Below are 53,914 nucleotides of genomic sequence, written 5' to 3'. Positions count from 1 at the left end.
CCGACACCCGCTCCTCCAAGACGCGCGAGTCGATCGGCCAGGGCGTCGCGAACATCGTCACCGGCTTCTTCGGCGGCATGGGCGGCTGCGCCATGATCGGCCAGACGATGATCAACGTCAGGAACGGCGCCCGCACCCGGCTGTCCACGTTCACGGCCGGAGTCATGCTGATGGTGCTGTGCGTGGTGTTCGGGCCGCTGGTCTCGCAGATCCCGATGGCCGCGCTGGTGGCGGTGATGATCCTGGTGTCGTTCGGCACGTTCGACTGGCACTCGATCGCGCCCGCCACGCTCAGGCGGCTGCCGGTCGGCGAGACCACCGTCATGCTGGTCACGGTCGCCGTGGTGGTCGCCACGAGCAACCTGGCGATCGGCGTCGTCATCGGCTCGCTGACCGCGCTGATCATCTTCGCCCGCCGGGTCGCGCACCTCGCCGACGTCACCGCCTGCCTCGACCCCGACGGCGGGCAGGTCGTCTACGCGGTCACCGGGGAGCTGTTCTTCGCCTCCAGCAACGACCTGGTCTCGCGGTTCTCCTACGCCACCGACCCCGACGACGTGGTCATCGACCTGACCGACGCGCACATCTGGGACGCCTCATCGGTCGCCGCGCTGGACGCCGTCGAGGCCAAGTACGCCGCGCGCGGCAAGAGCGTGCGCATCGTGGGCCTCAACCGGCCGAGCGCCCGCATGCACGAGACCCTGTCAGGCGAGTTGTCCGGCAGCCACTGACCCGGCGGCGAACAGCGGGTTCGTGCCGCCGTCGGCCGTCATGGTCGCCATGATGACGACGCGGACGGCCGGGGTCGATCGCTTTTCGCGGGCGGCGGCGCGTGGGATGCTCCGCTGGGACCGCCGAGCGGAGAGGGCCGGATCATGGCGCGCAGAGCACGGATCGTGGTCGTGGGAGCGGGGTTCGCCGGCCTGGCGGCCACGAAGGAGCTGGCGAGGACCGGGGCGCTGGTGACGGTCGTCGACCGCAACCCGTACGCGACCTTCCAGCCGCTGCTCTACCAGGTGGCCACGGCCGGGATGAGCACCGCCGACGTGTCGTACCCGATCCGCACGTTCGCCGCCCGATGGCCGAACGTGCGGGCGCGGCGGAGGCGCTGCACCGGCGCGGGGTGCGGCTGCGGCTCGGCTGCACGGTCGCGGCGGTGGAGCAGGACGCGGTGGTGCTGAGCGATGGCCGGCGGGTCCCGAGCGACCTGACCGTGTGGGCGCTGGGGGTGACCGCGCCTTCGCAGGTCGCCGACTGGGTGCTGCCGCAGGGCGCGGGCGGCCGGATCACGCTCACCGAGGCGCTGAACGTCCCGGGTCATCCGGAGATCTTCGTGGCCGGCGACCTGGCGGGCCAGCCGTCGCCGCAGCCGCAGCTCGCGCAGCCGGCGATCCAGATGGGCGCGCACGCGGGCCGCCAGATCGCCGCCGCCCTGCGGGGCGGCTCGGCGCGGCCGTTCGCCTACCGCGACCCCGGCATCATGGCGACGGTGGGCAAGGCCGAGGCCGTGCTGCAGTTGCCGAACGGGGTGAGCGTGCGCGGCCTGCCGGCCTGGCTGGTGTGGATCTTCATCCACGTCATGTACCTGCTCGGCGGCCGCAACCGGGCGAGCGTGCCGCTCAACTTCTTCTGGCGGTACGCCGGCCCGCGCCGCAGCGCGACCAGCGTCTCCCAGTGACTCGTCGACCTGGACGCCACGCCGTCCGGGGCGCAGGGTGTGCGGCCTGATCAGTCCTTGCGCTTGTTGCGCTCGCTGCGGTAGGCGATGCCGATCGCGATCAGGATGGCGATGGCGGAGATGATCCAGACCGGTTCCACCGGGTTCCTCCCAACGCTGCGGATGGTGCGGCGCTCGCCCTACCCGGAGAGAGGCACCCAAACGGATATGTGGGCATTGACGTGCATTGTCCTGATCTGACGGTTTCAACGCTCCCTTTCAGGAAAGAACCTTGCCCACTGACCGCTACCCCACCTGACCCCCGGGAGACCTCCATGCTCACACCCACTGCTCCCGTTCCCGCCGGCCCCCATGACGCGGCCGCGGGTGGAGGGGCGCGGGTGCTCTGCTCCGGCGACCCGTACGACTTGACGGGCACCGCGCACTCGTGGAGCGAGTTCGGCGAGGACGATCTGGGCACCCTCTACCGCTGCGACGTGTGCGGCGTGACCGACGTCGCTCCCTGACCACGCGCCGCAAAAGGATTTGCGGACCGCGACCGGCATCGGGCAGCCTTGCCCCTCGTGAAAATGCACGCCGACCAACTGACGATCGAGGCCGGAACCGTACAGACGCTGGTGGACGAGCAGTTCCCGCAGTGGCGCGGCCTGCCCGTCACCATGCTCGCCACCCAGGGCACGGTCAACGCCATCGCCCGCATCGGCGACCGCCTCGCCGCCCGCTTCCCGCTGCAGCCCGGCGACCCAGAGGCCGTGCGAAGCCGGCTGGAGGCGGAGGCGGGCGCGGCCCGCGAACTGGCCGCGGCCACCCGCTTCCCGGTGCCCGAGCCGGTCGCGCTGGGCGAGCCGGGCGCGGGCTACCCGCTCCCCTGGTCGGTGCAGACCTGGCTGCCGGGCACGGTGGCCACCGACGCCGACCCCGGCGAGTCGTCGGCGTTCGCCCGCGACCTGGCCGACCTCATCGGCGACATCCGCGCCATCGACACCCGCGGCCGCACGTTCTCCGGCCGGGGCAGGGGCGGCGACCTGCCCGCCCACGACGAGTGGATGGAGACCTGCTTCCGCAGCAGCGAGCACCTGATGGACGTTTCCCGCCTGCGCCGCGTCTGGGCACACCTGCGCGAGCTGCCCCGCGAGTCCCCCGACGTGATGAACCACGGCGACCTCATCCCCGGCAACGTGCTCGTCGCGGACGGGCGGCTGGCCGGCGTGCTCGACACCGGCGGCCTCGGCGCCGCCGACCCCGCGCTCGACCTCGTCAGCGCCTGGCACCTGCTGGAGGCGGGGCCGCGCGAGGAGTTGCGGGCCGCGCTCGGCTGCGGCGACCTGGAGTGGGAGCGCGGCAAGGCGTGGGCGTTCCAGCAGGCGATGGGCACGGTCTGGTATTACGTCGACAGCAACCCGCCGATGAGCCTCATGGGGCGGCGCACCCTGGACCGCATCCTTGCAGAAACCGGATGATTTGCCGCCCGCCCGCCCTGGAGAATGCGGGCATGTCCCAGGCGAAGTTGCGCACCGACCGGATCGATCTCGTCCCGCTCGCCGACGAGCACCTCGAGCACGAGATCGAGCTCGACTCCGATCCCGAGGTGATGCGCTACCTCACCGGGCGCGCCCGCACCCGCGAGGAGGTCGAGGCGGCGCACCGGCTGCGGCTGGAGGCCGCCGGCCGGGTCCCCGGGCTCGGATTCTGGGCGGGGTTCGTGGCCGGGGAGTTCGTCGGGTGGTGGATCTTGGAGCCGCCCGAGCGCGCCGACCAGGGCCCGGTCGAGGGGCAGGCCGAGCTGGGCTACCGGCTGCTGCGCCGCTTCTGGCGGCGGGGCCTCGCCGGCGAGGGGGCGCGCGAGCTGCTGCGGCACGGCTTCGAGGACCTCGGGCTCGACCGCGTCTTCGCCGAGACGATGGCGGTCAACGCCGCCTCCCGCGCCACGATGGCCTCCCTCGGCATGACGTACGTGCGCACGTTCCATCAGGACTGGGACGACCCTCTGCCCGGCAGCGAGCAGGGCGAGGTCGAGTACGCCATCACCCGCGACCGGTGGCTCTCCCACCGAGCCACCCACACCTGACCCACCCGGCCGGCGCCGCGACCCACGCCTGAGCACCCCATCCACCGCGACCCACACCTGACCCACCGCATCCCAGGCCTGAGCACCCCACCCGCCGCCGACGACGCCTGACCGGCTCGCCCGCAGGTGCTCGGCGTCCCCTACCCCGCCCTCATCCTGGCCAGCAGCGCCGGGCTCCAGTGCGTGCCGTAGACCTGCCGCAGCCGCTCCGACCGCCAGTCGGCGCCGGTGACCACCCCGCGGCACGACGGCGCCCCGCATCGGCACGCCATCGACCACCCCTCGACGCCGGTGTGCGTCGCGTAGTCGATGGTCAGCTCCTCCCCCGGCTCGATGTCGCGGCGGGCGGTGAGCGTGGTCGCGTCCTGGTGCCACAGGGCCGGGTCGCAGGAGTGGTTGCCGTACCGGACGGGGTGCGCGGGGTCGAGGAGCAGGTGGACGCCGTCCTCCACGGTGATGCTGCTGTAGGGCGGCGTGAGGGCGGCCAGCGTGTCGTCGTCGATGACCCGGCCGCCGAGCCGCATCACCACCTCGCCCCGGCGGATCCGCCCGACCGCGAACAGCCCGGTGCCCTCGATCGGCGAACGGCGCGGTTCGGCGGCGGGCGTCAGCCAGCTCTCGGCGTCGTACGTCACAGGGTGATCGTAAGGTGCTGGTGAGTACGTCCCGAGCGTACGTACCCGGCGGGGTCCTGCACCTGGCCGTCGCCTTTACATTGTAGATCACCAGGGAAGTATGCCGTCCTCCTCCTGGAAGGTGCCGGTGGGGCCGTCCTTGCCCATCATGGCCACGCGGGCGACGACCTGCGCGCTCACCTCGGCGGACCGGCCACCGGGGTGGTCCTTGGTCAGGTCCGTGTCGGTGTAGCCGGGCTCCACCGCGTTGAACGTGATGTCCGGCACCGTCTTCGCGTACTGCAGGGTGAGCATGGAGACGGCGGCCTTGCTGGAGCCGTACACGAGGGACGGCACGTGGAACGCGGGCCGCTGCGGGTCGGTGACGGCGTGGAACGAGCCGAGCGCGCTGGACAGGTTCACCACCACCGGGTGGTCCGACTTGCGCAGCAGCGGCAGCGCCGCCTGGGTCACGCGGATCACCCCGACGACGTTGGTGTCGAACACCAGCAGCGCCTCCGGCCCGGTGGGGCTCTCGAGCCCGAGGCCCGCGTTGTTGATGAGCACGTCCAGGCGGCCCTGCTCGGCCTCGACGGTCTTCATGGCCGCAACCACGGAGGCGTCGTCGGTGACGTCCAGCCGGACGAACCGCGCGCCCAGCTCGGCGGCGGCGCGGCGGCCGCGTTCTTCGTCGCGGGCGGCGGCGTAGACGGTGTGGCCGGCCGCGACGAGGAGGCGGACGGTCTCGTAGCCGATGCCCTTGTTCGCACCGGTCACCAGGGTCACAGTCATGATCGTTCCTCTCTTCGGTACGGGACGATCGTCCAGCGCCGGAGAGGGGTGGTGGCAGTGTCCCGGCGTTCCTGGGGGTGACAGGACCAGTCAGCGTCGGGCCCGACTGCATAGGCTCGATGCCATGACGGATGACGCGAACGTCCTGGGCTCCTACCTGCGCGCCCGCCGCGAGCAGGTCGCGCCGGAGACGGTCGGGCTGCCGAAGGCCGGCCTGCGGCGGGTGCCGGGGCTGCGGCGGGAGGAGGTGGCGATGCTGGCCGGCATCAGCGCCGACTACTACCTGCGGCTGGAGCAGGGCCGCGACCGCCACCCGTCGGAGCAGGTGCTGCGCTCGCTGGCCCGGGTGCTGCAGCTCGACGCCGCCGCCACCGACTACCTGCTCGGCCTCGGCGCCGCCCCGCCGCCGCGCCGCCGTCGCCGTCCGCGCCGCGAGGTCGTGCCCGAGGGCACCCGTACGCTGCTGGGGACGCTGCCGCTGCCCGCGTTCGTGGAAGGGCGCTGTTTCGACGTACTCGCCGCCAACCGGCTGGCCGTCGCGCTCTCCCCCAGGCTGGCGCCGGGCGGCAACCGGCTGCGGGACCTCTTCCTGGACCCGGCCGAGCAGGCGCTGTACGGCGACTGGGAGCGGGCCGCCGCCGCGCTGGTGGCCGGGTTCCGGGCTTCGGTGGGCACCGACGTGGACGACCCGCGCGGCATCGAGCTGGTCGGCGAGCTGTCCCTGGCCAGCGAGCTGTTCCGGACGTTGTGGGCGCGCCACGACGTGGTCCGGTGGCGGAGCAGCCCGGTGGTCCTGCACCATCCGCAGGTCGGGGAGCTGCGGCTGCTCAGGGAGAAGCTGGCGATCACGGGCGTCACGGGGCAGCTGCTGGTCATGTACCACGCCCAGCCCGGGACCGAGCACGCCGACAAGCTCGCCCTGCTGTCCTCGTACGCGCTCCCGGACGGCGAGCCGACCCGGAGCGCGTCCCGCGCCGACGTCACCTCCTGAGCGGTCAGTTCTCCTGGCCGACGGGGACGAACTCGGGCTGGTCGAGGACGCGGAGCCAGCTGCCGTCGGGCTGACGGCGGACGACCTGGGCGCGGGCGCCCGCCCCGTCCCTGGGCGGGGTGGCGGTGAGCGCGATGTCGCCGCTGATCAGCGTCGGCAGCGGCGGCTCCTGCTCGAAGTGCGGCCGACCGGCCAGCACCTTCTCCCACAGCTCGCGGATCGCCTCCCGGCCCCTCGTCCGGCTGCCGGGCGGGTAGGCGAGAACGGCGTCCTCCTCATAGAGGGCGGCGACCCCGGCCGCGTCACCGGCGTTGGACCGCTCGACGAACAGGCGGGTGATGTCTTCCGGACGCATGGCCTTCTCGTACATATATGTCCTCGTTCAGTAGGATTTTCCGCTTTTCTTCAGCATGGCAGCGGGCACTTTCAGAAGTCCAACAGCTAGTTGTGATGGCAACTAGAATCAGCAGTCATGGAACTGCGCCAGCTCGAATACTTCGTGGCCGTCGCCGAAGAGCGGAACTTCACGCGTGCGGCCGAGCGGGTGCACATCAGCCAGTCCGGGGTCAGCGCCCAGATCAGGCAGCTCGAACGCGAGCTCGGCGCCGACCTCTTCGACCGCTCAGGGCGCACGGCCACGCTCACCGTCGCCGGCAAGGCCGCGCTCGAACACGCCCGCGCCACCCTCGCCGCGGCCGCCGCCGTCGGTCAGGCGGTGGGCGAGGTCACCCATCTCATCAAGGGCCGTCTCGTCGTCGGCATGGTGAACGGGTGCACGATCACGCCGCTGTTCGACACGCTCGCGGCCTTTCACCGAGCGCATCCCGGGGTGGAGATCTCACTGCTGGAGGGCAACTCGGATGCGCTCGCCGAAGCCATCCGCGCGGGGAGCATCGACCTCGCCCTCGTCGGCACCGCCGCCGCCACCGCTCCCGAGGGCCTGTCCGAGATGACGATCGTCAGCGAACGTCTCGTCGCCGCCGTGCCGCCCGCCCACCCCCTCGCCGAGCCGGGGCAGGTCACACTGGCGGACGTGGCGGCGTACCCGATCGTGTGCATGCCGCCGGGGACCGGGCTGCGGCAGGCGTTCGACCGGGCATGCGCGGCGGGCGGGTGCCGGCCGGCGATCGCGTTCCAGGCCGGCGCCTCCGACGCCATCGCCGCCCTGGCCGAACGCGGGCTCGGCGTCGGCATCCTCAGCGGGTCCATGGCCGCGGCCTACCGCGACCGGCTCACCGCGCGGGTGATCGACGACGCACAGGAGATCGCCCGGCTCGCCCTGACCTGGAAGACGCCGTACGGACCCGCCGTACGCGCCTTCCTCACCCACGCCCGCCGTGCCTTCGCCCTCCCCGCCACCGCCTGACCCACCCTGCGGCATGGAAGGCTTTGCCCCCTGCTGGGGGATTTCGCAGGGCGCGGTCGCTAGCGTGGGAAGCGTCTCGCGCCGAGATGGCGCCTTCCGGGAAGCCGCATCGTCCATGTGCTCGTACGTCATGGAGGAGATCCCGATGTTCCCACGCCTGCTCGTAGCCGCCGCCGTCACCCTGTCCGCCCTGATCGGTCCGGCCTGGACCAGCACGGCCGGAGCCGCCACGGTGGCGCAGGACCCGGTCCCGCTGCCGCCCGTGCCCGGCGGCTCGGACGACCCGTACCTCGAACAGCCGCCCGACGCCGAGCACAACGACCGCCGGGGACAGCGCTAGGCGGTGGTGACGACGATCTTGCCGAACTGGGTGTTCGACTCCATGTGCTGATGTGCCTGCACGATCTGCTCCAGGGGGAACACCCGGTCCACCACCGGCCGGAACGCTCCGGCCCGCAGCCCTGAAGTGATGAACGCGGCCGCGCGGCGCAGCCGTTCCTGATCCTTGGCGACCTCGAGCATCGTGTACGTGCGCAGGTTGAGCGCCGGCATGCCCAGCTCGAACCCCGGGTACGGAGTCGGCTGCCCGCTCAGCGCACCCCACAGGAACAGGGTGCCGTCCGCCGCCACGGCCCGTGCCAGGTCCACGACGCCGGGACCGGCTACCGCGTCGAAGACGTACTCGGCGCCCTTGCCGCCGGTCAGCTCCAGCACGCGCGCGGTCACGTCCTCCTCGTCGGAGACGATGACCTCGGCGGCGCCCTCCTCGGCCAGTTGCCGGGCCTTGGCGCGGGTGCGGGTGACGGCGAACGGCCGCGCGCCCAGCCGGTCCGCGGTGTGGATGGCGGCCAGGCCGACGCTGCTCGACGCCGCGTTGATCACGGCCACGTCCCCCGCCCGCATGCGGGCGACCTCGGCCATCGCGCCGTACGCGGTCAGGTAGGGCATCCAGACGGCGGCGCCCGAAACCGCGTCCACCTGTTCGGGCCGTGGCACCAGGGAGGTCACGGGCACGACGGCCCGCTCGGCATAAACCCCATAGTCGTTCTGCGAGAAGTTGGGGATCACGCTGACCCGCTCTCCCGGCGCGAACCCGGCCACCCCCGGACCGACCGCCTCGATCACACCCGCGGCCTCGTTACCGAGCCTGCCCGGCAGCCGCTTGACCGGCTCGATGTACTGCCCGCTGCGAAACAACGCCTCAGCCCGATTGACGCCGATCGCTTCGACCCGCACCCGCACCTCACCGACGCCCGGCTCCCCCGGCTCCTCATCCTCCAGCCGCATCACCTCGGGCCCGCCGAGCTCGTGAAAGCGCACTGTCCGTGCCATGCCATCCCCCATGTGTACGATCACCATCGAACATTCAAGGCCGATCGTATCCCCTGAACCCCGCAGTCCTCACCCGCCACCCCGCGCCATCGCGATCGTTGCCTCGCTGCGCCGCCGTGGCTCATCCGCACCCGCACCCACGAACGGTCAGGCGCGGCGGGGGTTGCGGGGCTGGCTCATTTCGCGTCGAAGGACGCCCTGGCCTCCACGATGCCCGCCGCGTTCTCCTCGGCCCAGCCGGCCAGGTCGCGGACGATCTGCAGGAGGCTGGCCCCGCGCGGGGTCAGCGCGTAGTCGACTCGCGGCGGCTTGGTGGCGTGGACGGTCCGGGAGACCAGGCCGTCGCGTTCGAGCCCCTGCAGGGTGGCGCTGAGCATGCGCTTGGTGATGGGCTCGCTCAGCCGGCTCAGCTCGTTGAAGCGCCGCGTGCCGTCGCCCAGCTGGCAGATGACCACCACGGACCACTTGTCTCCGATGCGTTCGAGCACGTCCCGGATCAGGGCGCGGCGGGCCTGCTCGTCCAGCTCGATCTCGGCGATGGGTGGTGACATGGAAGCAGTATACGACGGATACCTGGTTCTGATGGCCTGGTGGTTCTCTCAGTGATACCAGGGCAGGTCAAAGTGCCTACTTGTGGCCGTACAAGGAGGAATGCGAGGGTGTCGGTGACGGACTAGGTATACGACAAGAACCACTAAGGAGCTGGGACTTTGCAAGCCATCGGCCTATACGAGTACGGCGGACCTGAAGTCCTGCGCGTCCTCGACCTGCCCGAGCCGCACGCCGGCCCCGGCGAGGTACGGGTACGCGTACACGCCGCCGCCGTGAACCCCTCCGACACGCTGCTGCGCGCCGGCGTCACCGCCCCGTTCCTCGAGGGGTCGCCGCCCCCGTGGGTGCCCGGCATGGACGTCGCCGGCGTGATCGACGAGATCGGCCCCGGCACGGACACCGACCTGACCGTGGGCGACGCGGTGATGGCGATGGTCATCCCGCTCGGTACGGCCGCCGGCGGCTACGCCGAGCAGGTCGTCCTGCCGGCCGCCCGGGTCGTCCGCGCTCCGGCCGGCCTCGATCACGTGGCGGCCGCGACGTTGCCCATGAACAGCCTCACCGCGCTCCTGGCGCGCGACCTGCTGGCGCTCGCCCCCGGCTCGGTGCTGGCGGTGACGGGAGCCGCCGGAATGCTCGGCGGCTACCTCGTGCAGCTCGCCAGGCACGCGGGGCTGACCGTGGTGGCCGACGCCGCGCCCAGCGACGAGGATCTCGTACGCTCGCTCGGCGCGCACGTGGTCGTGCCCAGAGGCGCCGAAGTCACCGGCCACGTCCTGGCCGCATTCCCTGACGGGGTGTCGGCGGTCGCGGACACGGCACTCATGGGTCCCGTGCTGCTTGACGCCGTACGCGACGGCGGCACCTACGCGCGTTTCCGCAGCCCGGGCGAGCCCGGATTCAAGAACGTCGAGAGCGTCCGCGACATCAGGATCGCCGCCGTGTTCGTCCCCGAGTACACGAACCGCCCGGACAAACTGCACGAAATCCTCCACCTGGCCGAGGCAGGCGTCCTGACCCCGCGCGTCGCCGCAACCCTGCCCGCCGCCGAGGCCCCCGAGGCCCACCGCCTGCTCGCGAAGGGCGGAACACGCGGCCGCCTGGTCCTGACCTTCTGACCACGCCGCAACCGGCCACGACAGCGACCGGCGGGGACCCCGGTCCCCCGGCCGGTCGCCCCGATCTCGCCACCGGCTCCCCCCAGCGTCCCGAACCCAATGGATTCTTCACTTGTTCACAAGGAGTCATCGTGTCCACACGTTTCACCGGCAAAGTCATCCTGATCACCGGCGCCACCTCCGGCATGGGCCGTGCCACTGCTGAGCGGCTGGCCGCCGAGGGCGCCAAGGTGGTGCTGGCCGCGCGGGGCAAGGAGGCCGGCGACGAGGTGGTCGCCGGCATCCGTGACGCGGGCGGCGAGGCGACGTTCGTCCGTGCCGACGTCACCGTCGAGAGCGAGGCGGCCGAGGTGGTCAGGCAGGCGGTCAGCCGGTACGGCCGGCTCGACGGCGCGTTCAACAACGTCGGCGCCGCCACCGCGATGGGCGAGCTCACCGGAATCGACGCCGGCGCCTGGCAGGCCGAGCTGGCCCTGAATCTCACCAGCGTCTTCTACGGCCTCAAGCACCAGATCCCGGCGCTGCGCGCGTCCGGGAGCGGCGGAGCCATCGTGAACAACGCCTCCGTCGCGGGCGCGAGCGGCCAGCCCGGCATGGCCGCTTACAGCGCCGCCAAGCACGGCGTGATCGGCCTCACCAGGTCGGCCGCGCTCGAGACGGCGACGGCGGGCATCCGCGTCAACGCCCTGGTCACCGGCGGCGTCGACACGCCTCTGACCCGCTCGAACCTGGGCCCGAGCCCTGAGGAGTCGCTGCGAGCGGCCGCCGCCATGCACCCGGTCGGCCGGATCGCCCAGCCGGAGGAGGTGGCAGCGCTGGCGGCGTTCCTCCTGAGCGACGAAGCCTCGTTCATCACCGGCGCCGCACTCGCGATCGACGGCGGCATGACCGCCCGCTGAACGGCCCCGGCTCGCCGAACCGACACGCCAGGAACAACAGCCGGCCGGCCACCGGCGCACCACACAACACCCCCGGCTGACTCACCGGGCCAAGACACGGAACGCCCCCGCCGAACTCACCAGGGCAGGACGCAGAATTCGTTGCCGTCCGGGTCGGCGAGGACGGCCCACTCCGCGTCGCCCTGGCCGATGTCGATGCGGGTCGCGCCCAAGGCGAGCAGGCGCTCGATCTCCGCCTCCTGGTCTCCGCCGGCGGGTGGGGCGAGGTCGAAGTGGAGGCGGTTCTTGCCCTTCTTGGGGGCGAGGGGCGGGCCGCCCCAGGTGATCTTGGGGCCGCCGTGCGGGGAGCGGATCGCGGTCTCCTCGTCCTGGTCCCACACCAGCGGCCACTCCAGAGCCGCGCTCCAGAAGTAGCCGACCTTCTGGGAGCCGTCGCACGACAGCGCCCCGATGAAGCCGCACTCGGCCAGGAACTTGTTGCCGTACTCGATGACGCAGAACTCGTTGCCCTCGGGGTCGGCGAGCACCACGTGGCCCTCGTCGGGGCCCTGGCCGATGTCGATGTGCCGGCCGCCGAGCGCCAGCGCCCTGTCGACGGTGGCCTGCTGGGCGTCGGGGGAGGCGCTGGTGAGGTCGAAGTGGATCTGGTTCTGGCCGATCTTCTCCGCCTCGGTCGGCTGGAACCGGATGCGGAAGCCGGTGTCGTCGGGCGGCAGCAGCGCCACTCCGCCGCGCGGATCGTCGGCGCTCTCCCAGCGCAGCACCCCGGCCCAGAAGCGGGCGAGGGCGGCGGGGTCGTGTGCGTCCCAGCTGAGTGCGACGAGCTGTGCCGTCATCCGGCGGCTCCCCTCTTGCAGGTTCGGGAACGGGCGGGCCGACGGCCTCCCGGCGCGGAACGCAGCCACCCTAGCCCGCGCGGCGACCGCCGCACCAACGATTAAAATCACCCGCTCAGCAGGGGCAGCCACACCACGTCGACGATCTCGACGATCTTCTCGTACGGCACCGGCCGCATGGTCATGAACAGGTCGTGGCGCAGCAGATCGAGCGGCAGGTTGACGACGCGGGACGGGCGCGGCACGTCGGGCAGGTCGCCCCGGGCGACGGCGCGGCCCACGATCGTCTCGAACGGGGCGGGCCGGCCGGGTTCCAGGAGCGAGTCGCGCAGGCGCGACAGGCTGCTGCCGGTCTCGTGGAAGTAGCCGCCGAGCTGCACGCTCATCAGCGTGATCATGCCGCTCCTGTCGGCGTCGGCGTTGCGCAGGAACCCGATGGCGTCGTCGCGCAGGCTGCCGGTGTCGGGGATCTCGATCGGCCGCCAGTAGGTGGTGAGGGTGGCGAGCAGCAGGTCCTCGCGCTGGGGCCAGCGCCGGTAGAGGACGGGGCGGCTGGTGCCGGCGCGGGCGGCGACGGCCTCGTAGGTGAAGCCGTGGTAGCCGTGCTCGACCAGCACGTGCCAGGCGGCGTCGAGGATCGCCTCCTCCAGCCGGGCCCCCCGCCGCCGCGAACCGCTCTCAAGACTCACTTGTGTATCTTATCGCGCTGCCCTACGGTCTCCCTCGTTAGATACACACGCGTATCCTAAGGAGACGTCCTTGACGTTCGACGTCATCATCGTCGGCGGCGGTCCCGCCGGCCTCTTTCTCGCCGCCGAGCTGCGCCTGGCCGGGGCCAGGCCCCTCGTCCTGGAGCGGCGGCCGGAGCCCGACCAGGCCGACAAGGCGCACGGCCTGGCCGGGCAGGTCGTGCGGCTGCTGGACCATCGCGGCCTGCTCGACCGCTGCGGCAGCCCGGGGGCGCCGCGCCCGGCGCCGGGGTTCTTCTTCGGCGGCCTGCCGCTGCCGCTGCACCTGCTCGGCGCGGACAACCCGATGCACCTGCTGCCGATCAACCAGCGCGACCTGGAGCGGGTACTCGCCGAGCGGGCGGCCGAGCTGGGCGCGGAGGTGTGGCGGGGCTGGGAGGTGCGCTCGTTCGCGCAGTACGGCGACCGGGTGGAGGTCGTGGCCCGCGGCCTGGACGGCACCGAGACCACGCTGGCGGCCCGCTACCTCGTGGGCTGCGACGGCAGCCGCAGCGCGATCCGCAAGCAGGCGGGCATCGCGTTCGCCGGCGGCGAGGACGAGCACACCGTCGACCGGTCCGCGCTGATCGGGCCGAGCGACCGCATCCGGTTCCTGCCGGGCGGGCGGGTGGCGATCGAGGGGCTGGGCGAGATCCCGGCGGCGTTCCACCGTACCGGCAGGGGCGTCTTCACGCTGCTCGGGCACGACCCGCAGCGGCCGCTGATCAACACGGCGGAGTGGGAGGAGCACCCGGACGGCGACCATCCCGGGCCCGGCACGCCGATGACGCTGGCCGAGATGGAGGCCAGCGTCGAGCGGGTGCTCGGCGTGCGGCTGCCGCTGAGCCCGCCGCCGCCGGGCGCGCCCACGATGCTGCGCCGCATGTCCGGCCGCAGCTACCGGATCGCCGAGCGCTACCGCGACGGACGGGTCTTCCTCGCCGGCGACGCGGCGCACGTCAGCCACGGCCCGACCCTGAACCTCGCGCTCCAGGACGCGGCCAACCTGGCGTGGAAGCTCGCCGCCGTCGTACGCGGCAGCGCCGGGGACGGCCTGCTCGCGACGTACGAGAGCGAGCGGCGGGCCAGCGCCGAGCGCGTCATCATGCACACCAGGGCGGCGAGCGCGCTGCTGGCGCCCGGCGACGACGTCACCGCGCTGCGCGCCCTGTTCGCCGAGCTGCTGACCGGCACCGGCAACCTGCGGCTGGTGGCCGGCCTGGTGGCGGGCTCGGACGTCCGCTACGGCATGGGCGGCGACCAGCAGGCCGAGCCCACCGGCCGGTTCACGCCGCCGCTCGACGTGACCACCGCCGACGGCCGGACCGGGCGGCTGGCCGAGCTGCTGCGCGACGCCCGCCCGCTGCTGCTCGACCTGACCGGCGGCACCGCCCTGGCCGCCGTCGCCGAGCCCTGGACCGAGGTTCGCAGGGTCGCCGCGACGACCACGGGTTCCCCCGCGCCCGCCCTGTTGATCCGCCCCGACGGCTATGTGGCGTGGGCCGGTGACGACCCCGACGGGCTGAAGGCGGCGCTCATCCGCTGGTTCAGCCCGAGCTGACCGGCGCGGCCTGCTGCTCGGTGAAGTCCAGCTCGGGCGGCGGGACACGGAACAGCCGGGTCAGGTAGGCGAGATAGACGGCGCCGGCGGCCAGCCAGACCAGCCCGAGCGTGATGGCGTGGCCGTCGAGCTGCGTGAGCAGGTAGAGGTCGATGACCGCGCCGATCGCCGGCGCCACCGCGTACGCGAGCACGCCGAGCCGCCGCCCGGCCCGGCGCTCGCGGACGTAGTGGGCGATCACCGCCACGTTGACGAACACGAACGCGGTGAAGGCGCCGAAGTTGATGAACGACGTCGAGGTGGCCACGTCCATCCTGACCGCGATCAGGCCGACCAGGCCGGTGAGCAGGATGGAGAAGACGGGGGTGCGCAGGCGCGGGTGCAGGTAGCCGAAGATCCGGCGGGGCAGCACGGCGTCGCGGCCCATCGCGTACAGCAGGCGGGTGGTGCTGGCCTGGGCGGCCAGGCCCGAGGTGAACTGGGCCACCACCAGCCCGGCCAGGAAGACCGCGCCGAACAGGCTGCCGCCGATGGTCCGGGCGATCTCCGAGGCCGCCGCGGAGGAGTCGGCGAACGCGCCGCCCGGGTGGACGAGCTGGGTGACGTACGAGACGACGACGAAGATGCCGCCGCCGATGAGCGCGACCAGCAGGATCGCCCGCGGGATCGTGCGCCGCGGCTCCACGGTCTCCTCGGTGAGCGTGGTGACGGCGTCGAAGCCGAGAAAGGAGTACGCGGCGATGGCCGCGCCCGCGGCGACCGTGGACAGGCTCGCGCCCTGCCCGGTGAACGGCGTCAGCTCGAACAGCGCCCCGGGCCCGCTGCCGCTGATGAGGTGCCCGGCGGCGAGCAGCACGAAGAAGCCGAGCACGAGGATCTGGAAGATCATGAGCAGCGAGTTGGCCCGGTCGGCGACCTTGATGCCGGCCAGGTTGAGCCCGGTGGTGAGCACGACGAACGCGACGATCCACACCGGCACCGGCACACCGGGGAACTGCGCCGCCAGGTAGGAGCCGCCGATCAGCCAGATGACCATGGGCAGGAAGAAGTAGTCGAGCAGCACGGCCCACCCGACCAGGAACCCGGCGCGGGCGTCCACGGTGCGGCGGACGTAGGTGTAGGCCGAGCCGGCGACCGGGTAGGCGGCGGCCATCCGGCCGTAGCTGAGCGCGGTGAACAGCATCGCGACCAGCGCCAGCGCGTACGCCGACGGCGCCGCGCCCGCCGTGGTCTCGGCGACGACGCCGAAGATGCCGAGCACGATGAGCGGCGTCAGGTACGCCAGCCCGAACAGGACGACGGACCGCAGGCCGAGCGTACGCCGGAGCGTGGGGTGCGGGGTGGGTGGCATGGTCACTCCGGGGATGCGCCGGCCGGCCTCCACCGGCCGGGGTCGATACGCCCCTGGTAGAGGGGCAGGTCGATGGGCCGGTCGGCGTCGGTGAACTGCGACCAGACGCGGTTGAGCCCGGCGGTTCCGTGGCGGCGGACGCGAGTGACGTCGTCGAGGTCGAGCACGTCGGTCAGCACGGTGGCCGCCTCCCCCGCCTCGGCCCTGACCCGGCCTTCCGGGTCCACCACGAGGCTGCGTCCCGTGCCGGTGGGGGCGGCGGTGTTGACGGAGACGACGTACACCTGATTGACGATCGCGTTGGCGCGGGCCAGCACGAGCTCCTGCGCGCGGTCGGCGGTGGTGGTCATCACCGGGTTGACGATCACCTCGGCGCCCATCCAGGCCAGGTGCCTGGCCACCTCGGGGAACCAGGCGTCGTAGCAGATGGACAGGCCGATGCGGCCGGCGCCCGGCAGGTCGCAGACGACGAAGCGGTCGCCCGGCAGGTACGGCTCGTACGGCCGCCAGGGGAAGACCTTGCGGTAGGAGGCCGTCAGCTCGCCCTCAGGGGAGAGCATCAGCGCGGTGTTGTGCAGCGCGCCGCCGTCGCCGCGTTCGCAGATCGTGCCGGGCAGCAGCCAGACGCCGAGGTCACCGGCCAGCTCGGCCAGCTGCCTGACCAGGGGGCCGTCGAGCGGCTGCGCCGTGGCGGCCAGCTCGGCGTCGCGCTCGGCCGGGCGTACCCGGCTGCCGAACAGGTGCAGCTCCGGAAATATCACCATCCGGGTGCCGGGAAAGCTCGCCAGGACGTCCTCCACGTGCTCGGCGAACCGCGACACGGGCGCGCCCGCGGGCAGCGGCTCGCTCTGTGCGAGCGCGACGGGGAGGGGCCTGGGCATCGTCCACCTGCCTTCTGACCAGCACGTCTGTGCGGCGATGCCCCAAAATAGCTCATATTGAGCTTTTAAAGCAACGTACGGTGGTGAACCATGGACGCCCTGACCGCGCTCAACTCGGAGGCCCTGGAGGGGCTGCGGCGGCTCACCGCGCTCGACACCGTGCGCGCCCGCATCGCCCTGGCCGTCGACCTCGGGCTGCTCAAGCCCGGCGAGCGCCTGCCCCCCACCACCGACGTCGCCCGCGCGCTGGACGTCGGGGAGATCACCGTGCGGCGCGCGCTCACCGCACTGTGCGAGGAAGGCGTCCTGGTACGCCGCCGCGGCCGTTCAGGCGGCACCATGGTCGCCGACGAGCCGGCCATCGGAACGGTGGCCGAGACCGCGGCCTACCGCACGGCCGCGGCCGAGGTGCACCGGCTCATCGACCAGCGCCTGCTGCTGGAGTGCGGCCTGACCCACCTGGCCGCGACCGCCGTCACCGCCGAGCGGCTGGCCGAACTGAAGTCCCTGGTCGCCGAGATGGACCACGCTGCGGGCTGGGCCGACTTCCACACCTGCGACGAACGCTTCCACCTCGCGCTCGCGGCGGCGTCCGGCGTGGAGTCGGCGACGGCGCACTACGGGCCTGTGCTGCGCCGCCTCTACCGCTACTACCTCCCTTATCCCCTGGACTACCTGCGCGAGTCGAACAAGGAGCACGCCGCGCTGGTGACGGCGCTGGAACGGGGCGACGCGGTGGAGGCGGTCCGCGTGGCCAGGGCCCACGTGGAGGTCCTGCACCACACGATGTTCGTCGGCCTGCTCCGCTGAGTCAGCGGCCTTCCTGAACCTCGACCCTGAGTACGCGGTCGTCGCCTGGGCGGGGGTCGGTGCCGCCCCAGGTCGCGCGGTCGGTGTTGGAGGTGACGAGCCACAGGGCGCCGTCGGGGGCGACCTCGACCGTGCGGATGCGGCCGTAGTCGCCGTGGAAGTGGGCGATGGGGTCGGAGGCGGCGGTGCCGGCGGTGACCGGGACCTGCCACAGGCGCCGGCCGCCGAGCGCGCCGATCCAGAGCGAGCCTTTCGCGTAGGCGACTCCCGAGGGGCTGGCGTCGTCGGGGTGGAGGGTGGCGATCGGGGGGACGCCGGTCGAGCCTTCCGTGCCCTCGGTCTCCGGCCAGCCGTAGTCGGCCCCCGCGCGCAGCACGTTCACCTCGTCCCAGGTGCGATGGCCCAGCTCGGAGGCGTACGCGGTGCCGTCGGGGCCGAACGCGATGCCCTGCACGTTGCGGTGGCCGCTGGAGTAGATGGGTGATCGGGCCGGGTTGTCCTCCGGGACGGAGCCGTCGAGTGCGATGCGGAGGATCTTGCCGTTGAGCGAGCCGGGGGTGGCGGCGTTCTCGGGCTCGAACGCGTCACCCGTCCCGATCCACAGGTGGCCGTCGGGGCCGATCACGAGGCGGCCGCCGTGGTGCCTGTCGGCGGTCTGGATGCCGTCGAGCAGCACCCGGTCCACGCTGAGCGCGTCGTAGCCGGCGGCGATGGTGAGGGCGACGACGCGGTTGGCGTCCTGACCCGAGACGGAGGCGTAGACGGTGCGGTCGGTGGCGAAGCTCGGTGAGGCGACGATGCCGAGCAGGCCGCCCTCCGAGCTGGCGTGCACGTCCGGCACGACGCCCACCTCGCGGGCCGCGCCGCCGGCGGCGGGGATGCGCAGGATGCGGCCGCTGATGCGCTCCGACACCAGCGCCGAGCCGTCGGGCAGGAACGTCAGGCCCCACGGCGCCTCCAGGCCGGTGACCAGCTCGGCCGGCTCGCCTAAGGTCGCCACCGGGCCCGCCGGTAAGGTCACCACCAGCCGGGACGGGTCCGCCACCGGCGCGGGTGCGGGCGCCGCCGAACAGGCCCCCGCCACCAGCACCGCGACCACGGCCGCTGTAACGGTGCGCGCGGTCATCGCTTCAGCTCCAGGGTTTCGGCGAAGCCGAGGCGGCGGACGAAGGCTTCGCGGGTGAGGTCGCTGAGGGCCATGACGTGGTCCACCCCGGCCCGTGCGGCGTCCACGACCGAGCGGAACGGGCGGCGGCCGGCGGGCAGGGCGAGGATGCGGCGGATCTCGTCGGCCACGTCCTGCGGGTCGGCGGTCGTGCCCGCCTCGAACAGCAGCTCGTGCGCCTCGTGGGTGCGCTCGACGAGCGGGTCCAGCTCGGCGTACTGGGCGGTCACCTGCCGGTCGCTGGCCTTGGAGGCGTTGGCGAAGTGGCCGGTGCCCCGGGTGATCGCGCCGGGCATGACGATCGAGGTCTCGATGCCGAACTGCGACACCTCGTACGACGTCACGACGGCCAGCGCGTCGAAGGCCGCCTTCGAGGCCACGTACGGGCCGAGGAACGGCGGGGTGGTGACGAGGCTGGTGCTGCTGACGTAGACGAGCGTCCCCGAGCGGCGCTCGCGCAGGTGCGGCAGCGCCGCGCGGTTGACCCGCTGCGCCCCGATCGTGTTGACGTCGAACAGGTGGGCGACGTCGTCGTCGGTGAACGCCTCGGCGTACCCGATGAACAGGTGACCGGCGTTGTGCACGACGACGTCCAGCTCGCCCGCCTCGTCCAGCACGGTGCGCACGGCGGCGTCGGCGGAGGTCTGCGAGGTGACGTCGAGGGCGACGACCCGCAGGTCGTGACCCCGGTCCCGGGCGCGCTTCGTCAGCTCCGCCACGGCGGTGGCGTCGCGGCCCTCGGGGTCGCGCATGGTGGCGTAGACGGTGTGGCCGGCCGCGGCCAGGGTCTCGGCGGTCAGGCGGCCGATGCCCGTGGACGATCCGGTGATGAGCACGACGGACATGGTGGGGGCTCCTTTCCGGCGGGCGGGGCTCAGGCGGCGCCGCCGTTGACGTAGAGGACCTGGCCGTTCATCCAGCGGCCCGGCCCGGCGAGGAAGGCGATCACCTCGGCGGCGTCGGCGGGCTCGCCGAGGCGGCCCATCGGGGTGAGCGAGGCGAGGCGGTCGATGGTCTCCTGGCTCTTGCCGGCGAAGAACAGCGGCGTGGCGGTCGGGCCGGGCGCGACGGCGTTGACGGTGATGTCGCGGCCGCGCAGCTCGCGGGCGAGGATGAGCGTCATCGCCTCGACGGCGCCCTTCGACGCGGCATACGCGCCGTAGGTCGGGGTCTGCAGGCGGGTGAGCGAGGAGGACAGGTTGATGATCGCGCCGCCGGCGCGCAGGCGGCGGGCGGCGAGCTGGTCCACCACGAACGTGCCGCGCACGTTGACGCGCTGGATGTGGTCGAAGGTGTCGAGCGGAGTCTCCGCGATGGGCGCGGTCGGCATGACGCCGGCGGCGTGGACGAGCACGTCGATGCCGCCGAACTCGCGCTCGGCGAGGTCGAACACCTCCGCCATCGCGTCCTCGTCGGCGACGTCGCCGGCTGCGACGACGGCCCGGCCGCCGGCGTCCCGCACGGCCTGGGCGGCCTGCTCGGCGCGGTCCTTGCCGCCCGCGTAGTGCACGACGACGGAGAAGCCGTCGGCGGCCAGGCGTTCTGCGCTCGCCCTGCCGATGCCGCCGGACGCGCCGGTGATGAGGGCGACTCGCTGGATCTTGTCGGACATGCTGGATGCCTTCCGCTACTATATGGACCGTTCGTTCATTTCAACCATAACAGCGAAATGAACATTCCGTCCATAAGTGAGGTGCCGATGTCCGAGAGCGCAGCCGTACGACGGGGACGGGGCCGCCGGCCCGCCGCCGAGGTGCGCGCCGCCGTACTGGAGGCGGCGGGGCGCATCCTGCTGCGCGACGGCATGCAGGCGGTCACGTTCGAGCGGGTCGCGGCCGAGGCCGGGTCCAGCAAGACGACCCTCTACAAGTGGTGGCCGTCGCCGGGGGCGCTGGCCGCCGAGGCGTACTTCACGCACAGCAGGGCGCTGCTCGACTTCCCCGACACCGGCGACATCCGCGCCGACCTGGTCACGCAGCTCGGCGCGTTCGTGCGGTGGCTGAAGGAGTCGGGCGCCGAGGGCCCGGTGTCGCAGCTCGTCGGGGCCGCCCAGCTCGACGCCGACCTCGCCCGCGCCTGGTCGCAGAGCTACGCCGTCCCCCGGCGCGATCTCGCCGCCGAGCGCCTGCGCATCGCCCAGCGCCAGGGCCAGCTGCGCGCGGACGCCGACCTGCACGTCATCGTCGACCAGCTCTGGGGCGCCTGTTACCACCGGCTGCTGGTGCTCAAGGTCGACTTCGACACCTCGATCGTCGAGCGCCTGGTGGACCACGCCCTCTACGGCGCGGCCCCGCGCGCGACGTGAAGGACCGCCCGCGGGGTGCGGGCGGTCCTTCCGAGGAACGGTGTCAGCGGCTGTAGCGCGCGACGGTGATCTTGTCGATGATCGGCGCGAACTGCGAGCGCAGCAGCACGCCGGGGAAGGTGTCCGAGGCGTACGTCTCGCCGTCGAAGTTCGGCAGCTCCTCGCTCGCGAAACCGATCGTGTTGACCCCCTTCTTCAGCTTCACCGGGACGGTCAGCTCCCAGAAGTTGTTCTCGTGGAAGGTGTGCGGGAACGACACCCGCTGCGGCGTGCCGCCGTTGACGCTGATGTCGGCGTGGCGGGCCAGGGGGTCGGGGTTGTAGTGGGTGGCGGGCGACTGCTCGGGGTTGGAGTAGCGGACCCGCATCGCGTACGTGCCCGCCGCGTCGGCCCGCACGGCGAAGGTGAGCGTGTTGCCGTTGCCGGGCGGCCCTCCGACGCCGGTGACGGCGGACCCGCCGTCGGCCAGGGTGAGCGGGGCGGCCTTGGCGGCGCCGGCCAGCCGGGCCGACTCGGCCTGGTACGCGGTCTCCGGCAGCGTCCCCGGCCGCACGTCGAGCCGGTCGATGACCGTCTTGCCCGAGCGGCCGGTCACCGTGACCTTGTTGACGCCGCCCGCCAGCGACACCGTGGCGGTGGCATGACCGCGCGTGGCGTTGCCCAGCACCTCGACGCCGTTCACGGCCACCTTCGCCGCGCCGGACAGCACCTTGAGGTCCAGGACGGAGGCGGCGTCGCGCGCCGAATATACCCAGAACGTCGCCGGCTTGCCCTTGCCGAGCGACGCGCCGCCCGAGCCGGACACCTTGGCGCCCTTGATGTCATAGACCGTCCGCGCATCGGTCAGCTCGGCCTCGTAGACGGCCGTCGCCGCCGCCGGGTTCGGCAGCCGCAGCACGATCCGGTCCACGATCGCGTCGCCCTTGGTGGCCCGCTTCCCGTCGAGGCTGCGCGCGGCCAGGGAGATGACGTGCCGGCCCGCCGTGAGCCGTACGGTGGTGTCAGCGTGGTCCCAGACCACCCACTTGTACCCGAGCGGCAGGAACACCTCCTGCTCCGCTCCCCCGTCCACGCGCACGAAGACGTTCGTGGGGCCCTGCTCGCGCACGAGGTCGTAGGTGTTGAGCGAGTTGGCGAACACGCTCAGGTCGTAGTCGCCGGTCTCGGGCACCTCGACGGTGAAGTCGAGCACGCCGTCGGAGCCGGTGCGCAGCCCGCCGACGTCGTAGCCGCCCGAGGTGTAGAACTTCGACACGTCCGACGGCGAGCCCTCGGGCCCGTTGCGGGTGTAGCCGGAGCCGGTGTAGCGGGCGTCCTCGGCCTCGTACGAGCCCTCCCACCGTTGCGGCGCGGGCGCGGTCAGCGTGCCGGTCCCCGCCGGGGTCAGCACGATCTCGTACGCCGACGACTCCGCCAGCCTGGGCAGGTCACCGGAGCCGAAGTCGAGCGCCACGGCCCCGCCGGAGACGGTCAGGTCGCGCTCGGCGACGACGCGCGGCTGCGGCGAGTCGCCGACCTGCCCGGTCCAGGGGATCTCCTTGATCCACGCGTGCACCTCGCGCCCGAACACCTTCTCCGGCACGTGCTCGAAGCGGATGTGCCCGGCGCTGCTCGCGCCGCCGATGATCGCGCGGGCCTGGCGCTTACCGGTGTCCAGCGTCGCGACGCCCTGCAGCGTGTAGTTCTGACCGGGGTACGGCGGCGTGACCGCGACGGTGTGCCCGCTCATCTGCCCGTAGGCGTGCAGCAGCCACCACTGGCCGTTGCCGCGGTTCGCCTGCACCGCCGAGTCACTGAGGTTGCCGTCGATGTTCCAGTACGCGATGTCGGCGTCCACCTTCGACTCCTCGATGGCGGAGATCCACTGGATCATCTGGCCGGGCACCGAGGTGTGGTAGTTGAAGGCGTACTCGTTGATGTTGATCGGCAGCTTCCTGCCCTCGTGCGCGGTGCCCGCGAAGACCTCGGCCTCCATCTCGCGGTAGCGCTTGACGCTGGAGCGCACCTGCTCGGGGTGACTGAGCTCGTGCCAGGTCATCACGTCGGGCACGGTCCCGGCCTCGACGGTGTGCTCCAGGAAGCCCTTGACCTGGGAGTAGAGCACGCTGGTGTTCGGGCCCGCGATGCGGGCCGAGGGCAGCTTGCCCTTGATGAGCCGGTAGAAGTCATCCCATGTACGGAAATAGTCGGTTGGGTCGCTCAGCCAGCTGACGCCGTTGTAGCTCCACTCACCGGTGCCGAACATGTTGCCCTCGGGCTCGTTGAACGGCACGAACACCACGTGCTCGCGGTACTCCGGGTCGAGCGTGAGCACCTGGTCGACCTGCCCCGCGATCTTCTCCCGGTACGTCGCGAGCTTCTCCTGCGGCGTGTCGCCCGGCCACTGGTAGGGGAAGCCGCGGTGGATGTCGGTCATGTAGATGTACACGTCGCCGCCGGTGCTGTCGGCCAGCGGCTTGACCACCTCCAGGGCGTCGGCGCCGGGATGCTGCGGGCCGTCCTGCGCCTTGGTGGAGACCGTGCGCAGCTTCATGCCCTCGATGAGGTTGTTCGTCGGCACGCCCGGGCCGTACAGGCCGTAGAGCGTGCCGGACGCGCCACCGTGGAAGGCGCCGGTGTCCTTGGCCAGGTCGATGACCAGCTGGCCCTCGCGGATCACGGTGACCGTCGCGGTGACGGGCCGGCCCGCGGCGGCGCCGGTGACGGTGAACGTGCCGGCCTCGGCGTAGTCGTCGGGGTCCACGGGCTGCCAGGTGATGGGGACGTCGCGATCGTAGCCGTCGGAGTAGGCGGCGCGGACGGCGGGCGGCAGGGCGGGCGCCTTGCCGATGACCGTGCGCACGTCGAAGGTGTCCGTGCTCGGCTCGCCCGGCTCGGGCGGCGGTCCGGCCAGCCCGGCGACCTGCTCGGCGGTGAGCGCGGCGCCGTAGATCCGGAAGTCGTCGATGGCGCCGTCGAACAGCGGGTCGGGGTAGAACGAGCGGCCGATGAAGCCGGCCGAGGTGGTGGCGGCGTCCACCAACTGGCTCGCCGTGATCGTGGTGGGGGCGGAGGCGACGGCGGCGCCGTCGAGGTAGGTGGTGAGGCGCCCGGCCGCCGTGTCGAGGGTGACGGTCAGCGTCTTCCAGGCGTTCGCCGGGAGCGGCGCGTAGCCGGTGACCTGCGCCTCCGCGCCGCCGCCCCCGGTGGTGACCGCGGTGCGCAGCCGGCCGTCCCCGTTGTACGGGGTGCTGAACAGGTAGCGGGAGTTGTCCTTGCCGAGGGCGTAGATCCACTGCCAGGGGGCGGTGGTGCCGTCCCACTTGACGCGGGCGGACACGGTCAGGTCGGTCCTGCCCTTGATCGCGTCCAGGGGCAGCTTGACGTAGGCGCCGTCCGAGGTGGGGGCGCCGCCGGGCAGGCTGAGCGCGTGCCCGCCTGAGGCGCCGTCCACCAGCGCGGCGGTGCCGGCGTTGACCAGCTCGCCGTCCAGGCCGTTGCCCGAGGAGTCGGTGACGGTGCCGAGGGTGACGTCGTCGGCGTCGAACTCGTAGGCGAGCACGGGCTCCGGGACGGCGGCCGCGGTCGAGGGGGTGGCGGTTAACGGGAGGGCGAGGGCGGCCGGGAGCAGCGCGGCGAGCACCGCCCTCCGGCGAGTGGCGGTCAGGCGCGGGAATGGCATGCGTACGTCCCTGGGGATGTGAGCGCTAACAGAGCCGAGGGAGCTTCAACGCAACGCGACCGCAGGGTTGCCGGTACGTTACGCAGCCCCGCCCGCCGCCGTCAATGGGCCCGGCCCCGCGTTTCCGACATGTCACAATTCGGTATCGTCGCCCTCGCCCCTCCTTGACGTCCGCCGTGCGGCGGAGCAACAGTCGAGCCACATCGTTCGAACCGGTTCGCCGCCTCCGGTGCTCACCGGCGGCCACCGTCACGGTGCCTTTCGCCCTGGAGCTCCAAGGAAGGCGACATCGGCGCGACGATACGAGGGAGCTCTGTAACGCGACCGTCGAACCGGTTCGATGAATTCGGGAGGTGAGAGTGGCGACGATCGGAGACGTGGCCCGGGAGGCCGGGGTGAGCCGCAGCACGGCGTCGTACGCGCTGTCGGGCAAGCGGCCCATCTCGGAGGAGGTGCGCCGGCGCGTGCTGGCCGCCGCCGAGGCGCTGGCGTACACGCCGAACGCGGGCGCCCGCGCCCTCGCCACCGCCCAGACCAAGGTCCTCGGTCTGCTCGCCCAGTTCCACGAGGACGAGTTCGCGCCCGCGATGATGCAGTACATCCTGGGCGTCACCAACACCGCCCGCGACCTGGGCTACGACACGCTGCTGGTCACCGAGGCCGACGGCGTGCGGGCACTGCGGCGGGTCACCGACTCGCGCATGGTCGACGGCGTCGTGCTGATGAACATCGCCGAGGACGACGCCCGCCTGCCCATCCTGCGCGCCGCCCCGCAGCCGGGCGCGCTGGTCGGGCTGCCGGGCGACTGCTCGGGGCTCGACGTGTTCGACCTCGACTTCGAGGAGGCCGGCCGGGTCATGGTGGACCACCTGCACCGGCTCGGCCACCGCGAGCTGATCCTCATCTCGCAGCCCGAGCACGTGGTGGAGCGGGGCGGCGCGTACGTCTGGCGCCTGCGCGACGCGGCACTGGAACGCGCCCGCACACTCGGCCTCACCCTGCACGCCGTCTACGGCGAGTCCCGGCAACCGGCCGTGGGCCGCCTGCTGCACGGCCTGCTCGACGCCTACCCGGCGGCGACAGGACTGCTGATCAACAACGAGGCGGCCGCGGCGGCGCTGCCCTCGGTCACCTACGAGCGGGGGCTGCGGGTGCCCGGCGACCTGTCGGTCATCGGGCGCTACTCCGCCGACTTCGCCGCGACGTTCTCCCTGCCCTACTCCTTCATCGAGAGCGCGCCCGACCGGCTCGGCTCCATGGCGGTGCGCCAGCTCGTGCGCCGCGTGGAGTCGGCTTCGGCCAGGAAGGAGCCGTTCGTGGTGCGCTTCATCTCGCCCGAGCTGGCCGACCGGGGCAGCACCGCTCCCCCGCGCCCGCACGCTTCCTAGCCATCCGTCCCTTCACCCCCCATCAGTCCGGCACGCTCCCCATGTGAGACATGTGAGCGTTAACATTGGAGGAATCGATGAACCGTCCGTCGGTGTCCGCGAGGGCGGCGGTCTTCGGAACCGCGGTCCTGGCGCTGTCCGCACTCGCCGCCTGCGCGTCCGCCCCTCAGGGCGGGTCCGGCACGGATTCGGCGAGCAGTTCCGGCGGTGGCACGTACACGTGGTGGGATCCGTACCCGCAGCACGACAAGTCCTCCGCCTGGGCCGGACGAGTGAACGCCTGCGGCAAGGAGGCCGGCGTCACCATCGAGCGCACCGCCTACGACACGACCGCGCTGACCAACCAGGCCCTGCTGGCCGGGCAGGAGGGCAACGCGCCGGACGTGATCCTGCTCGACAACCCGGCCGTCTCGACGCTCGCGGACGCCGGGATGCTGGCCACGATGGCCGACTTCGGCCTCGACACCTCCCGCTTCGACAAGAACCTCATCGCGGCGGGCGAGCTGGACGGGCAGACGTACGGCATCCCCATCGGCGCCAACACCCTCGCGCTCTACTACAACAAGAAGATCCTCGACGCGGCGGGCGTGGATCCGGACTCCATCAAGGACTGGGCCTCGCTCGACGCCGCGCTGAAGAAGGTCAAGGAGGCGGGCAAGAAGCCGATCACGTTCGCCGGCATCGGCACCGAGGAGGGCTCCTTCCAGTTCCTGCCCTGGTTCTGGGGCGCCGGCGCGCAGCTCACCGCGCTCGACTCGCCGCAGGCCGTGGAGGCCCTGGAGCTGTGGACGTCGTGGGTCAAGAGCGGCATCGCCCCCAACTCGGTCATCAGCAACTCCCAGAACACCACCTGGGAGGAGTTCCTGACCGGCGAGTTCGCCTTCGCCGAGAACGGCACCTGGCAGATCGACAGCGCCAAGAAGGCGGAGTTCCCGACCGGGATCGTGCAGATCCCCGGCAAGGACGGCGGGGTCGCGCCCACGCCGACGGGCGGCGAGTTCATCACCGTCCCGGTGCAGAAGGACACCAAGCGCTACGACGTCACCAAGAAGATCCTCGAGTGCATGACCACGCCCGAGGGCCTGGTGGAGACCGGCACGACGTTCGCGTACTACATCCCCTCCACCGCCGACGGGCAGCAGCGCATCCTGGAGTCGGAGCCGAGCCTGAAGCCGTGGGTGGACGCGGTGCGCTCGGCGAAGGGACGTACCAGCGACAACCTCGGCACCGACTACCCGAAGATCTCCGAGGCGTTGTGGACCGGCGTGCAGAAGGCGCTGAGCGGCTCGGCCGATCCGGCCGACGCGCTCAAGCAGGCGCAGGCGCAGGCCAAGCAGGCGACCGGCGGCTGAGTGGCTCATGACCTCGCTGCACACCCGAGCGGGCGCGGTGCGGGAAGCGGCGCACGCCGCTCCCCGCCGGCGGCGAACCGGGCGGTGGACCGCCGCCGCCTTCCTCGCCCCGCTCATCATCTACATGATCGTCTTCTACGCCTATCCGCTCTACCGCAACATCGACCTGAGCCTGCACGACTACACGCCGCGGGCGTTCATCCAGGGGAACCCGGAGTTCACCGGCCTGGCGAACTACCGCGCCATCCTCTCCGACGACACCTTCCTGCGGGCGCTGCGCAACACCGCCGTGTTCACGCTGGCGTCCATCGCCGCGCAGTACCTCATCGGGCTGGCGCTCGCGGTCTTCTTCCACCGCAACTTCCGCCTGTCCGGCGTGCTGCGCGCGCTGTTCCTGGTGCCGTGGCTGCTGCCGCTGATCGTCTCGGCGTCCACCTGGTCGTGGCTGCTCAACAGCGACAACGGCATCGTGAACGCGGCGCTGCAGGCGTTCGGCATCGGCCAGATCAACTGGCTGACCTCGCCGGACACCGCGCTGCTCGCGGTCACCGTCGCCAACATCTGGCTGGGCGTGCCGTTCAACCTGGTCATCCTGTACGCCGGGCTGCAGAACATCCCCGGCGACCTGTACGAGGCCGCCGGCCTTGACGGTGCGGGGCCCTGGCAGCGCTTCACCCGCATCACGTTCCCGCTGCTGCGGCCGGTGACGCTGATCACGCTGCTGCTCGGGCTGATCTACACGCTCAAGGTCGTCGACATCATCTGGATCATGACCCGCGGCGGCCCGGCCGACGCCTCGACGACGCTGGCCATCTGGTCGTACCGGGAGGCGTTCGGCACCGGACAGCCCGACTTCTCGCCCGCGGCGGCGGTCGGCAACCTGCTCATCCTCATCGCCTTCGTCGCGGGCCTCGTGCACGTGCGCCTGCAGAGGGAGGAAACGGCATGAAGACCCGCAGAAGCGGCTGGAAGACGGCGCTCGGCGTGGTGCTGGCGGGCGTGATGCTCTTCCCCGTCTACTGGATGGTCAACGTCTCGCTCACCAGGACGCGGGACCTGCGGGCCGACCCGCCGCACTGGTTCCCGTGGAACCCCACCTTCGAGGGGTACGCCGCCGCGCTCGGCCAGCAGCTGCCCGCGCTGGCGACCAGCCTGTTCATCGGCCTCGGCACGGTCGTGCTGACGCTGGTGGTGTCGCTGCCGGCCGGGTTCGCCCTGGCCAGGCTGCGCCCGCGCGGCACCCGGCTGCTCGACTTCCTGCTGCTGGCCGCGCAGATGATCCCCGCGGTCGTGATGGCCATGGGCTTCTACGCGATCTACCTGCGGCTCGGGCTGCTCAACACCGTCTGGGGGCTGATCGTGGCGGACTCGACGCTGGCCGTGCCGTTCGGGGTGCTGCTGTTCCGCGCGTTCATGGCGGGCATCCCGCAGGAGGTGCTGTCGGCGGCGCAGATCGACGGGGCGAGCACGTGGCGGTCGTTCCGCTCGATCGTGCTGCCGCTCAGCCGCAACTCGGTGATCACCGTGTCGCTGTTCGCGTTCCTGTGGGCGTGGTCGGACTTCATCTTCGCCTCCACGCTCAACCGCAGCAGCGACGTCATCCCGATCACGCTCGGCATCTTCCGCTACATCGGCAACAACACCACGCAATGGAACTCGATCATGGCCACCGCCGTGATCGCGTCGCTGCCCGCGGCGTTCCTCCTCGTCCTCGCGCAGCGTTACATCGCCGCCGGGGTCACCGCGGGCGCCGTCAAGGACTGAAAGAAAGGTAACGCCGTATGACCAGCCCCGTGCTGCCCTCGCACGGCCGGGTACGCCCGCTCGGGCTCACGCAGGTCTCGCTCACCGGCGGGTTCTGGGGCGGCCGCCAGACCGTGAACGCCACGGCGACGCTCGCCCACTGCGAGTCGTGGATGGAGCGCCTCGGCTGGCTCGCCAACTTCGACCGGGTCGCCGACGGCACCACCGGCCCCGACCGGCCCGGCTGGTCGTTCTCCGACTCGGAGGTCTACAAGCTGCTGGAGGCGCTGTCCTGGGAGAGCGCCAGGTCCGGCGACCCCGAGGCGGAGTCGGCGATCAAGCGGCTGACCGCCCGCGTCGCCCGCGCCCAGGACCCGGACGGCTACCTCAACACCTGCTTCGGCCATCCCGGCAGGCCGCCCCGCTACAGCGACCTGGAGATGGGCCACGAGCTCTACAACACCGGCCACCTGCTGCAGGCCGCGGTGGCCAGGCTGCGCACCGCGGGCGACGACGACCTGGTCAGCGTCGCCCGGCGAGCCGCCGACCACGTGTGCCGCACGTTCGGCCCCGGCGGGATCGACGGCGTCTGCGGGCACCCGGAGATCGAGGCCGGGCTGGCCGAGTTCGGCCGCGCGCTCGGCGAGCCGCGCTACGTCGAGCAGGCCCGCCTGTTCATCGAGCGGCGCGGCCACGGCAGGCTGAAGGACATCCCGCTCGGGCGCGTCTACTTCCAGGACGACATTCCCGTACGCGAGGCGGACGTGTGGCGCGGCCACGCGGTGCGGGCCCTCTATCTGGCCGCCGCGTCGGTGGACGTCGCCGTCGAGACCGGCGACTCCGAGCTGCTCGACGCCGTGCGGCGGCAGTGGGAGCGCTCGGTGGCGCGGCGCACGTACGTCACCGGCGGCATGGGCTCGCGCCACCAGGACGAGGGCTTCGGCGAGGACTGGGAGCTGCCGCCGGACCGCGCCTACTGCGAGACCTGCGCCGGCGTCGCCTCGATCATGGTGTCGTGGCGGCTCTACCTCGCCACCGGCGACGTCCGCTACACCGACCTCATCGAGCGCACGCTCTACAACGTCGTCGCCACCTCGCCCAGCGCCGACGGGCGGGCCTTCTTCTACGCCAACCCGCTGCACCAGCGCGCCGCCGGACGGCCCGCCGACCCTGACGAGGTCAGCCCCAGGGCCGAGGCGGGCGTGCGGGCCGCCTGGTTCGACGTGTCCTGCTGCCCGACGAACGTCGCCCGCACCCTGGCCGGCCTGCACGCCTACCTCGCCACCGTCGACGACGACGGGCTGCAGCTGCTCCAGTACGCCTCCAGCGAGATCCGCGCCGAGCTGCCCGGCGGCCGTCCGGTGGCCCTCGACGTCGAGACCGCCTACCCCGACGACGGCACCGTCCGCGTCCGCGTCGTCGCCGGCCCCGACGAGCCGTGGACGCTGTCCCTGCGCGTGCCCGGCTGGGCGGACGGGGCCACCCTCACCGAGGGCGGGCGGACCACGACGGTCGCGCCAGGGCTGACCCGGGTGCGGCGGGCCTTCGCGGCCGGGGACGAGATCGTCCTCCAGCTGCCGGTGACGCCCCGCTTCACCTGGCCCGACCCGCGCATCGACGCCGTACGCGGCTGCGTCGCCGTGGAGCGTGGGCCCGAGGTGCTCTGCGTGGAGTCGGCCGACCTGCCCTCGCCCGGCGTCCTCGACGCCCTGACCATCGACGCCGGCTCCGCGCCGCGCGCCGTCCCCGGCGGCGCCGTGGTCCGCGGCCGGGCCCGTGGCGTGCCCGACCAAGCCTGGTCCTACCGGGACCGGCCGGTCAGCGGCGACGGCGGCGACTGGTTCGACGTGCCGCTGCGGCCGTACCACGCCTGGGCGCGGCGCGGACCGTCCAGCATGCGGATCTTCCTCCCCATCGCCTGACCAAGCACCCCCCGATTCAGGAAGGAGCCTGACCCCCCATGGCCCGTACGCTCACCGCACTCGCGTTAGCCCTGGTCACCACGGCCGCCACCGTGGTGACCGGCGCCGCCCCGGCCGCGGCGGCCGGCGCGACGCTCACCGTCGACGTCGCGCGCCCGTTCCGCCCGGTCACCCACGCCGCCTCAGGCGGCCTCTACGGCCTGGCGGAGAACAACCGCCCCGCCGACTCGACCCTGCTCCCCATCAAGGTCAACTCACTCACCCAGCCCGCGCCCGGCGTCGGCCAGCGGCCCAACGGCCAGCCGCCCGGCGGCGACTCCCTGCTCATCGCGCCGCAGGCCGACCGCGTCGGCGCCGGCCAGTACATCCGCATGCCCGACATCTACCCCGACTTCCCCTACCGGTGGGTGAGCTGGGACGACTGGCTGGCCAAGGTGAACACCATGGTCAGGGCGCGGCTCGCGGCCACCACCGTCACGAACGTGCTCGGCTGGGAGCTGTGGAACGAGCCCGACTACACCTGGAACACCAGCGCCGCCGGGTCGTTCAACGACGGGTGGGTGCGGACGCACCGGGCGGTTCGGGCGCTCGACACGCTCACCCCGATCGTCGGCCCCAGCACCGCCACCTACAACCGCTCGTGGATGCAGGCGTTCCTGACCCGCGCTCGCGACACCGGCACGCTACCCGACATCATCTGCTGGCACGAGCTGCAGAACCCGGACCGCATCGCCGCCGACATCGCCGACTACCGCAACCTGGAGGCGTCGCTGGGCATCAGCCCGCGCCGCCTGTCGATCAACGAGTACGCCGCCCCCGCCGAGGTGGACGTGCCCGGCCGCATCGCCAGTTACGTCGCCAAGCTGGAGCGCGGCGGCGCCGAGTCGGCGCACCGGGCCTTCTGGTACGAGTACGGCACCATGAACGGCCTGGTCACCGGCAACTCCCAGCCGACCGGCACGTGGTGGCTGTACAAGTGGTACGGCGACATGGCCGGAAACATGGTGACGACCACCACCTCCTCGTCCGGGCTCGACGGGTTCGCCGCCTACGACCCCACGCGCAGGATCGTCAACGTGGTGTTCGGCAACGAGTCCGGCACCAACACCGTCAACCTGACCGGGCTCGGCGCGCTGGGCTCCAGCGTGCGGGTCACGCTGCTGTCCACGCCGTCCAGCGGCCGGTTCACCGCCGTCGGCACGCCGACCACGGTCTCCACCACGACCAGGACGGTCAGCAACGGGCAGCTCAGCGTGTCCGTGCCGAACATGGTCGCGACCAGCGCGTACCAGCTGCTCGTCGAGCCCGCCTCCGGCGTGCCCGCATTCCAGCAGCGGTACGAGGCCGAGAACGCCTCCGTCTTCCGCGCCCAGCGGCTGACCTCCTCCAGCGCGTCGGCCGGCGGGTACGTGGGACGCATCGACAACTCCGGTACGCCGCGTACCGACAGCTACGTGGACTTCGTGGTGAACGTGCCGAGCGCTCGGGCGTACACGCTGACCATCGGCTACGCCAACGGCACCGGGGCCACCGCCACGCAGGGGCTCGCATACAACGGCGGGGCGTGGAGCACGGTCAGCTACCCGCCGACGGCGGCGTGGGGCCAGTTCGGCGCGACCGTCAGCACGACGGTGGCGTTGCGGGCCGGCTACAACGTCATCCGCCTCGCCAAGGGCTCCCCGCACTTCGCCGGCGGCACGGGTTACGCCGAGCTCGACTACATCCAGCTGACCTGACCCCGGCCGGACGCGCCGCCGCACGGGGTCACGTGATCCCGTGCGGCGGCGCATCCGCGCAGGTCATCCCGCATAGCCGGGCTTGTGGTGGAAATGGGTCCCTCATGGGCACACCCGTGAACCGGCCCGGCGGGGAGCCGGCGGAAAGGCCGCCCGCGCAATCGCACACCGATGGGGGCGACGCGCTCTCCGCTGTGCGGCCCTTTCTCGAGCCGATGTTGCTGCGGACTCCCATGGCGATCGCCGTCTGGGACCGGGACCTGCGGTGCGTCTGGCGTAACGACGCGGCCAGGGCGTTGCAGCACGTGTTCCCCTACTACCAGGTCGGCCGCGCCCTGTCGGACCTGGAGCCGGGCCTGGACACGCGCGGCGCCAGGCAGGCGATGCTGCAGGTGCTCGCCGACGGCGTCCCGCGGATCGACCGTGAGGCGCACTGGACGTCGCCGGGCCGGAGCGAGGAGCACAAGCTGTCCACCTCGTTCTTCCGCCTGGAGGACGCGGACGGCCGCCCGGTCGGCCTGTGCTCGATGGTGCTGGACATCGGCCACAGCCACACCCGCGACCGCCTGACCCTCCTGCACGAGGCCAGCATCCGCATCGGCAGCACGCTGGACGTCCGCCGCACCGCCCAGGAGCTGGCCGACCTGGCGGTGCCCGCCCTGGCCGACTACGTCACCGTGGACCTGGCGGAGGCGGTGCTGCCGGGAGCGGAGCCACTGCAGCGGCTGGAGGCGACGGAGGACAGCGTGCCCGCCTTCTACCGGGCGGGTGTGGCCTCCATCCACGACGGCGTGCCGGAGTCGCTGTGGGAGCGGGGCGAGGCGGTGTTCGTGCCGCCGTCGTCGCCGTTCACCATGGTGCTGGACTCGGGGCGCTCGCACTTCGAGCCGTTCCTGGACACCGCACCGGGCACCTGGCTCGACCGGGACCCCGACCGTGCCGAGATCATCCACGCCGTCGGCATGCACTCGCTGATCATCGTGCCGCTCAAGGCGCGCGGTGACATCCTGGGCGTCGCGGTGTTCGTCCGTACCGACAACAAGGTGCCGTTCGCCAAGAGCGACCTCGCGCTCGCCGAGGGCCTGGGCGCGCGGACGGCGCTCAGCCTGGACAACGCCCGCCAGTACACCTTGGAGCGCACGGCCGCCCTGGCCCTGCAGCGCAACATGCTGCCGCCGCGCCTGACCGGCACCGGCGAGGTGGAGCTGGCCTCCCGCTACATGCCGTCCGACCTGCACGACGTGGGAGGCGACTGGTACGACGCGATCCCGCTGCCCGACGGCCGGATAGCGCTGGTCGTGGGCGACGTGACCGGCCACGGCATCCACGCCGCGGCCACCATGGGACGGCTGCGGATGGCGGTGCGCACCCTCGCGTACGTCGACCAGCCGCCCTGCGCGCTCCTCAACCACCTCGACGACATGCTGGTCAGGCTGGCCGACGAGAGCGCCGACGCGTGCGGCGCCCGCCTGGGCACGGCCGGCGCGACCTGCCTGTACGCCGTCTACGACCCCGCCACAGGGCGTTGCAGGCTCGCCTCGGCAGGTCATCCGCCGCCCGCCGTCGTGCACCCGGACGGCACCGTCTCCTTCCCCCGTCCGCCCACCGGCACCCCGATCGGCCTCGGGTTCGGCATGTTCGACTCGCTGGAGGTGGACCTGCCGCCGGGCAGCAGGATCGTCCTCTACACCGACGGCCTGATCGAGACCAGGGAGGCCGACATCGAGGCGGGCATCGACCGGCTCGGCGTCGCGCTCGCCGCCGCCGCGCGGCTGCCGCTGGAGGACTTCTGCGACGCGGTGGTGCGGACGATGGTGGGCGGCGGCGCCGAGGACGACGTCGCCCTGCTCGCCGCCCAGATCCGCCGCTGACGGTCCGTCATGGAACGCGGCGGGCCAGGTGGAGGATGAGGTCGCCGGTCATCTCCACGGTCGCGGGCAGCACCTCCAGGATGCGGGTCAGCACCTGCTCGCGCTGCTCGTCCGGCAGCATCAGATAGGCCGAGACGGTCGACAGGTGGCCGGCGTAGTCGCGGGCGCTGAGCTCGACGCGCCGCTCGATCACGTGCTGCTCCACGTCGCCGAACCACTCCGACCGCTCCAGCTCGCTGCCCGGCCATTGCATGGCGGCCTCGGGAGGCGTCCCGTCGGGCGCCGGGATGGTGTCGTCGGCCAGGTACGGCTCCCGCGCCGCCGCCACGGCCGCCGCCACCGCGGGGTCGGCGAGCAGCAGCGGCCCGCCGCACGAGGCGAACACGCCGCCCGGCTCCAGCAGCGCGGCCATGCGCGCCCACCGCTCGCCCGGGTCGGTCCAGTGCAGCGCCGCCGCCGCGAACACCAGCGGGTACGTCACGCCGGGGCGCAGCTCCTCGAACGCGGCCCGCACCGGCGTGACGTTCGCCGGGACGTGTTTGCGCAGCTCGGCGAGCATGGCGGGGTCGGGCTCCGTCGCGGTGACGGCGACGCCGTGCCGGGCGAGGACGCGGGTGGCCTTGCCGGTGCCCGCGCCGATCTCCAGCGCGGTCGTGACCGGCCGGCGGGCGTACTCCAGGACCAGGCGGGCCAGCTCGTCGGGATAGCCGGGACGGTACCGTTCGTAGGCTTCCGCGATCGTGCCGAAGCTCAGGGCGCGTTGCGACATGCCGAGCATCCTGGCATGCCTGCGGGGCAGGCCGCGGACCCGAGTCCGGCGCGCCATAGCATGGCGGCGTGCGATCAGCGCAGCCGATTCGCGGACCGCGGTGGGACATCGCGGTCCCCGCGCGGCCGGGCCGCCTGCCCGGGGTCACGATGGCGGGGTTCAGCGACCAGGCCAACGAGTACCACGAGCTCGCGCTGGTGCCCCACCCCGCGGTGACGGTGCTCATCGAGCTGGGCGAGCCGTCGTTCGTCATCGAGGACGACCACGGCGCCCGGCAGAGCGAGCGCGTCGTGGCCGGGCTCGCGCCCAAGGGCATCAGGGGGCGGGGGCTGACCAGGAAGACGGCCTGCCTCCAGGTGCGGCTGTCGCCGCTGCTCGCCCACGAGCTGCTGGGCGCGTCGTCGGAGCTGGGCGGCACGGTGCTCTCGCTCGACGACCTGTGGGGGCGCGCGGCCGTGCATCTCCAGGAGCGCCTCACCGCCGCCGCCACCTGGGAGGAGCGCTTCACGATCGCTGAGGACGCGCTGATCAGGCGGCGGGACGACGTCCGCAGGACGGTGGATGCCGAGGTGGCCCACTGCTGGCGGCAGATGGTGGCGCGGCGGGGCCGGGTCCGCGTGGAAGGGCTCGTCACCGAGGTCGGCTGGAGCCGTAAGCGCCTGTGGTCGCGCTTCCGCGCGCAGGCGGGCCTCACGCCCAAGCGGGTCGCCCAGCTGATCCGCTTCGACCACGCCGCCCACCGGCTGGCCGCCGGCCACGCCCCCGCCGCGGTGGCCGCCGACAGCGGCTACGCCGACCAGTCGCACCTGCACCGGGACGTGGTGGCCTTCGCCGGCATGACCCCGGCGGCGGTGGCGGCGGCGCCGTTCCTGGCGGTGGACGACGTCGCCTGGCCTGACCTGCACGGTTGAGACTTTTTCTGCTCCTGTCTAGGAGATTCTCCGCCAAGTTCACACCGAAAGTTCAACGATACCGTTGAAGGCATGAACTTCAAGGACATAGCGCGTCCCCTCGACGGCGCCGCCCTGTCGGCCTTCCTCGGCTCGCTGCCCGCCCGCCCCCGGCTGCTGGGTCTCGGCGAGGCCACCCACCGCGTCAAGGAGCTGCGCGACCTGCGCAACGAGCTCTTCCCCCACCTGGTCGAGCACGACGGCTACCGCGCGGTCGTGCTCGAGATCGACTGCCTCAAGGCCCGGATCGTGGACGACTACGTCACCACCGGCAAGGGCAGCCTCGACGAGGTCATGGAGCACGGCTTCAGCCACGACTTCGGCAGCCTGCCGGGCAACAGGGAGCTGGTGCGGTGGATGCGGGCGTACAACGAGGAGCATGACGAGAAGCTGCGCTTCTTCGGCTTCGACGGGCCGCTCGAATACTGGGCGCACAGCCCGCGCGAGGCGCTCACCGGCCTCTACGACCTCCTGCGCGAGCCGTACCCCTGCACCCGCGAGACCCTCGACGCGTTGCTCGGCGCCGACGAGCGCTGGTCGGACGAGGAGTCGGCGATGAACCCCGCCCGCTCGATCGGCCGCTCCCCCGAGGCCGTCCGGCTGCGGGTGATCGCCGACGACCTGGTCGCCCTGCTGGCGACGCAGCAGCCGCAGCTGAGCGACGAGGACAGGGAGCAGGCCGAGCTGTACGCGCGCACCGCCACCGGCCTGTTGCGCTACCACTATTGGCTGGCCGACGACTCCCCCGTCCGCTGGACCCGGCTGTCGGCCCTGCGCGCGGTGATGATGGCGGACAACCTGTGCGCCATCGCCGAGCGCCACGGTCCCGCCCTGGTCTTCTCCCACAACCTGCACCTGCAGCGCAACGAGTCCACCATGCCGTTCGGCGACGACGTGCTGCGCTGGTCGAGCGCGGGCGCGATCACCCGGACCAGGCTCGGCCCCGGCTACGCCTTCCTCGCTTCGGCCCTCGGCACCGTCGCCGGCGAACCGCCTTCCCCTGACACCGTGGAGGGCCGCATGGCGGGCCTTCCCTGGGACCGCTCCCTCCTCGACGCCGGCCGCCTGGCCACCGTCCCCGGCATGAGCACCCGCGTCTCGCCCGACTTCGCGTACTTCCCCCTCGACCCCGCCCACCTCGCCGCAGCCGACGCCGTCGTCTTCATCAAGGAGACCACCGAAGAGATGTGACCTTCGACCACGGCGCCTGGGCGGGTGGGCCAGGTGCGGTCGAGGGCTTCCACCCAGGACGGCTGGACGGGGTCGTGACGTTCCAGCACGGCGGCGACCTGCCGGAGCTCCTGCTCCCATCCCTCCGGCACGGCAGCACGCTGCTCGATCCCGCGACGCTCGGCCGGCCGCTGCCGGCGGGGCTCCGGGTGGAGACGTTCCTGGGCAGTCCGCCGTACACCGTGTTCGACGCCTGGTTTCACTGGACGGACTGAGCCTTACGGAGCGCGGCCAGTGTGAGCAGGGGGATGACCAGGAGCAGCACTCCCGCCAGGTACTGGTCGGTGATGAGGTCGGGGGCGTCGTGGGGCCTGGCCAGGGCGAACCAGCGGGCCGCTACGGGGGACGCCAGCAGCAGGTACGCCCCCACCCCCGCGTACGTCAGGCCGGCCACCGCCGCCAGGCGGCCCCGCCACCCGGGCGGGAGGGCCGGCCGGTCCGGGCCCACCAGCGCCCAGGCCGTCACCAGGCCCACGGTGAGGAACAGCAGCTCGGTGCCCAGGTGCTCGGCGTAACCGGTCATCGACCAGGCCAGCCAGCCCGTTCCGTACAGCAGCAGTGCCATGGCGGGCCAGGCGACGGCCAGGCCCACGGCGGCGCGCGGGCTGAGCCGCTTCCTGAGGGCGTCGTTGCGCGCCGCCAGCGTGACCGGCGCCCCGGCGGCCAGCAGCAGCGGCACGACCAGCGCGAGCACCACGTGCTGCAGCACCTGTGCCGACAGCATCGCCCGCGCGTACCCGCTCACCCCGCCGAGCAGCACCAGCCCGGCCAGCGCGAGCCCGGCGTACCACGCGATCGTGCGGGTCCGCGGCCAGCCCCGGACCCGGCGCAGGCCGGCCAGGTACGCGACGGCGGGCACCGCGAGCAGCAGCACGACCAGCGGGTCCAGCCGTACCTCGGTGATCAGCGCGGCCGGGGAGAAGGGGGCGAGTGCGTACTCCAGCGCCGGATGGGCGTGCGCGCCGGCCTCGCCGCCCGCCGGAGGCGGGGTGCGGGCCAGGCCGACCGCCAGCCCCATCGCCACCGCCATCACGACCAGCTCGCCCGCCGCCAGCCGGACGAACGTCCTGCGCACGCTCCGGTCGGCGACGCCCGCGACCGTGCGCCGCCGATGCGTCCACCCGAACCACCCCAGCACGGCCAGCGTGGCGATCTTCGCCAGGAGCAGCATCCCGTACGGGCTCTGCCACAGGTCGGACGGCGTGCCCAGCCGTACCCAGCCGCTGACCGCGCCGGAGAAGGCGACGGCGGCGAAGCAGCACAGCGCGATCGCGCTGAAGCGCCGCAGCACCACCGGCAGGTCGCCGGAGCGGCGGAAGTGCAGCAGCACCGCGCCCAGCCCGCCGACCCACACCGCCATCGCCGCCAGGTGCACCATCAGCCCGGACACCGCGAGGTCGTGGTCGCCGGCGGAGGCGGCGTGGCCGACGTACGCGGGAGGCAGCAGCCCCGCCGACGCGATCACCAGCGGCACCCGGCGCGGCAGGCGCGGCGCCATCGTCGCGGTCGCCACCACGAACGTGACGGCCACGACCAGCAGCAACGCCCGCGTCTGCGGCAGCCCCGCGCCGAACCCGAGCATGTCCGGCTGGGCCAGCAGCTCGCCGACCGGCATCGGAATGAAGCTGGACAAGGTGAGCAGATAGCTCACCAAAGAGGAGAACGCCCACGCGAGCGCCCACCACCCGGCCGCCCGCAGACACGACTCCCGCTCGGGCGCCGCGGCCGGCGCCAGCACGGACGCCGCCAGCAACGTCCCCACACAAGCCGCCGCACACACTTCGTACACCAGCCGGACCAGCGGCAGCCCCCACTCGGTGACCGGCCCGGCGGAGGGCAGCCCGGCGATCTGCGGCACCCCGGCACCGCCCCCGAACCGCAACGCCCCCACCAGGACCAGCGCCCCCACACCGGCCAGGGCAACGACGTAAGCCTTCGCGTACCACCGGGTGCTCAGCCGCGCCCCCGCCCGAGCATCGAACCGCGCATCAACCGTCATCAGGCACCACTCCCAGCCGCGTACACACGGGTACGCACGAGCGGCGCCCTCGGTTCAAGGACTCTCGAAGCGGAGGCGGCAGTGGCCCGAGTGGCAGTCCTGGAGGGCTCGGGCGGCCGCCTGCCTGGCGCGCTCCAGCTCGGCGAGGCGGGCGTCGAAGCGGGCCACCACCGCCTCCAGCCGCCAGCGCTCGCTTTCGCAGGTGGCACCGCCCCCGTCGTGGGCGGTCAGGGCGGCGGTGACCTCGTCGAGGGTGAAGCCCAGCTCCTGCAGGGCCTTGGCGGTGCGGATGCGTTCGACGGCGGCGGGGTCGAACTCGCGGTAGCCGGAGGGGCGGCGCGCGGCGGCGGGAAGGATGCCGCGGCGTTCGTAGAAGCGGACCGTGTCCACGCTGACCCCGGCCTCACGGGCGACCTGACCGATCTTCACGGCATCTCATCCCTTGACTCTGGACCCGGGTCCAGACTCTACGGTTGCCTCCACCGGCGTCACAAGAGGAAGGAAGATCATGGACATCCCCGCCCCCGGCACCCCGGTCGTCTGCGACATGAGCACCGCATCCGACACGCCCCGGCAGCGCCTGGACGAATACCACGAACTGTTCGGCCGGCACCTGATCGCCCGGGAGCGCACCGCCCAGGGCATCCGGTTCCGGCTGCGCGCCGAGCCGGGAGTGGCCGCGTGGGTGCGGGATCTGGCCGCGCGGGAGAAGGCGTGCTGCGCGTTCTTCGCCTTCGACGTCACCGGGACGGGCGAGGAGGTCGTGTGGGACTGCGCGGTCATCGACGACGAGACCGCCCGCGCCGTCCTGGACGAGTTCTACCACCTCACCGACGACCTCGAAGGAGCCATGGAACGTCTCACCGCGAAGGGCCTGTGGATCACCCCGCGGACGAGCACCCCCTGACACCATGCGATGTACTACCTGCCATGACCATCCTGCGCTCGCTGCTGCTGTTCGCCCTGGCCGCCCTCGCCGAGATCGGCGGCGCCTGGCTGGTCTGGCAGGGCGTCCGGGAGCAGCGCGGGCTGCTGTGGATCGGCGCCGGCGTCATCGCCCTCGGCCTGTACGGCTTCGTCGCCACGTTGCAGCCCGACGCGAACTTCGGCCGCATCCTGGCCGCCTACGGCGGGGTGTTCGTGGCGGGCTCGCTGGCGTGGGGCATGGTGGTGGACGGCTTCCGCCCCGACCGCTGGGACGTCATCGGCGCCCTGGTCTGCCTGGCCGGCGTCCTCGTCATCATGTACGCCCCACGCACCTGACCCGGTGAGCGATGATTTCGGGCCGCCGCGCGAGTCCGTACCTGCTGACCGTTGGAAAATATACGAAGAAGGACGATATGACGGACGCACGACGGCAGGCCGCTCCCCCGGACGGCGGCTGGGCGCTGGTGCACGCCGAGCGGGCGGCGCTGGCCGACGACCTGGCGGGGCTGACCGGGGAGCAGTGGGCGACGCCGTCCCTGTGCGCGGGGCTGAGCGTGCGCGAGGTGCTCGCCCACCTCACCTCCGGCGCGAGCCTGAACGGCGTGCGGTGGCTGGCGGGCGTGATCCGGTGCCGGTTCGACTTCGACCGGCAGGTCGCGATGCGGCTGGCCGAGCAGCTGGGCGCGGACGCGAGCGAGACGCTCGGCCGGTTCCGCCGGGTCGTGACCAGCACCACGAAGCCGCCGCTGCCGGTGATCGCGATGCTGGGCGAGACGATCGTGCACGGTGAGGACATCCGCCGGCCGCTGGGCATCCGGCGCGCCTACCCGATCGGCACCCTCACCCGCGTGGCCGAGTACTACCAGGGCACCGACATGGTGCTGCCCGGCAAGAAGCGGATCGCCGGGCTGCGGCTCGCGGCCGGGGACGGCCCGTTCGCGACGGGGTCGGGACCGCTGGTGTCGGGGTCCACGCTGGCGCTGGTGATGGCGATGACCGGGCGGGCGGCGTACTGCGACGAGCTGACCGGCGACGGGGTGGAGGTCCTGCGCGAACGGCAGGGCATGCGGTGATCAGAACGGGACCGCGCCGGATGCGGCGCGGTCCCGTTGCGAGCGGTCCTGTTCAGGTGGTCATTGGGTGGCGCTGGGGATCTTCAGGGGGTCCCGGGGCGCGTCGCTCTTGGCCTGGGCCATCTGCTCGCCCAGCTCCTGCAGCCGCTTGCGGCCCAGGGCCTCGCGGACCTGGGGGAACCACTCCTGTTCCTCCTCCTCGACGTGGTGACGGACGTTCTCCATGAGAACGGTCATCTTCGCGTCGTAGTGCTCGTCGGCGGGGTCGAGCTTCTTGAGCTCCGACAGCATCCAGACGACGACGTGGTGTTCCTCGACGCTCTCCAGGACGTGGTCGTCGGTGTCGGGCACGTCGGCGCGGACGGCCGGGTAGAAGATCGTCTCTTCGATGTACGTGTGCGCGGTCAGCTCTTCGATGACCTGGGCGACGATCTTCTCTTTTTCCTTGTGGGCCTTCGGCCCGGCCTTCTCGAACTGCTTGAACAGCTTCTCCACGGTTTTGTGGTCGTCTTTGAGCAGCACGATGGCGTCCATGGAGCGCTTTCTCCTCAGGGGGTGTGCGGGGGACGTGTTCGTACGGGGGCGGGCCGGCCGCGCGGTCGCGGCCGGACGTGGCCCGCGTGGGGGCCCGGTCGCGCCGGGCGTCAGACGTTGAAGATGCTCACCCCGCCGGGGCCGACCAGCAGTCCGACGACGATGAGGACGATGCCCCAGAGGATGTCGCGGCGGGCCAGCAGCACGTAGACACCGGCGACGACGAGGATGACGGCGAGAATCCAAAGAAGAGTAGCCATGGGACCGCGACTGCCCTGAGGCGGGGCCGGGAAACGGGATCCCGCGCCGGGTGCGGTAACGCTTCGATCACGGCCGAATGCCAAGGTGACCGCTCGGCCAGGTCGGCGTACCGCCATGACCTGCGCGATGTCACTGCGTGTAACTGTTCTCATTCGCATGGTTACGAGATGGTGAGGTCGTCAGATCCGCAGCACTCTCATGGAGGTAACACCCCGATGCGCCGCATCACCACCACCGCCGCCCGCCTGCTGACCGGCCTGGCCGTCGCCGCCGCGGTCACGGCCACCGCGCTCCCCGCCCAGGCCGCGCCGCGCCTGGCGCTGCCGGAGGGCGTCTTCCGGCTCGCCGACGGCCAGCCCTGCCCGTGGGCGACGCTGTGCCTGTACCGGGACTACAACCGCAGCGGCCCCGCGTACGGCGTCCGCGCCGGCTACGACGTCGACCTGTTCGACCTGCCGATGCCCGGCGGCGTCGGCGGCCCGACGGCGGCGAACAACGTCTCCTCCTGGGTCAACCGCACCGGCTCCACCGCCGTCCTGGTCGATCTCCGGCGGCTCAGGATCAGGCTGCTCCTCCCCGGGCGGTCGATCGAGGAGCCGCCCGGCGACAACGACACGGTGGACTTCCTGCGCTGGCGCTGAGCCGCCCCGCGAGCCGCCGCCACCCAGGGACCGGCGGGCGGCGGCACCCCTCACCGCACGCGGTAGCGCATGTGGGCGGCGACGCCCCCGACGGGCGCGCCCAGGGGCTCCAGCTCGGCCCGCACGCCGCCGAACAGCGGCGTCCCCTCGCCCAGCAGGAAGGGCATGACGTGCAGGTGCACCTCGTCCAGCAGGCCCGCCGCGAGCAGGCTCCTGGCCAGGTCCGCGCCCAGCACCAGGACGTCCTTGCCGCCCGCGGCCTCCTTGGCGCGCCGCGCCGCCGCCTCCAGCCCGTCGAAGGAGAACCTGCCGCCGTTGTCGCCGGTGAAGTCCTCCTCGATCCGGTGGGTGACCACGAAGCCCGGTGCGTACGGCCAGGGCGTGCCGCCCCACGGGCGCAGGCCCAGCTCGAACGTGCGGCGGCCGATCAGGGCGGCTCCGACGGACGCGTCCACCTCCTGCCGGATCGCGAGCTCGGCCGCGCCGCCGGGGCCCTCGCCCGCCATCCACGCGTGCAGCCGCTCGCCGCCGTCGCCCATCGGCTCGTCCATCCGTACGTTGGGGCCGGCCGAGAAACCGTCGAGGGAGATCGACACGTCCAGCACGATCCTGCTCATGGTGCACCTTCTTCGCTCCGACCGGCGCCGCCTCTCGGCTCCGTCACCCTGTAGTCGGAGCCGTCCCAGCCGCCTCTACACGCCGGCCGAAGTTTTTTTCTCAGAGCGCGAGACTCACGGTCAGTTCCTCGCACAGCGCCCAGACGGCGTCCTGAGCCCGGCGGTCGAGCGCGGCGGCCGGCCAGTCCGTACGCCGGCACTTCGCGTCGAAGTACGCCCCGTTCACGCCCTCCACCTCGGGGCTCGACGCGAGGTGGATGCTGGAGCGGGCCGGTTTCGCCAGGTCGGCGAGGAGCCGGGGCGCGGCCAGGCGCAGGAGCGGGACGAGCGGGCGGTAGGCGTACGGGAAGCCGGCCGTGGTCATCGACCGGTTCATCGGGGTGTGGGCGTGGCCCGGGTAGGCGACGTTCACCGTGACGCCGGTGCCGGCCACCTGCTCGGCGAAGCGCAGGCTCATCGCCATCAGCATCGTCTTGGTGTGGTTGTACTGGCTGAACGTCCAGCCCAGGTAGCGGCGCTCGGCTTGCAGGTCGCCCGGGTCGATCGGGGTGCCGGGGATGCCGCCGGTGAGGTTGACCACCCGGCCGGTCAGCAGCGGCAGCAGCAGGCGGGTCAGCGTGTACGGCGCCAGCACGTGGGCGGCGAACGTGAGCTCCACGCCGTCCTCGGTGAGGGTGCGGCGCGGCGGGTGGGCGCCGACGTTGTTGACCAGCACGTCGAGGCGGTCGCAGCGGGCGGCCACGTCGGCGGCGAGCCTGGTCAGGTCGCGCAGGCGGGTGACGTCGGCGGCGATGGCCTCGGTCCTGCCGCCGATCTCGGCGGCGGCCTGCCGCGCCCGTGAGAGGTCGCGGCCGACCAGGATCACCCGGGCGCCCAGTGCGGCGAGGCCGCGTGCGGTCTCCTTGCCGATCCCGCCGGTGCTGCCGGTGATCAGGACGGTCTTGGGGGTTCCATCGCTTGAGAGCATGAGCCCAAATATGACACCGAGTGCCACACATGGCAACTGGTGTAGGGTGTGTGGTCATGGAAGGTCTGCGAGATCGCACCAGGCGTGCCGTCCGCGCCGAGCTGGCCGGGCGGGCGCTTGAGCTGTTCACCGAGCGCGGGTTCGACGAGACGACCGTCGACGACATCGCCAGAGCGGCCGGGCTGTCGAAGCGCAGCTTCTTCCGCTACTTCCCGGCCAAGGAGGACGTGCTGTTCGGCGGCGTCGAGGCGCTGGCCGAGCAGGTGGCCGCCGAGATCGCCGCGCGGCCCGCCGGCGAGGGGCCGTGGGAGTGCCTGCACGCGGTGCTGCGCGACTGGGAGGCGCGGATCAACACCCAGATCGAGGTGATGCGGCTGATCGAGGACACACCGGCGCTGCGTACCAGGCTGCTGCAGAAGCGCGACGAGGCGCGCGGCCGGATCATCGAGGCGCTGACCGGGCGCGGGGTGCCGGAGCTGGAGGCCGACCTGGCGGCGGCCGCGGCCGGGGCCGCGCTCGACACGGTGGCCCGCGAATGGCTGCGCACCGGCGGCTCCGCCGACAGGACCGCGCTGACGGACCGCGTCTTCACGATGCTCCGCCCCGCCTTCCTCGCCCCAGGCACGGATCGGCCGTCCTGAGCGCGCCTCACCGCACGGGCGCGCCCTTGCGGCGGCGTGCCTTCAAGGCCGCCTCCGAAGGCGGTCAGACGTTCAGGACCGCTGTGCGGGTGTGGCCGCGGGTGCCGGCGACCTCGACCTTGAGCGCGCCCTTCGACCGGCGCACGCCCCGGTCGGCCTTCCTGATCGACTTGATCCGCCAGGGCAGCGTGAGCTTGAGGTCGTCGGCGGTCCTGGAGGGGTCGGCGACGGCGAGGCGCACCTGGAACTGGTCGCGGCGCATCACCACCGCGCACGGCCCGTCGGCGCTCAGCGGGCCCTCGTCGGTCTCGACCGTCCCGGCCCGCCAGAACACGGCGGCCACCAGGTTGTCACGATAGATGGCCTGAACGGTGCCGGAGTTGGCGAGGATCTTGACACGGCCCTGGTAGGCGGCGGTCTGGTTGGCCGAGGCGTCGGGCAGCACGGCGTAGGCGTAGCGGGCCTTGCGCGGGTCCACGCCGTGGTCGAGCAGGATCGTCGTGTAGTGCCGGGTGACGGGCGTCGAGTCGCCGCCGGTCGTGGCGCCCTTGTCGATGTCGCGCCAGCGCCCGGTGCGCTTCTCGCGCAGCACCTTCGGCTTGGCGCCGTCGAGCAGCGCGTACCCGCCGACGCCGGCCAGGTGCACCCAGCCGTCGCCCTTGGAAAGGGCCGGGTGGGCGCCGTGGGTGTTGCGGTTCTCGACGACGGTCTCGACGCGGCGGCCGTCGGAGGCGGTGATGCCGGTGCCGAGCGCGATCACGGCGTCGTCGAGCAGGAACCAGGCCTTCTTGGCCCGCAGCGAGGATCCGTCGCCGATGAGCTTCATGACGGCCAGGCCGTACTCGCCGTCCAGCGCCACCCCGCCCGCCCACGGGGTCGCCGGGCGGCGGCGGGTGCCGTGGCGCAGGTCGCCGCGCTTGCGGCGGTCGACGGTCGTGCCGGGCAGCCGGTACGGGTCGATCGTCGGCCACAGCTCGTCGTTCCAGTGGGTGAGGTCGGCGGTGTAGAGGTAGGTCATGCCGTCGCCGGTGTACCAGCCGTGCAGGTTCTCCCTGTTCATGGCCTCGACGGCGCCGATCCGCCGCGAGCTCATGGCGATCGCGTACGCCCACGTGGGCCGGCGGTGCACGACCCGGTCCATGTCGGCGAAGACGTACGTGCCGGTGGTGCGCGGCCCGACCGGCACCGACGGATCACGCAGCAGGGCGTCCGCCCGCGCGATGCTCGCCAGCGGCGCGACCGCCTGGTACGGCACGGCCTGGTTGCGGGTCAGCCAGCCCTTGACCAGGGGCCGCCACCGTTTCGCGTGCTTCTCGGGCGCCGTGTCCAGCAGGGTCAGGATGGCCTCGATCGTCTTCTGGCCCGAGTGGTGGTCGCGGTGGCCCTGCACGGAGATCTGCCGCCCGCGTACGCAGTCCATCATCAGCCCGTCGAAGACGAACGGCACGAAGGAGCGGTCCACGAGGTCGTACACCGCGTCGATGCGGCCGATCTGCCAGGGCGAGCGGGCGAGCATGGCGATCAGCCTGGCCACGCTCTCCAGATAGTCGACGCCGTAGCTGCCGGTGTAGGGGTAGATGTCGTGCTGGATGAACGACCCGTCGCGGTAGAACCCGTCGCCCGGCCCCCGGGTGAGGCGCAGCAGGTCGGAGACGGCGTCCTTGGCCTTCCTGACGAGCCGGGCGTCGTGGGTGAGCAGGCCGCGCATGGCGACGGCCATGGCCTTGCCGGCCCGGTTGGCGCCGGTCTCGATGACGCCGGGGTGACTGATGCGCCGCTCGGGGTCGGGGCACCAGCGGCGCAGCGGGCGCAGCCACCGGTCGAGCCGGTCCTTGGGCAGGCCGTCGTAGAGCAGGGCGCAGGTGTCGGTCAGGGCGCGGGGGACGCCGATCTCCCACCAGTACCAGTTGCTGCCGCGCCGGCCGATGCGCTCGTTGTAGGCGTGCTCGTACAGGAAGTCGAGCGCTTTGACGGCGGTCTCGGCGACCTGGGCGTCGTGGTGCAGGGCGGTGCCGGGGGTGGCCCAGCCGATCGCCAGCGTGCGCATGCGGTTGTAGGAGCGGTTGAAGTTGCCGCTGTTCGGGTCGCCGAGCGGCAGGTCGGGCCAGAGGCTGGGGCGACGCGCGTCGGGCTTGAGCTTGCGCAGCACGGCCCTGGCCGAGCCCTCGACGGCCCTGGTCTTGTCGGCGTAGGCGGGGTCGTACGACGTGCCGGCCAGCAGGCTCACCCACCGGCGGCGGGCGGTGTCGAAAGCCGCCGCGTCCACCACGCTCGCCCCGGCTCTGCCCTCGAGAGCCAGGCCGGCCACGGCCGCGGCGCCGAGCAGAGCGGAGCGGCGGCTGAGCGGGTGGGTCATATGGGCCTTTCCGGGCAGCTTTCGAACGTAGCGATCATATGTCGTCATCAGGTCCGGCCGTTCCGGCTCCGTACGGGGTCAGGACGGCCTCCTGTATCCTCTGGTGCATGCCCGCCGACCCGCCAGCACCGATGGGCCAGGACATCGCACAGTCCTACCGGGGGCTGCTCACCGAGCGCATCGCACGCCAGCTGGAGCACGGCATCCGCTCCGGCGAGATCCAGGTGGGCTCCAAGCTTCCCTCCGAGCGTGAGCTGGCCGCCCAGTTCGGGGCCAGCCGCAACGTCGTACGCGAGGTGCTGCGCCGGCTGGAGGCCCAGCACCTGATCGAGGTGGCGCCGGGCCGTGGCTCGTTCGTCAGGGAGCAGACCTCCCAGCACGCCCGCCACTACGACGCCCTCTACCGCGCGGGCCGGCCGACGGTCCGCCAGCTCATCGAGGCGCGCATCCCGCTGGAGGTCGAGATCGTCGGGCTGGCGGCCGAGCGGGCCGACGAGGCGCAGCTCGCGGTCATCAAGCAGGCCAACGACGCGCTGCTCAAGGCCACCGACGTCGTCGACAAGGCCCATGCCGACCTCGACTTCCACGACGCGATCGCGCAGGCCAGCGGCAATCCGGTGCTGCGCATCATGCTGTCGTCGATCAGCGGCATGATGTTCGAGATGATGCTGCGCTCCCACTCCGACCCCGGCATCGGCGAGCCGGGCGTGCCGCACCACCCCGAGATCTACGCGGCGATCGCCGCCCGCGACGTCGAGCGGGCCCGCGACCACATGCGCGAGCACCTCACGCTGGGGCTGCGCACCTACGGCGCCGACCTCGACGTGAGCGTCGACGTGATGGCCAGGCAGCACATCGAGGCGCTGCTGAGCCAGGCCGCCCACCGCCGCTGACCTCCCCTGTCTCCCGTCACCGGGGGGTGGCGATCGGTGACGATGGACTGCTATGGTCCGACTGGTCCTACCAGTTGGACCACGCAGAGGACGTACCGATGCAGAAAGCCGATCCATGAACGACCACCCCCTCAGCCGCCCTGTGAGCCGGCGGGCGTTCGGCAGGCTCGCCGCGGCGGCCGCCGTCTCCCTGGGCGGCACGGCGCTCGCGGGCTGCTCGTCCGGCGGCGGCAAGCCCTCGGCGAACACGCCGCTGCGCGTCATGGCGGTCAACCACGTCTGGTCGCAGGCCGTCGCGAAGCTGCTGCCCGAGTTCGAGGAGCGGATCGGGCGGCGGGTGTCGATGACGCTGCTCACCTCCGACCAGCTCGCCAACAGCTACAACGTCAAGCTCAACGCCTCGGCGGCCGACATCGACGTGATGATGGTCCGCGCGCTGCAGGAGCAGCTGCTCTTCGCGCACAACGACTGGCTGGCCGACCTCACCGGCCTCGTGACGGGCGACGCCGCCTTCGCCTGGAACGACTTCCTCCCGGCGACCCGCGAGCGCTCCGTCAGCGCGCGCAAGGTGCTGAGCGTCCCCGTGGTGACCGAGCGGCCCGCCCTCTACTACCGCAAGGACCTCACCTCACCGCCCGGGACGCTGGACGAGCTGATGGAGCAGGCGCTGCGCTTCGCCGGGCGCGGCGACGGGTTCTTCGGCTTCGTCGGCCGCGGCCAGCGCGCCGGCGCGGTCAGCATGTGGTCGAGCTTCCTGTACTCCTTCGGCGGCGACTTCACCGTCGACGGCCGCTCCGGCATCGCCACCCCCGAGGCCATCGCCGCGTACGAGTACTACGGCCGCCTGCTGGAGCAGGCCGGGCCGCCGGGAGCCACCAACATGAGCCTCGAACAGGCCATGCCGATCTTCGCCCAGGGCAAGGCGGCCTTCTACGTGGACGCCGACGCCATCTACACCAACTTCCTCGACCCCAAGATCTCGACCGTGCAGGACAAGGTCGGCTTCGCCCCCTTCCCCGCCGGGCCCGCCGGGGCGCGGCCGTTCAACATCCCGTCCTGGAGCCTCGGCGTCAGCCGGTTCTCCCGGCTGCGCGACGAGGCCTGGCAGTTCATCCGCTGGGCGGCAGACCCCGAGATGGTCAGGCGCATGCAGGCCGACGGCATCCCCGGCGCCCGCCAGTCGGCCTGGTCCGACTCCGCCACGCTCGCCGCGTTCCCCGCCGACCTGGCCAAGGCCATGCGGCGGCAGGCGGAGATCGGGCTCGGCATCGACCGGCCCGACGTGCTGCAGGTGGGCAGGGCCCGCGACATCGTCGGCCGCCCGCTGGTGGCCGGCATCCTCGGCGAGCCGGTGGCGCCGATCGCCCGGGAGGCGGACGCCGAGTTCGCCGACTTCCTCGTCCGCGACAACCGCCACAGGGAGGGCTGATGTCGGTCACCTCCGCCGCGGCACGCCGCCCCGCGACCGCTCGCGGCGCACGCCCGCAGCGCTCGTTCGAGCAGGCCAATCGGCGCCTGAAGTGGACGATGCTGACGCCGGCGCTCGCCTTCGTCGGCCTGATGATCGTCTTTCCGCTGATCTTCACGCTCAACCTGGCCTTCACCGACGCGTTCGGCGCGGTGAACGCCGGCAAGGGCTACGTCGGGCTGCGCAACTTCACCGACGCGCTCACCGACGTGCGCCGCTTCTGGCCGGCCGTCGGGCGCACCGCCGCCTTCACGGTGGGCGCGGTGATCATCGAGACCGTGCTCGGGCTGGCTCTTGCCATGCTGATGCGCAGGCCGTTCAGGGGCAGCAGGTGGGTGCGGACGATCCTCATCATCCCGCTGCTGACCACGCCGGTCGCGGTCGGCATCCTGTGGCTGCTCATCCTCGACCCCACCAACGGCATCGCCAACCACCTGCTGGCCTCCGTCGGGCTGCCGCCGCAGGAGTTCCTCGGCTCGGTCGGCCAGTCGCTGCCGGTCCTCATGCTGATCGACGTCTGGCAGTGGACGCCGATGATGACGCTGCTGCTGCTCGCCGGCCTCACCACGCTGCCGGCCGAGCCGGCGGAGGCCGCGCACGTGGACGGCGCGGGCCGCTGGCAGCGCTTCCGCTTCGTGGTGCTGCCGATGCTCTTCCCCACGCTGGCCACCGCCCTGATCCTGCGCGCCATCGACGCGCTGAAGACCTTCGACATCCTGTACGCCACCAAGGGGCCAGGCGGCGGCTCCGACTTCGAGGTCGAGACCCTCAACGTCTACGCCTACGGCCTGACCTTCGACTACCAGGAGTACGGCCTGGCCTCGGCCGTGCTGGTCCTGTTCACCCTCGCCATCGCCGGAGTGGTGGTCCTGCTCCGCCGCCGTCCGGGAAGGAAGTCCGCATGATCGCCGCCGGCTCCGGGCGCCGCGCCCTGCCGTGGCTGCGGGGCGCCCTCATCACGATCGTGTGCCTGATCTTCGTGCTGCCGATCGTGTGGTTGTTCGCCGCCGCGTTCAAGACGAACGTGCAGGTCACCGATCCCACGGTGGGCCTGATCTTCTCCCCCACGCTGGACAACTTCCGCAACGTCCTGGCCGACGGCGAGGTGGTGGCGGCGCTGCGCAACTCGCTGATCGTCGGCGTGGTCTCCACCGTGCTGTCGGCGATCATCGCGGTGCCCGCCGCGTGGGCGGTCGGCCGGTTCAGGATGCACCGCACCGGCTCGCTGGTGCTGGTCGCGCGGATCGTGCCGGCCATCTCGCTGCTGGTGCCCTGGTACTACCTGTTCGCGCAGGCCGGGCTGGTCGGCAGCTACACCGTGCTGGTGCTCAGCCACATGTTCGTCTCCGTGCCGCTGATCCTGTGGATCATGATCGGGTTCTTCGAAGGGCTGCCGATCGAGCTGGAGGAGGCCGCGCGTACCGACGGGCTGAGCGTCTTCGGCGCGTTCTGGCGCATCGCGCTGCCGCTGGCCGCGCCCGGCACCACCACCGCGTCGGTGCTGGCGTTCATCTTCAGCTGGAACAACTTCATGTTCGCGCTGATCTTCTCCGACGAGGACACCCAGACCGCGCCGGTGACCCTGTTCCACTTCATCTCCTACGCCAGCACCGACTGGGGCGGCCTGATGGCCGCCGCGTCCCTCATGACCGTGCCGGTCGTCATCGTCGCCGTGCTCGGGCAGAAGTACCTCGTCGCCGGGCTGACCGCCGGGGCCACCAAGGGCTGAGGCCCCCTCTTTCACGAAAGGCAGAGCATTGAAGATCGTCGACGCCAAGGTGGTCCTGACCAGCCCGGGCCGCAACTTCGTCACGCTGAGGATCGAGACCGACGAGGGCGTCACCGGCCTCGGCGACGCCACGCTCAACGGGCGCGAGCTCGCCGTCGTCAGCTACCTGACCGACCACGTCGTGCCGCTGCTGCTGGGCACCGACCCGCACCGCATCGAGGACACCTGGCAGTCGCTCTACCGGGGCGCGTACTGGCGACGCGGTCCCGTCACGATGGCCGCCATCGCCGCCGTGGACGTCGCCCTGTGGGACATCAAGGCCAAGGTCGCCGGGCTGCCGCTCTACCAGCTGCTGGGCGGCGCGAGCAGGGAGCGGGTCCGCACCTACGGGCACGCCTCCGGCCGCGACCTGCCCGAGCTGTTCGACTCGATCAGGGCCCGCCTCGAACAGGGCTACCAGGCGATCCGCGTGCAGACCGGCGTACCGGGGCTCAAGCGGGTGTACGGCGTCCGGCACACCGTGGACACCGCCGCAGGGCCGCGTCCCGTGGTCGAGGACTGGGACACCGCCGCCTACCTGCGCAGCCTGCCCAAGGTCTTCGACGCCGTGCGACAGGAGTTCGGCCCCGACCTGCCGCTGCTGCACGACGCCCACCACCGCCTCACCCCCATGCAGGCGGCCCGGCTGGGCAAGGACCTGGAGCCGTACGACCTGTTCTGGCTGGAGGACTGCACGCCCGCCGAGAACCAGGAGGGCCTGCGGCTGGTGCGCTCCCACACCACGACGCCGCTGGCCATCGGTGAGGTCTTCAACACCGTCTACGACTACAGGACGCTGATCGGCGAGCAGCTCATCGACTACGTGCGCTCCGCCGTCACCCACTTCGGCGGCGTGTCACCGCTGCGCAAGCTGTTCGACTACGCCGCCCAATACCAGATCAAGACCGCCGTCCATGGGCCCGAGGACATCTCCCCCGTCGGCATGGCCGCCGCGATCCACCTGGACCTCGCCGTGCACAACTTCGGCATCCAGGAGTACGCCGGCTACACCGAGGCGACCGAGGCCGTCTTCCCGCACGCCTACACCTTCACCGACGGGCACCTGCACCCGGGCGAGGAGCCCGGGCTCGGCGTGAGCCTGGACGAGGAGCGGGCGGCGGCGCATCCGTACGAGGCGGCGTACCTGCCGATCAACCGGCTCCAGGACGGCACGATCCACGACTGGTGAGAGGATCAGGCAAGAACCGGCGAGGATCGATCTAGGGTTTCCCCTGGTCGCACCGCTTGAATGGAGTCATCCCAAGCAAGCGGTGAAAGGACCATCATGAAAGTCGCGATCGTCACGGGCGCCAGCTCCGGCATCGGCAGGAGCGCCGCGATCGAGCTCGCCAGGCGCGGCGCCGGCGTCGTCCTCACCTACGGCGGCAACGTCCAGGGCGGGCTCGACACCGTCGCCGCCATCGAGAAGGAGGGCGGCACCGCCGTCGCGCTGCCGCTCGACCTCGGCGACACGAGCACGTTCCCGGCCTTCCGCGAGAGCGTGGCCGCCGCGCTGCGCGACACGTGGGGCCGCGGCACGTTCGACGCGCTGGTGAACAACGCCGGTCAGGCCGAGGCGGCGCTGTTCGAGGACACCACCGAGGAGATGTTCGACCGGCTGACGCGGGTCCTGCTCAAGGGCCCGTACTTCCTGACCCAGCAGCTGCTGCCCCTGCTCGCCGACGGCGGCGCGATCGTCAACACCGGCAGCAGCTCGACGGCGACGGCCGGTCTCGAGCCCGGCTACTCGGTGTACGGCTCGATGAAGGGCGGACTCGACGTGCTGACCCGCTACATGGCCAAGGAGTTCAGCGTGCGCGGCATCAGGGTCAACTGCGTCTCCCCCGGCCCGACCCGTACCCGGTTCGCCGGCGACGCCTTCAGCCGCTTCCCCGAGCTGGCCGCGCCGCTCGCCGCGCGTACGGCCCTGGGCCGGATCGGCGAGCCCGGCGACATCGGCGCCATGATCGCCGCCCTTGCCTCCGAGGAGGGGCGCTGGGTGACCGCGCAGGTCCTCGAGGTGTCGGGCGGATTCAACCTCTAGGTCGTGTTTCAGAAGTGACCTGAGTGGCGATCGCTCGGTGTGTCGTAGATCGACAA

General features: G+C 72.2%; 56 protein-coding genes (1 of these 56 cut by a window edge). 35 read left to right on the top strand and 21 right to left on the bottom strand.

The window, feature by feature from the left end:
- The 6 genes from ACFFR3_RS47245 to ACFFR3_RS47220 form a co-directional block, all read left to right on the top strand.
- Nucleotides 1–731: the end of a SulP family inorganic anion transporter gene (locus ACFFR3_RS47245; RefSeq protein WP_345409840.1), read on the top strand. 772 nt of this gene lie to the left of the window's left edge; only the last 731 of its 1,503 coding nucleotides appear in the window; the start codon falls outside the window, past its left edge; the stop codon is at nt 729–731.
- 144 nt (nt 732–875) lie between these two features.
- Nucleotides 876–1,181, top strand: coding sequence for an FAD-dependent oxidoreductase (locus ACFFR3_RS47240; protein WP_345405750.1), 306 nt, complete (start codon nt 876–878; stop codon nt 1,179–1,181).
- Nucleotides 1,079–1,678: an NAD(P)/FAD-dependent oxidoreductase gene (locus ACFFR3_RS47235; protein WP_379485301.1), complete on the top strand. Its 600-nt coding sequence runs from the start codon at nt 1,079–1,081 to the stop codon at nt 1,676–1,678. The genes ACFFR3_RS47240 and ACFFR3_RS47235 overlap by 103 nt, the downstream gene beginning before the upstream one ends.
- A 314-nt stretch (nt 1,679–1,992) precedes the next feature.
- A complete protein-coding gene (locus ACFFR3_RS47230) occupies nt 1,993–2,184 on the top strand; it encodes a hypothetical protein (protein ID WP_364573774.1) in 192 nt (63 codons plus the stop codon).
- 63 nt (nt 2,185–2,247) lie between these two features.
- Entirely contained in the window at nt 2,248–3,138 is an 891-nt protein-coding gene (locus ACFFR3_RS47225; RefSeq protein WP_345405741.1) for an aminoglycoside phosphotransferase family protein, read from the top strand.
- A gap of 32 nt (nt 3,139–3,170) precedes the next feature.
- Nucleotides 3,171–3,746 carry a GNAT family N-acetyltransferase gene (locus tag ACFFR3_RS47220; protein WP_345405738.1) on the top strand — a complete coding sequence of 192 codons (576 nt, stop codon included), beginning with the start codon at nt 3,171–3,173 and terminating at the stop codon, nt 3,744–3,746.
- A 140-nt stretch (nt 3,747–3,886) separates the two neighbouring features.
- Here ACFFR3_RS47220 and ACFFR3_RS47215 read toward each other — a convergent pair whose 3' ends face one another.
- Together ACFFR3_RS47215 and ACFFR3_RS47210 are read right to left on the bottom strand one after the other, a co-directional pair.
- Complete coding sequence (locus ACFFR3_RS47215; RefSeq protein ID WP_345405735.1) at nt 3,887–4,381, bottom strand: SET domain-containing protein; 495 nt, start codon at nt 4,379–4,381, stop codon at nt 3,887–3,889.
- A gap of 87 nt (nt 4,382–4,468) precedes the next feature.
- A complete protein-coding gene (locus tag ACFFR3_RS47210) occupies nt 4,469–5,152 on the bottom strand; it encodes an SDR family NAD(P)-dependent oxidoreductase (protein WP_345405732.1) in 684 nt (227 codons plus the stop codon).
- Between the two features lie 124 nt (nt 5,153–5,276).
- On the opposite strand from ACFFR3_RS47210, the gene ACFFR3_RS47205 reads away from it, so the two are divergent.
- Nucleotides 5,277–6,143, top strand: coding sequence for a helix-turn-helix domain-containing protein (locus ACFFR3_RS47205; protein ID WP_345405729.1), 867 nt, complete (start codon nt 5,277–5,279; stop codon nt 6,141–6,143).
- Nucleotides 6,144–6,147: 4 nt separating this feature from the next.
- On the opposite strand, the gene ACFFR3_RS47200 is transcribed toward ACFFR3_RS47205, so the two are convergent.
- Complete coding sequence (locus ACFFR3_RS47200; protein ID WP_379485300.1) at nt 6,148–6,498, bottom strand: YybH family protein; 351 nt, start codon at nt 6,496–6,498, stop codon at nt 6,148–6,150.
- Between the two features lie 117 nt (nt 6,499–6,615).
- On the opposite strand from ACFFR3_RS47200, the gene ACFFR3_RS47195 reads away from it, so the two are divergent.
- Together ACFFR3_RS47195 and ACFFR3_RS47190 are read left to right on the top strand one after the other, a co-directional pair.
- The gene (locus tag ACFFR3_RS47195; RefSeq protein ID WP_345405723.1) at nt 6,616–7,509 is read left to right on the top strand and encodes a LysR family transcriptional regulator; all 894 of its coding nucleotides are present in this window, start codon (nt 6,616–6,618) and stop codon (nt 7,507–7,509) included.
- 145 nt (nt 7,510–7,654) lie between these two features.
- Nucleotides 7,655–7,849 carry a hypothetical protein gene (locus ACFFR3_RS47190; protein WP_379485299.1) on the top strand — a complete coding sequence of 65 codons (195 nt, stop codon included), beginning with the start codon at nt 7,655–7,657 and terminating at the stop codon, nt 7,847–7,849.
- Here ACFFR3_RS47190 and ACFFR3_RS47185 read toward each other — a convergent pair.
- A complete protein-coding gene (locus ACFFR3_RS47185) occupies nt 7,846–8,841 on the bottom strand; it encodes a zinc-dependent alcohol dehydrogenase family protein (RefSeq protein ID WP_345405717.1) in 996 nt (331 codons plus the stop codon). The genes ACFFR3_RS47190 and ACFFR3_RS47185 overlap by 4 nt on opposite strands.
- Before the next feature lie 176 nt (nt 8,842–9,017).
- Nucleotides 9,018–9,392, bottom strand: a complete 375-nt coding sequence (locus ACFFR3_RS47180) for a winged helix-turn-helix transcriptional regulator (protein ID WP_345405714.1) — start codon at nt 9,390–9,392, stop codon at nt 9,018–9,020.
- 159 nt (nt 9,393–9,551) lie between these two features.
- Between ACFFR3_RS47180 and ACFFR3_RS47175 the strand changes: the two genes are divergently transcribed.
- Nucleotides 9,552–10,511: an NADP-dependent oxidoreductase gene (locus tag ACFFR3_RS47175; protein ID WP_379485298.1), complete on the top strand. Its 960-nt coding sequence runs from the start codon at nt 9,552–9,554 to the stop codon at nt 10,509–10,511.
- 131 nt (nt 10,512–10,642) lie between these two features.
- On the top strand, nt 10,643–11,410 hold the full coding sequence (locus ACFFR3_RS47170; RefSeq protein ID WP_345405708.1) for an SDR family NAD(P)-dependent oxidoreductase: 768 nt from the start codon (nt 10,643–10,645) through the stop codon (nt 11,408–11,410).
- Nucleotides 11,411–11,526: 116 nt separating this feature from the next.
- Here the strand turns inward: ACFFR3_RS47170 and ACFFR3_RS47165 are convergent, their stop codons facing one another.
- Both ACFFR3_RS47165 and ACFFR3_RS47160 read right to left on the bottom strand, forming a co-directional pair.
- Nucleotides 11,527–12,246: a VOC family protein gene (locus ACFFR3_RS47165; RefSeq protein WP_364372414.1), complete on the bottom strand. Its 720-nt coding sequence runs from the start codon at nt 12,244–12,246 to the stop codon at nt 11,527–11,529.
- 107 nt (nt 12,247–12,353) lie between these two features.
- Nucleotides 12,354–12,935 (bottom strand): TetR/AcrR family transcriptional regulator, encoded by a 582-nt coding sequence (locus tag ACFFR3_RS47160; RefSeq protein WP_345405705.1) that lies wholly within the window; start codon nt 12,933–12,935, stop codon nt 12,354–12,356.
- A gap of 70 nt (nt 12,936–13,005) precedes the next feature.
- Here ACFFR3_RS47160 and ACFFR3_RS47155 point away from each other — a divergent pair, with 70 nt between their 5' ends.
- Nucleotides 13,006–14,535: an FAD-dependent monooxygenase gene (locus ACFFR3_RS47155; protein WP_379485297.1), complete on the top strand. Its 1,530-nt coding sequence runs from the start codon at nt 13,006–13,008 to the stop codon at nt 14,533–14,535.
- On the opposite strand, the gene ACFFR3_RS47150 is transcribed toward ACFFR3_RS47155, so the two are convergent.
- Both ACFFR3_RS47150 and ACFFR3_RS47145 read right to left on the bottom strand, forming a co-directional pair.
- Complete coding sequence (locus ACFFR3_RS47150) at nt 14,522–15,886, bottom strand: APC family permease (protein WP_364372408.1); 1,365 nt, start codon at nt 15,884–15,886, stop codon at nt 14,522–14,524. The two genes, ACFFR3_RS47155 and ACFFR3_RS47150, sit on opposite strands and share 14 nt — an antisense overlap.
- Nucleotides 15,887–15,888: 2 nt before the next feature.
- The gene (locus ACFFR3_RS47145; RefSeq protein WP_379485296.1) at nt 15,889–16,767 is read right to left on the bottom strand and encodes a carbon-nitrogen hydrolase family protein; all 879 of its coding nucleotides are present in this window, start codon (nt 16,765–16,767) and stop codon (nt 15,889–15,891) included.
- A gap of 90 nt (nt 16,768–16,857) precedes the next feature.
- Here ACFFR3_RS47145 and ACFFR3_RS47140 point away from each other — a divergent pair, with 90 nt between their 5' ends.
- On the top strand, nt 16,858–17,577 hold the full coding sequence (locus ACFFR3_RS47140) for a FadR/GntR family transcriptional regulator (protein WP_345405699.1): 720 nt from the start codon (nt 16,858–16,860) through the stop codon (nt 17,575–17,577).
- A 1-nt stretch (nt 17,578) separates the two neighbouring features.
- Here the strand turns inward: ACFFR3_RS47140 and ACFFR3_RS47135 are convergent, their stop codons facing one another.
- The 3 genes from ACFFR3_RS47135 to ACFFR3_RS47125 are packed head-to-tail and all read right to left on the bottom strand — an operon-like array spanning nt 17,579 to nt 20,354.
- Nucleotides 17,579–18,703: a PQQ-dependent sugar dehydrogenase gene (locus tag ACFFR3_RS47135; protein ID WP_379485295.1), complete on the bottom strand. Its 1,125-nt coding sequence runs from the start codon at nt 18,701–18,703 to the stop codon at nt 17,579–17,581.
- Complete coding sequence (locus ACFFR3_RS47130) at nt 18,700–19,587, bottom strand: SDR family oxidoreductase (RefSeq protein ID WP_345405696.1); 888 nt, start codon at nt 19,585–19,587, stop codon at nt 18,700–18,702. The genes ACFFR3_RS47135 and ACFFR3_RS47130 overlap by 4 nt, the downstream gene beginning before the upstream one ends.
- Before the next feature lie 29 nt (nt 19,588–19,616).
- Entirely contained in the window at nt 19,617–20,354 is a 738-nt protein-coding gene (locus ACFFR3_RS47125) for an SDR family oxidoreductase (protein WP_345405693.1), read from the bottom strand.
- Nucleotides 20,355–20,441: 87 nt separating this feature from the next.
- Here ACFFR3_RS47125 and ACFFR3_RS47120 point away from each other — a divergent pair, with 87 nt between their 5' ends.
- A complete protein-coding gene (locus tag ACFFR3_RS47120) occupies nt 20,442–21,047 on the top strand; it encodes a TetR/AcrR family transcriptional regulator (protein ID WP_345405691.1) in 606 nt (201 codons plus the stop codon).
- Nucleotides 21,048–21,090: 43 nt separating this feature from the next.
- On the opposite strand, the gene ACFFR3_RS47115 is transcribed toward ACFFR3_RS47120, so the two are convergent.
- Nucleotides 21,091–24,708, bottom strand: coding sequence for a LamG-like jellyroll fold domain-containing protein (locus tag ACFFR3_RS47115; protein ID WP_379485294.1), 3,618 nt, complete (start codon nt 24,706–24,708; stop codon nt 21,091–21,093).
- A 359-nt stretch (nt 24,709–25,067) separates the two neighbouring features.
- Between ACFFR3_RS47115 and ACFFR3_RS47110 the strand changes: the two genes are divergently transcribed.
- From ACFFR3_RS47110 to ACFFR3_RS47080, 7 genes are all read left to right on the top strand, one after another.
- Nucleotides 25,068–26,096: a LacI family DNA-binding transcriptional regulator gene (locus ACFFR3_RS47110; protein ID WP_364372392.1), complete on the top strand. Its 1,029-nt coding sequence runs from the start codon at nt 25,068–25,070 to the stop codon at nt 26,094–26,096.
- 77 nt (nt 26,097–26,173) lie between these two features.
- Nucleotides 26,174–27,448, top strand: coding sequence for a sugar ABC transporter substrate-binding protein (locus ACFFR3_RS47105; protein ID WP_379485293.1), 1,275 nt, complete (start codon nt 26,174–26,176; stop codon nt 27,446–27,448).
- Between the two features lie 7 nt (nt 27,449–27,455).
- Nucleotides 27,456–28,397, top strand: a complete 942-nt coding sequence (locus tag ACFFR3_RS47100; protein WP_345405677.1) for a carbohydrate ABC transporter permease — start codon at nt 27,456–27,458, stop codon at nt 28,395–28,397.
- Complete coding sequence (locus ACFFR3_RS47095; RefSeq protein ID WP_355431580.1) at nt 28,394–29,212, top strand: carbohydrate ABC transporter permease; 819 nt, start codon at nt 28,394–28,396, stop codon at nt 29,210–29,212. The genes ACFFR3_RS47100 and ACFFR3_RS47095 overlap by 4 nt, the downstream gene beginning before the upstream one ends.
- Nucleotides 29,213–29,229: 17 nt before the next feature.
- On the top strand, nt 29,230–31,113 hold the full coding sequence (locus tag ACFFR3_RS47090) for a glycoside hydrolase family 127 protein (RefSeq protein ID WP_345405668.1): 1,884 nt from the start codon (nt 29,230–29,232) through the stop codon (nt 31,111–31,113).
- Between the two features lie 38 nt (nt 31,114–31,151).
- Nucleotides 31,152–32,849: a CBM35 domain-containing protein gene (locus tag ACFFR3_RS47085; protein ID WP_364372384.1), complete on the top strand. Its 1,698-nt coding sequence runs from the start codon at nt 31,152–31,154 to the stop codon at nt 32,847–32,849.
- Between the two features lie 215 nt (nt 32,850–33,064).
- Nucleotides 33,065–34,720 (top strand): SpoIIE family protein phosphatase, encoded by a 1,656-nt coding sequence (locus ACFFR3_RS47080; RefSeq protein WP_379485292.1) that lies wholly within the window; start codon nt 33,065–33,067, stop codon nt 34,718–34,720.
- Between the two features lie 7 nt (nt 34,721–34,727).
- Here the strand turns inward: ACFFR3_RS47080 and ACFFR3_RS47075 are convergent, their stop codons facing one another.
- Entirely contained in the window at nt 34,728–35,489 is a 762-nt protein-coding gene (locus tag ACFFR3_RS47075) for a class I SAM-dependent methyltransferase (RefSeq protein ID WP_345405656.1), read from the bottom strand.
- Between the two features lie 68 nt (nt 35,490–35,557).
- Between ACFFR3_RS47075 and ACFFR3_RS47070 the strand changes: the two genes are divergently transcribed.
- The 3 genes from ACFFR3_RS47070 (at nt 35,558) to ACFFR3_RS47060 (ending at nt 37,884) form a co-directional block, all read left to right on the top strand.
- Nucleotides 35,558–36,400 carry an AraC family transcriptional regulator gene (locus ACFFR3_RS47070; RefSeq protein ID WP_379485291.1) on the top strand — a complete coding sequence of 281 codons (843 nt, stop codon included), beginning with the start codon at nt 35,558–35,560 and terminating at the stop codon, nt 36,398–36,400.
- A 72-nt stretch (nt 36,401–36,472) separates the two neighbouring features.
- Nucleotides 36,473–37,630: an erythromycin esterase family protein gene (locus tag ACFFR3_RS47065; RefSeq protein WP_379485290.1), complete on the top strand. Its 1,158-nt coding sequence runs from the start codon at nt 36,473–36,475 to the stop codon at nt 37,628–37,630.
- A complete protein-coding gene (locus ACFFR3_RS47060) occupies nt 37,627–37,884 on the top strand; it encodes a hypothetical protein (RefSeq protein WP_345405648.1) in 258 nt (85 codons plus the stop codon). The genes ACFFR3_RS47065 and ACFFR3_RS47060 overlap by 4 nt, the downstream gene beginning before the upstream one ends.
- On the opposite strand, the gene ACFFR3_RS47055 is transcribed toward ACFFR3_RS47060, so the two are convergent.
- Both ACFFR3_RS47055 and ACFFR3_RS47050 read right to left on the bottom strand, forming a co-directional pair.
- Nucleotides 37,869–39,668, bottom strand: coding sequence for a bifunctional copper resistance protein CopD/cytochrome c oxidase assembly protein (locus ACFFR3_RS47055; RefSeq protein ID WP_379485289.1), 1,800 nt, complete (start codon nt 39,666–39,668; stop codon nt 37,869–37,871). The genes ACFFR3_RS47060 and ACFFR3_RS47055 overlap by 16 nt on opposite strands.
- Before the next feature lie 54 nt (nt 39,669–39,722).
- The gene (locus ACFFR3_RS47050) at nt 39,723–40,097 is read right to left on the bottom strand and encodes a MerR family transcriptional regulator (RefSeq protein WP_345405642.1); all 375 of its coding nucleotides are present in this window, start codon (nt 40,095–40,097) and stop codon (nt 39,723–39,725) included.
- A gap of 79 nt (nt 40,098–40,176) precedes the next feature.
- Between ACFFR3_RS47050 and ACFFR3_RS47045 the strand changes: the two genes are divergently transcribed.
- From ACFFR3_RS47045 to ACFFR3_RS47035, 3 genes are all read left to right on the top strand, one after another.
- Entirely contained in the window at nt 40,177–40,575 is a 399-nt protein-coding gene (locus ACFFR3_RS47045) for a hypothetical protein (protein WP_345405639.1), read from the top strand.
- A 23-nt stretch (nt 40,576–40,598) separates the two neighbouring features.
- Entirely contained in the window at nt 40,599–40,931 is a 333-nt protein-coding gene (locus tag ACFFR3_RS47040) for a YnfA family protein (protein ID WP_345405636.1), read from the top strand.
- Between the two features lie 77 nt (nt 40,932–41,008).
- Nucleotides 41,009–41,668, top strand: coding sequence for a maleylpyruvate isomerase family mycothiol-dependent enzyme (locus tag ACFFR3_RS47035; protein WP_345405633.1), 660 nt, complete (start codon nt 41,009–41,011; stop codon nt 41,666–41,668).
- Nucleotides 41,669–41,728: 60 nt separating this feature from the next.
- Here the strand turns inward: ACFFR3_RS47035 and ACFFR3_RS47030 are convergent, their stop codons facing one another.
- Both ACFFR3_RS47030 and ACFFR3_RS47025 read right to left on the bottom strand, forming a co-directional pair.
- Nucleotides 41,729–42,202, bottom strand: a complete 474-nt coding sequence (locus ACFFR3_RS47030) for a hemerythrin domain-containing protein (RefSeq protein ID WP_364372361.1) — start codon at nt 42,200–42,202, stop codon at nt 41,729–41,731.
- Between the two features lie 110 nt (nt 42,203–42,312).
- Entirely contained in the window at nt 42,313–42,462 is a 150-nt protein-coding gene (locus tag ACFFR3_RS47025; protein ID WP_345405630.1) for a GPGG-motif small membrane protein, read from the bottom strand.
- Nucleotides 42,463–42,678: 216 nt separating this feature from the next.
- Between ACFFR3_RS47025 and ACFFR3_RS47020 the strand changes: the two genes are divergently transcribed.
- Complete coding sequence (locus ACFFR3_RS47020; RefSeq protein ID WP_345405625.1) at nt 42,679–43,104, top strand: peptidase inhibitor family I36 protein; 426 nt, start codon at nt 42,679–42,681, stop codon at nt 43,102–43,104.
- Nucleotides 43,105–43,154: 50 nt separating this feature from the next.
- Here ACFFR3_RS47020 and ACFFR3_RS47015 read toward each other — a convergent pair whose 3' ends face one another.
- Both ACFFR3_RS47015 and ACFFR3_RS47010 read right to left on the bottom strand, forming a co-directional pair.
- The gene (locus tag ACFFR3_RS47015) at nt 43,155–43,721 is read right to left on the bottom strand and encodes a dihydrofolate reductase family protein (protein WP_345405622.1); all 567 of its coding nucleotides are present in this window, start codon (nt 43,719–43,721) and stop codon (nt 43,155–43,157) included.
- Between the two features lie 100 nt (nt 43,722–43,821).
- Complete coding sequence (locus ACFFR3_RS47010; protein WP_364372357.1) at nt 43,822–44,688, bottom strand: SDR family NAD(P)-dependent oxidoreductase; 867 nt, start codon at nt 44,686–44,688, stop codon at nt 43,822–43,824.
- 56 nt (nt 44,689–44,744) lie between these two features.
- Here ACFFR3_RS47010 and ACFFR3_RS47005 point away from each other — a divergent pair, with 56 nt between their 5' ends.
- A complete protein-coding gene (locus tag ACFFR3_RS47005; RefSeq protein ID WP_345405616.1) occupies nt 44,745–45,329 on the top strand; it encodes a TetR family transcriptional regulator in 585 nt (194 codons plus the stop codon).
- A gap of 64 nt (nt 45,330–45,393) precedes the next feature.
- Here ACFFR3_RS47005 and ACFFR3_RS47000 read toward each other — a convergent pair whose 3' ends face one another.
- Nucleotides 45,394–47,685 (bottom strand): polysaccharide lyase 8 family protein, encoded by a 2,292-nt coding sequence (locus ACFFR3_RS47000; protein WP_364372354.1) that lies wholly within the window; start codon nt 47,683–47,685, stop codon nt 45,394–45,396.
- Between the two features lie 107 nt (nt 47,686–47,792).
- On the opposite strand from ACFFR3_RS47000, the gene ACFFR3_RS46995 reads away from it, so the two are divergent.
- The 6 genes from ACFFR3_RS46995 to ACFFR3_RS46970 all read left to right on the top strand — a co-directional run bounded on the left by ACFFR3_RS46995 (nt 47,793) and on the right by ACFFR3_RS46970 (nt 53,858).
- On the top strand, nt 47,793–48,578 hold the full coding sequence (locus ACFFR3_RS46995; protein ID WP_345405610.1) for a FadR/GntR family transcriptional regulator: 786 nt from the start codon (nt 47,793–47,795) through the stop codon (nt 48,576–48,578).
- Nucleotides 48,579–48,693: 115 nt separating this feature from the next.
- A complete protein-coding gene (locus ACFFR3_RS46990) occupies nt 48,694–50,007 on the top strand; it encodes an ABC transporter substrate-binding protein (protein ID WP_379485288.1) in 1,314 nt (437 codons plus the stop codon).
- Entirely contained in the window at nt 50,007–50,951 is a 945-nt protein-coding gene (locus ACFFR3_RS46985) for a carbohydrate ABC transporter permease (protein WP_345405601.1), read from the top strand. The genes ACFFR3_RS46990 and ACFFR3_RS46985 overlap by 1 nt, the downstream gene beginning before the upstream one ends.
- Nucleotides 50,948–51,775, top strand: coding sequence for a carbohydrate ABC transporter permease (locus tag ACFFR3_RS46980; protein ID WP_345405598.1), 828 nt, complete (start codon nt 50,948–50,950; stop codon nt 51,773–51,775). Before ACFFR3_RS46985 ends, ACFFR3_RS46980 begins: the two co-directional genes overlap by 4 nt.
- A 28-nt stretch (nt 51,776–51,803) precedes the next feature.
- Nucleotides 51,804–53,003, top strand: a complete 1,200-nt coding sequence (manD, locus tag ACFFR3_RS46975) for a D-mannonate dehydratase ManD (protein ID WP_364372345.1) — start codon at nt 51,804–51,806, stop codon at nt 53,001–53,003.
- A gap of 96 nt (nt 53,004–53,099) precedes the next feature.
- A complete protein-coding gene (locus ACFFR3_RS46970; protein ID WP_345405592.1) occupies nt 53,100–53,858 on the top strand; it encodes an SDR family NAD(P)-dependent oxidoreductase in 759 nt (252 codons plus the stop codon).
- The last annotated feature ends 56 nt before the right edge of the window (nt 53,859–53,914 follow it).

Source organism: Nonomuraea salmonea (assembly GCF_042428605.1).
GTDB lineage: Bacteria > Actinomycetota > Actinomycetes > Streptosporangiales > Streptosporangiaceae > Nonomuraea > Nonomuraea salmonea.
This window is presented reverse-complemented; position numbering and strand designations above follow the sequence as displayed.

Excerpts from the sequence above, each read along its gene's own strand:
- ACFFR3_RS47240 (WP_345405750.1), top strand. The coding sequence starts at position 876 with ATGGCGCGCAGAGCACGGATCGTGGTCGTGGGAGCGGGGTTCGCCGGC.
- ACFFR3_RS47235 (WP_379485301.1), top strand. The coding sequence starts at position 1,079 with ATGGCCGAACGTGCGGGCGCGGCGGAGGCGCTGCACCGGCGCGGGGTG.
- ACFFR3_RS47230 (WP_364573774.1), top strand. The coding sequence starts at position 1,993 with ATGCTCACACCCACTGCTCCCGTTCCCGCCGGCCCCCATGACGCGGCC.
- ACFFR3_RS47225 (WP_345405741.1), top strand. The coding sequence starts at position 2,248 with ATGCACGCCGACCAACTGACGATCGAGGCCGGAACCGTACAGACGCTG.
- ACFFR3_RS47220 (WP_345405738.1), top strand. The coding sequence starts at position 3,171 with ATGTCCCAGGCGAAGTTGCGCACCGACCGGATCGATCTCGTCCCGCTC.
- ACFFR3_RS47210 (WP_345405732.1), bottom strand. The coding sequence starts at position 5,152 with ATGACTGTGACCCTGGTGACCGGTGCGAACAAGGGCATCGGCTACGAG.
- ACFFR3_RS47205 (WP_345405729.1), top strand. The coding sequence starts at position 5,277 with ATGACGGATGACGCGAACGTCCTGGGCTCCTACCTGCGCGCCCGCCGC.
- ACFFR3_RS47200 (WP_379485300.1), bottom strand. The coding sequence starts at position 6,498 with ATGCGTCCGGAAGACATCACCCGCCTGTTCGTCGAGCGGTCCAACGCC.
- ACFFR3_RS47195 (WP_345405723.1), top strand. The coding sequence starts at position 6,616 with ATGGAACTGCGCCAGCTCGAATACTTCGTGGCCGTCGCCGAAGAGCGG.
- ACFFR3_RS47190 (WP_379485299.1), top strand. The coding sequence starts at position 7,655 with ATGTTCCCACGCCTGCTCGTAGCCGCCGCCGTCACCCTGTCCGCCCTG.
- ACFFR3_RS47185 (WP_345405717.1), bottom strand. The coding sequence starts at position 8,841 with ATGGCACGGACAGTGCGCTTTCACGAGCTCGGCGGGCCCGAGGTGATG.
- ACFFR3_RS47180 (WP_345405714.1), bottom strand. The coding sequence starts at position 9,392 with ATGTCACCACCCATCGCCGAGATCGAGCTGGACGAGCAGGCCCGCCGC.
- ACFFR3_RS47165 (WP_364372414.1), bottom strand. The coding sequence starts at position 12,246 with ATGACGGCACAGCTCGTCGCACTCAGCTGGGACGCACACGACCCCGCC.
- ACFFR3_RS47150 (WP_364372408.1), bottom strand. The coding sequence starts at position 15,886 with ATGCCACCCACCCCGCACCCCACGCTCCGGCGTACGCTCGGCCTGCGG.
- ACFFR3_RS47145 (WP_379485296.1), bottom strand. The coding sequence starts at position 16,767 with ATGCCCAGGCCCCTCCCCGTCGCGCTCGCACAGAGCGAGCCGCTGCCC.
- ACFFR3_RS47140 (WP_345405699.1), top strand. The coding sequence starts at position 16,858 with ATGGACGCCCTGACCGCGCTCAACTCGGAGGCCCTGGAGGGGCTGCGG.
- ACFFR3_RS47135 (WP_379485295.1), bottom strand. The coding sequence starts at position 18,703 with ATGACCGCGCGCACCGTTACAGCGGCCGTGGTCGCGGTGCTGGTGGCG.
- ACFFR3_RS47130 (WP_345405696.1), bottom strand. The coding sequence starts at position 19,587 with ATGTCCGTCGTGCTCATCACCGGATCGTCCACGGGCATCGGCCGCCTG.
- ACFFR3_RS47125 (WP_345405693.1), bottom strand. The coding sequence starts at position 20,354 with ATGTCCGACAAGATCCAGCGAGTCGCCCTCATCACCGGCGCGTCCGGC.
- ACFFR3_RS47120 (WP_345405691.1), top strand. The coding sequence starts at position 20,442 with ATGTCCGAGAGCGCAGCCGTACGACGGGGACGGGGCCGCCGGCCCGCC.
- ACFFR3_RS47115 (WP_379485294.1), bottom strand. The coding sequence starts at position 24,708 with ATGCCATTCCCGCGCCTGACCGCCACTCGCCGGAGGGCGGTGCTCGCC.
- ACFFR3_RS47105 (WP_379485293.1), top strand. The coding sequence starts at position 26,174 with ATGAACCGTCCGTCGGTGTCCGCGAGGGCGGCGGTCTTCGGAACCGCG.
- ACFFR3_RS47100 (WP_345405677.1), top strand. The coding sequence starts at position 27,456 with ATGACCTCGCTGCACACCCGAGCGGGCGCGGTGCGGGAAGCGGCGCAC.
- ACFFR3_RS47095 (WP_355431580.1), top strand. The coding sequence starts at position 28,394 with ATGAAGACCCGCAGAAGCGGCTGGAAGACGGCGCTCGGCGTGGTGCTG.
- ACFFR3_RS47090 (WP_345405668.1), top strand. The coding sequence starts at position 29,230 with ATGACCAGCCCCGTGCTGCCCTCGCACGGCCGGGTACGCCCGCTCGGG.
- ACFFR3_RS47085 (WP_364372384.1), top strand. The coding sequence starts at position 31,152 with ATGGCCCGTACGCTCACCGCACTCGCGTTAGCCCTGGTCACCACGGCC.
- ACFFR3_RS47080 (WP_379485292.1), top strand. The coding sequence starts at position 33,065 with ATGTTGCTGCGGACTCCCATGGCGATCGCCGTCTGGGACCGGGACCTG.
- ACFFR3_RS47075 (WP_345405656.1), bottom strand. The coding sequence starts at position 35,489 with ATGTCGCAACGCGCCCTGAGCTTCGGCACGATCGCGGAAGCCTACGAA.
- ACFFR3_RS47065 (WP_379485290.1), top strand. The coding sequence starts at position 36,473 with ATGAACTTCAAGGACATAGCGCGTCCCCTCGACGGCGCCGCCCTGTCG.
- ACFFR3_RS47055 (WP_379485289.1), bottom strand. The coding sequence starts at position 39,668 with ATGACGGTTGATGCGCGGTTCGATGCTCGGGCGGGGGCGCGGCTGAGC.
- ACFFR3_RS47045 (WP_345405639.1), top strand. The coding sequence starts at position 40,177 with ATGGACATCCCCGCCCCCGGCACCCCGGTCGTCTGCGACATGAGCACC.
- ACFFR3_RS47040 (WP_345405636.1), top strand. The coding sequence starts at position 40,599 with ATGACCATCCTGCGCTCGCTGCTGCTGTTCGCCCTGGCCGCCCTCGCC.
- ACFFR3_RS47035 (WP_345405633.1), top strand. The coding sequence starts at position 41,009 with ATGACGGACGCACGACGGCAGGCCGCTCCCCCGGACGGCGGCTGGGCG.
- ACFFR3_RS47030 (WP_364372361.1), bottom strand. The coding sequence starts at position 42,202 with ATGGACGCCATCGTGCTGCTCAAAGACGACCACAAAACCGTGGAGAAG.
- ACFFR3_RS47025 (WP_345405630.1), bottom strand. The coding sequence starts at position 42,462 with ATGGCTACTCTTCTTTGGATTCTCGCCGTCATCCTCGTCGTCGCCGGT.
- ACFFR3_RS47020 (WP_345405625.1), top strand. The coding sequence starts at position 42,679 with ATGCGCCGCATCACCACCACCGCCGCCCGCCTGCTGACCGGCCTGGCC.
- ACFFR3_RS47015 (WP_345405622.1), bottom strand. The coding sequence starts at position 43,721 with ATGAGCAGGATCGTGCTGGACGTGTCGATCTCCCTCGACGGTTTCTCG.
- ACFFR3_RS47010 (WP_364372357.1), bottom strand. The coding sequence starts at position 44,688 with ATGCTCTCAAGCGATGGAACCCCCAAGACCGTCCTGATCACCGGCAGC.
- ACFFR3_RS47005 (WP_345405616.1), top strand. The coding sequence starts at position 44,745 with ATGGAAGGTCTGCGAGATCGCACCAGGCGTGCCGTCCGCGCCGAGCTG.
- ACFFR3_RS47000 (WP_364372354.1), bottom strand. The coding sequence starts at position 47,685 with ATGACCCACCCGCTCAGCCGCCGCTCCGCTCTGCTCGGCGCCGCGGCC.
- ACFFR3_RS46995 (WP_345405610.1), top strand. The coding sequence starts at position 47,793 with ATGCCCGCCGACCCGCCAGCACCGATGGGCCAGGACATCGCACAGTCC.
- ACFFR3_RS46990 (WP_379485288.1), top strand. The coding sequence starts at position 48,694 with ATGAACGACCACCCCCTCAGCCGCCCTGTGAGCCGGCGGGCGTTCGGC.
- ACFFR3_RS46985 (WP_345405601.1), top strand. The coding sequence starts at position 50,007 with ATGTCGGTCACCTCCGCCGCGGCACGCCGCCCCGCGACCGCTCGCGGC.
- ACFFR3_RS46980 (WP_345405598.1), top strand. The coding sequence starts at position 50,948 with ATGATCGCCGCCGGCTCCGGGCGCCGCGCCCTGCCGTGGCTGCGGGGC.
- ACFFR3_RS46970 (WP_345405592.1), top strand. The coding sequence starts at position 53,100 with ATGAAAGTCGCGATCGTCACGGGCGCCAGCTCCGGCATCGGCAGGAGC.